Annotated in this window: 52 protein-coding genes and 2 pseudogenes (1 of these 54 running past the window's edge); 33 read left to right on the forward strand and 21 right to left on the reverse strand. The window is 73.5% G+C overall.

Going from position 1 to position 55,721, the window contains the following annotated elements:
• Positions 1-54: 54 nt before the first annotated feature.
• The 5 genes from ACFWEG_RS03350 to ACFWEG_RS03370 form a co-directional block, all read right to left on the reverse strand.
• Positions 55-1,203: a DUF475 domain-containing protein gene (locus ACFWEG_RS03350; RefSeq protein WP_387208645.1), complete on the reverse strand. Its 1,149-nt coding sequence runs from the start codon at positions 1,201-1,203 to the stop codon at positions 55-57.
• Positions 1,204-1,277: 74 nt separating this feature from the next.
• Entirely contained in the window at positions 1,278-1,856 is a 579-nt protein-coding gene (locus ACFWEG_RS03355; protein ID WP_387208647.1) for a TerD family protein, read from the reverse strand.
• A gap of 113 nt (positions 1,857-1,969) precedes the next feature.
• A complete protein-coding gene (locus ACFWEG_RS03360; protein ID WP_387208649.1) occupies positions 1,970-2,545 on the reverse strand; it encodes a TerD family protein in 576 nt (191 codons plus the stop codon).
• A gap of 125 nt (positions 2,546-2,670) precedes the next feature.
• Positions 2,671-3,129, reverse strand: coding sequence for a peroxiredoxin (locus ACFWEG_RS03365; RefSeq protein WP_387208651.1), 459 nt, complete (start codon positions 3,127-3,129; stop codon positions 2,671-2,673).
• Positions 3,130-3,259: 130 nt separating this feature from the next.
• A complete protein-coding gene (locus ACFWEG_RS03370; protein WP_387208653.1) occupies positions 3,260-3,697 on the reverse strand; it encodes a DUF3052 domain-containing protein in 438 nt (145 codons plus the stop codon).
• A gap of 529 nt (positions 3,698-4,226) precedes the next feature.
• Between ACFWEG_RS03370 and aceE the strand changes: the two genes are divergently transcribed.
• A complete protein-coding gene (gene aceE, locus ACFWEG_RS03375) occupies positions 4,227-6,968 on the forward strand; it encodes a pyruvate dehydrogenase (acetyl-transferring), homodimeric type (RefSeq protein WP_387208655.1) in 2,742 nt (913 codons plus the stop codon).
• Positions 6,969-7,078: 110 nt separating this feature from the next.
• Here aceE and ACFWEG_RS03380 read toward each other — a convergent pair whose 3' ends face one another.
• The 3 genes from ACFWEG_RS03380 to ACFWEG_RS03390 form a co-directional block, all read right to left on the reverse strand.
• Positions 7,079-7,336: a small hydrophobic protein gene (locus tag ACFWEG_RS03380; protein ID WP_387208657.1), complete on the reverse strand. Its 258-nt coding sequence runs from the start codon at positions 7,334-7,336 to the stop codon at positions 7,079-7,081.
• An 82-nt stretch (positions 7,337-7,418) separates the two neighbouring features.
• Positions 7,419-7,808, reverse strand: coding sequence for a peptidase inhibitor family I36 protein (locus ACFWEG_RS03385; protein ID WP_387208659.1), 390 nt, complete (start codon positions 7,806-7,808; stop codon positions 7,419-7,421).
• Between the two features lie 135 nt (positions 7,809-7,943).
• On the reverse strand, positions 7,944-9,542 hold the full coding sequence (locus ACFWEG_RS03390; protein WP_387208661.1) for an MFS transporter: 1,599 nt from the start codon (positions 9,540-9,542) through the stop codon (positions 7,944-7,946).
• Positions 9,543-9,706: 164 nt separating this feature from the next.
• On the opposite strand from ACFWEG_RS03390, the gene ACFWEG_RS03395 reads away from it, so the two are divergent.
• The 6 genes from ACFWEG_RS03395 to ACFWEG_RS03420 all read left to right on the forward strand — a co-directional run bounded on the left by ACFWEG_RS03395 (position 9,707) and on the right by ACFWEG_RS03420 (position 16,565).
• Complete coding sequence (locus tag ACFWEG_RS03395; protein WP_387208663.1) at positions 9,707-10,921, forward strand: alpha/beta hydrolase; 1,215 nt, start codon at positions 9,707-9,709, stop codon at positions 10,919-10,921.
• Positions 10,922-11,009: 88 nt separating this feature from the next.
• Entirely contained in the window at positions 11,010-11,882 is an 873-nt protein-coding gene (locus ACFWEG_RS03400; RefSeq protein ID WP_387208779.1) for a DUF4429 domain-containing protein, read from the forward strand.
• Positions 11,883-11,984: 102 nt separating this feature from the next.
• A complete protein-coding gene (locus ACFWEG_RS03405) occupies positions 11,985-13,256 on the forward strand; it encodes a sensor histidine kinase (protein WP_387208665.1) in 1,272 nt (423 codons plus the stop codon).
• Entirely contained in the window at positions 13,253-13,918 is a 666-nt protein-coding gene (locus tag ACFWEG_RS03410) for a response regulator (RefSeq protein ID WP_387208667.1), read from the forward strand. The genes ACFWEG_RS03405 and ACFWEG_RS03410 overlap by 4 nt, the downstream gene beginning before the upstream one ends.
• 434 nt (positions 13,919-14,352) lie before the next feature.
• Positions 14,353-15,372 (forward strand): alpha/beta hydrolase, encoded by a 1,020-nt coding sequence (locus tag ACFWEG_RS03415; RefSeq protein WP_387208669.1) that lies wholly within the window; start codon positions 14,353-14,355, stop codon positions 15,370-15,372.
• A complete protein-coding gene (locus tag ACFWEG_RS03420; protein WP_387208671.1) occupies positions 15,369-16,565 on the forward strand; it encodes an acyltransferase in 1,197 nt (398 codons plus the stop codon). The genes ACFWEG_RS03415 and ACFWEG_RS03420 overlap by 4 nt, the downstream gene beginning before the upstream one ends.
• Positions 16,566-16,638: 73 nt before the next feature.
• Here ACFWEG_RS03420 and ACFWEG_RS03425 read toward each other — a convergent pair whose 3' ends face one another.
• Positions 16,639-17,664 (reverse strand): aldo/keto reductase, encoded by a 1,026-nt coding sequence (locus ACFWEG_RS03425; protein ID WP_387208673.1) that lies wholly within the window; start codon positions 17,662-17,664, stop codon positions 16,639-16,641.
• Positions 17,661-18,155 carry a MerR family transcriptional regulator gene (locus ACFWEG_RS03430; protein WP_387208675.1) on the reverse strand — a complete coding sequence of 165 codons (495 nt, stop codon included), beginning with the start codon at positions 18,153-18,155 and terminating at the stop codon, positions 17,661-17,663. Before ACFWEG_RS03430 ends, ACFWEG_RS03425 begins: the two co-directional genes overlap by 4 nt.
• A 113-nt stretch (positions 18,156-18,268) precedes the next feature.
• On the opposite strand from ACFWEG_RS03430, the gene ACFWEG_RS03435 reads away from it, so the two are divergent.
• Positions 18,269-19,093 (forward strand): serine hydrolase domain-containing protein, encoded by an 825-nt coding sequence (locus ACFWEG_RS03435; protein ID WP_387208677.1) that lies wholly within the window; start codon positions 18,269-18,271, stop codon positions 19,091-19,093.
• A 75-nt stretch (positions 19,094-19,168) separates the two neighbouring features.
• On the opposite strand, the gene ACFWEG_RS03440 is transcribed toward ACFWEG_RS03435, so the two are convergent.
• Positions 19,169-20,551: an MFS transporter gene (locus tag ACFWEG_RS03440; RefSeq protein WP_387208781.1), complete on the reverse strand. Its 1,383-nt coding sequence runs from the start codon at positions 20,549-20,551 to the stop codon at positions 19,169-19,171.
• A gap of 236 nt (positions 20,552-20,787) precedes the next feature.
• Between ACFWEG_RS03440 and ACFWEG_RS03445 the strand changes: the two genes are divergently transcribed.
• Entirely contained in the window at positions 20,788-21,681 is an 894-nt protein-coding gene (locus ACFWEG_RS03445; protein ID WP_387208679.1) for a LysR family transcriptional regulator, read from the forward strand.
• 83 nt (positions 21,682-21,764) lie between these two features.
• On the opposite strand, the pseudogene ACFWEG_RS03450 reads toward ACFWEG_RS03445, so the two are convergent.
• Positions 21,765-22,109: pseudogene (locus ACFWEG_RS03450) on the reverse strand (ATP-binding protein); the annotation flags it as partial.
• Between the two features lie 83 nt (positions 22,110-22,192).
• Between ACFWEG_RS03450 and ACFWEG_RS03455 the strand changes: the two are divergent.
• A complete protein-coding gene (locus ACFWEG_RS03455; RefSeq protein ID WP_387208681.1) occupies positions 22,193-23,017 on the forward strand; it encodes a Scr1 family TA system antitoxin-like transcriptional regulator in 825 nt (274 codons plus the stop codon).
• On the forward strand, positions 23,001-23,264 hold the full coding sequence (locus tag ACFWEG_RS03460; RefSeq protein WP_387208683.1) for a DUF397 domain-containing protein: 264 nt from the start codon (positions 23,001-23,003) through the stop codon (positions 23,262-23,264). Before ACFWEG_RS03455 ends, ACFWEG_RS03460 begins: the two co-directional genes overlap by 17 nt.
• 3 nt (positions 23,265-23,267) lie before the next feature.
• Here the strand turns inward: ACFWEG_RS03460 and ACFWEG_RS03465 are convergent.
• A pseudogene (locus ACFWEG_RS03465) lies at positions 23,268-23,387 on the reverse strand (VapC toxin family PIN domain ribonuclease); the annotation flags it as partial.
• Positions 23,388-23,455: 68 nt separating this feature from the next.
• Positions 23,456-24,112, reverse strand: a complete 657-nt coding sequence (locus ACFWEG_RS03470; RefSeq protein ID WP_387208685.1) for a pirin family protein — start codon at positions 24,110-24,112, stop codon at positions 23,456-23,458.
• 151 nt (positions 24,113-24,263) lie between these two features.
• Here ACFWEG_RS03470 and ACFWEG_RS03475 point away from each other — a divergent pair, with 151 nt between their 5' ends.
• From ACFWEG_RS03475 to fabF, 5 genes are all read left to right on the forward strand, one after another.
• Positions 24,264-25,448: a PucR family transcriptional regulator gene (locus ACFWEG_RS03475; protein ID WP_387208687.1), complete on the forward strand. Its 1,185-nt coding sequence runs from the start codon at positions 24,264-24,266 to the stop codon at positions 25,446-25,448.
• An 89-nt stretch (positions 25,449-25,537) separates the two neighbouring features.
• Positions 25,538-26,458 carry an ACP S-malonyltransferase gene (locus ACFWEG_RS03480; protein ID WP_387208689.1) on the forward strand — a complete coding sequence of 307 codons (921 nt, stop codon included), beginning with the start codon at positions 25,538-25,540 and terminating at the stop codon, positions 26,456-26,458.
• 5 nt (positions 26,459-26,463) lie between these two features.
• Positions 26,464-27,492 (forward strand): ketoacyl-ACP synthase III, encoded by a 1,029-nt coding sequence (locus ACFWEG_RS03485; RefSeq protein ID WP_387208691.1) that lies wholly within the window; start codon positions 26,464-26,466, stop codon positions 27,490-27,492.
• Between the two features lie 73 nt (positions 27,493-27,565).
• On the forward strand, positions 27,566-27,814 hold the full coding sequence (locus tag ACFWEG_RS03490; protein ID WP_387208693.1) for an acyl carrier protein: 249 nt from the start codon (positions 27,566-27,568) through the stop codon (positions 27,812-27,814).
• A 129-nt stretch (positions 27,815-27,943) separates the two neighbouring features.
• Positions 27,944-29,215, forward strand: coding sequence for a beta-ketoacyl-ACP synthase II (gene fabF / locus ACFWEG_RS03495; RefSeq protein WP_387208695.1), 1,272 nt, complete (start codon positions 27,944-27,946; stop codon positions 29,213-29,215).
• An 81-nt stretch (positions 29,216-29,296) separates the two neighbouring features.
• Here the strand turns inward: fabF and ACFWEG_RS03500 are convergent, their stop codons facing one another.
• Positions 29,297-29,791 (reverse strand): DUF3145 domain-containing protein, encoded by a 495-nt coding sequence (locus ACFWEG_RS03500; RefSeq protein WP_387208697.1) that lies wholly within the window; start codon positions 29,789-29,791, stop codon positions 29,297-29,299.
• A gap of 343 nt (positions 29,792-30,134) precedes the next feature.
• Between ACFWEG_RS03500 and ACFWEG_RS03505 the strand changes: the two genes are divergently transcribed.
• Positions 30,135-31,100 carry a GDSL-type esterase/lipase family protein gene (locus ACFWEG_RS03505; protein ID WP_387208699.1) on the forward strand — a complete coding sequence of 322 codons (966 nt, stop codon included), beginning with the start codon at positions 30,135-30,137 and terminating at the stop codon, positions 31,098-31,100.
• A gap of 10 nt (positions 31,101-31,110) precedes the next feature.
• A complete protein-coding gene (locus ACFWEG_RS03510; RefSeq protein ID WP_387208701.1) occupies positions 31,111-32,112 on the forward strand; it encodes an aldose epimerase family protein in 1,002 nt (333 codons plus the stop codon).
• A 320-nt stretch (positions 32,113-32,432) separates the two neighbouring features.
• On the opposite strand, the gene ACFWEG_RS03515 is transcribed toward ACFWEG_RS03510, so the two are convergent.
• On the reverse strand, positions 32,433-34,925 hold the full coding sequence (locus ACFWEG_RS03515) for a glycoside hydrolase family 3 C-terminal domain-containing protein (RefSeq protein WP_387208703.1): 2,493 nt from the start codon (positions 34,923-34,925) through the stop codon (positions 32,433-32,435).
• A 127-nt stretch (positions 34,926-35,052) separates the two neighbouring features.
• Between ACFWEG_RS03515 and ACFWEG_RS03520 the strand changes: the two genes are divergently transcribed.
• Complete coding sequence (locus ACFWEG_RS03520; protein ID WP_387208705.1) at positions 35,053-35,625, forward strand: TetR/AcrR family transcriptional regulator; 573 nt, start codon at positions 35,053-35,055, stop codon at positions 35,623-35,625.
• Here the strand turns inward: ACFWEG_RS03520 and ACFWEG_RS03525 are convergent.
• From ACFWEG_RS03525 to ACFWEG_RS03535, 3 genes are all read right to left on the reverse strand, one after another.
• Complete coding sequence (locus ACFWEG_RS03525) at positions 35,622-36,419, reverse strand: EI24 domain-containing protein (protein WP_387208707.1); 798 nt, start codon at positions 36,417-36,419, stop codon at positions 35,622-35,624. The genes ACFWEG_RS03520 and ACFWEG_RS03525 overlap by 4 nt on opposite strands.
• Positions 36,420-36,567: 148 nt before the next feature.
• Positions 36,568-36,996, reverse strand: coding sequence for an organic hydroperoxide resistance protein (locus ACFWEG_RS03530; RefSeq protein ID WP_387208709.1), 429 nt, complete (start codon positions 36,994-36,996; stop codon positions 36,568-36,570).
• A gap of 74 nt (positions 36,997-37,070) precedes the next feature.
• On the reverse strand, positions 37,071-38,084 hold the full coding sequence (locus ACFWEG_RS03535; protein WP_387208711.1) for an NADP-dependent oxidoreductase: 1,014 nt from the start codon (positions 38,082-38,084) through the stop codon (positions 37,071-37,073).
• A gap of 123 nt (positions 38,085-38,207) precedes the next feature.
• Here ACFWEG_RS03535 and ACFWEG_RS03540 point away from each other — a divergent pair, with 123 nt between their 5' ends.
• Complete coding sequence (locus ACFWEG_RS03540) at positions 38,208-38,642, forward strand: MarR family winged helix-turn-helix transcriptional regulator (RefSeq protein ID WP_387208713.1); 435 nt, start codon at positions 38,208-38,210, stop codon at positions 38,640-38,642.
• A 286-nt stretch (positions 38,643-38,928) separates the two neighbouring features.
• Here ACFWEG_RS03540 and ACFWEG_RS03545 read toward each other — a convergent pair whose 3' ends face one another.
• Positions 38,929-40,149 (reverse strand): helix-turn-helix domain-containing protein, encoded by a 1,221-nt coding sequence (locus tag ACFWEG_RS03545; protein ID WP_387208715.1) that lies wholly within the window; start codon positions 40,147-40,149, stop codon positions 38,929-38,931.
• A complete protein-coding gene (locus tag ACFWEG_RS03550) occupies positions 40,149-40,331 on the reverse strand; it encodes a hypothetical protein (protein ID WP_387208717.1) in 183 nt (60 codons plus the stop codon). Before ACFWEG_RS03550 ends, ACFWEG_RS03545 begins: the two co-directional genes overlap by 1 nt.
• Positions 40,332-40,608: 277 nt before the next feature.
• Between ACFWEG_RS03550 and ACFWEG_RS03555 the strand changes: the two genes are divergently transcribed.
• From ACFWEG_RS03555 to ACFWEG_RS03615, 13 genes are all read left to right on the forward strand, one after another.
• On the forward strand, positions 40,609-41,607 hold the full coding sequence (locus tag ACFWEG_RS03555) for a DUF3068 domain-containing protein (protein ID WP_387208719.1): 999 nt from the start codon (positions 40,609-40,611) through the stop codon (positions 41,605-41,607).
• 246 nt (positions 41,608-41,853) lie between these two features.
• A complete protein-coding gene (locus ACFWEG_RS03560) occupies positions 41,854-43,002 on the forward strand; it encodes a glycosyltransferase family 4 protein (RefSeq protein WP_387208721.1) in 1,149 nt (382 codons plus the stop codon).
• Complete coding sequence (locus ACFWEG_RS03565) at positions 43,002-43,766, forward strand: class I SAM-dependent methyltransferase (RefSeq protein ID WP_387208723.1); 765 nt, start codon at positions 43,002-43,004, stop codon at positions 43,764-43,766. Before ACFWEG_RS03560 ends, ACFWEG_RS03565 begins: the two co-directional genes overlap by 1 nt.
• On the forward strand, positions 43,763-48,211 hold the full coding sequence (locus ACFWEG_RS03570) for an alpha-(1->3)-arabinofuranosyltransferase family protein (RefSeq protein ID WP_387208725.1): 4,449 nt from the start codon (positions 43,763-43,765) through the stop codon (positions 48,209-48,211). The genes ACFWEG_RS03565 and ACFWEG_RS03570 overlap by 4 nt, the downstream gene beginning before the upstream one ends.
• Entirely contained in the window at positions 48,208-49,485 is a 1,278-nt protein-coding gene (locus tag ACFWEG_RS03575) for a condensation protein (RefSeq protein ID WP_387208727.1), read from the forward strand. The genes ACFWEG_RS03570 and ACFWEG_RS03575 overlap by 4 nt, the downstream gene beginning before the upstream one ends.
• Positions 49,486-50,193, forward strand: coding sequence for a class I SAM-dependent methyltransferase (locus ACFWEG_RS03580; RefSeq protein WP_387208729.1), 708 nt, complete (start codon positions 49,486-49,488; stop codon positions 50,191-50,193).
• A 2-nt stretch (positions 50,194-50,195) separates the two neighbouring features.
• Entirely contained in the window at positions 50,196-51,104 is a 909-nt protein-coding gene (locus ACFWEG_RS03585; RefSeq protein WP_387208731.1) for a hypothetical protein, read from the forward strand.
• Positions 51,101-51,373 (forward strand): Trm112 family protein, encoded by a 273-nt coding sequence (locus tag ACFWEG_RS03590; protein ID WP_387208733.1) that lies wholly within the window; start codon positions 51,101-51,103, stop codon positions 51,371-51,373. The genes ACFWEG_RS03585 and ACFWEG_RS03590 overlap by 4 nt, the downstream gene beginning before the upstream one ends.
• Positions 51,370-52,161 carry an FkbM family methyltransferase gene (locus ACFWEG_RS03595; protein WP_387208735.1) on the forward strand — a complete coding sequence of 264 codons (792 nt, stop codon included), beginning with the start codon at positions 51,370-51,372 and terminating at the stop codon, positions 52,159-52,161. The genes ACFWEG_RS03590 and ACFWEG_RS03595 overlap by 4 nt, the downstream gene beginning before the upstream one ends.
• A 25-nt stretch (positions 52,162-52,186) precedes the next feature.
• A complete protein-coding gene (locus tag ACFWEG_RS03600) occupies positions 52,187-52,753 on the forward strand; it encodes a hypothetical protein (RefSeq protein WP_387208737.1) in 567 nt (188 codons plus the stop codon).
• Between the two features lie 119 nt (positions 52,754-52,872).
• Positions 52,873-53,913, forward strand: coding sequence for a rod shape-determining protein (locus ACFWEG_RS03605; protein ID WP_387208739.1), 1,041 nt, complete (start codon positions 52,873-52,875; stop codon positions 53,911-53,913).
• 103 nt (positions 53,914-54,016) lie between these two features.
• Positions 54,017-55,126 (forward strand): M23 family metallopeptidase, encoded by a 1,110-nt coding sequence (locus ACFWEG_RS03610; RefSeq protein ID WP_387208741.1) that lies wholly within the window; start codon positions 54,017-54,019, stop codon positions 55,124-55,126.
• 127 nt (positions 55,127-55,253) lie between these two features.
• Positions 55,254-55,721, forward strand: partial view of a VOC family protein gene (locus ACFWEG_RS03615; protein ID WP_387208743.1) — the 5' portion only. The gene runs 375 nt beyond the window's last position; the window shows 468 of its 843 coding nt (coding positions 1-468); it begins with the start codon at positions 55,254-55,256; its stop codon lies beyond the right edge, outside the window.

Consider the following 55,721-nt stretch of genomic DNA (forward strand, 5'->3'; position numbering starts at 1 on the left):
GGTCGGGAGTCCCGACCGCCCCGCTCCCTCAAGCGTTCCTCACCGAGGACGGGGTCACACCTGCGAGGGTGCCTCGTCCTTGTCGCCCACGTGCGGGCGGTGGCCGGTCTCGGCCTCGATCCGCTTGTTGCGGCGGACGGAGGACCAGAACGAGGCCGCGATGAGCACGACGCCGATCAGACCGGTGACGATCTCGTTGAGGTGGATCTGGATGGAGATCAGCAGCAGCGTCGCGAGCGCGCCGATCGCGTAGTGCGCGCCGTGCTCCAGGTAGACGTAGTCGTCCAGGGTGCCCTGGCGGACCAGGTAGACCGTGAGCGAACGGACGTACATCGCGCCGATGCCGAGGCCGAGCGCCATCAGGAAGATGTCGTTGGTGATGGCGAAGGCGCCGATCACGCCGTCGAACGAGAACGACGCGTCGAGCACCTCCAGGTAGAGGAAGAGGAAGAACGCCGCCTTGCCGGCCAGGCCGACCGCGGAGACCTCCTTGCCCTGGGCCTTCGCTTCGGCCTCCGCCTTCTCCTCGGCCTCCTCCTCTTCCTCGATCTTGTTCTCGAAGTGGCTGGAGAGGCCGTTCACCACGAGGTACGTGATCAGGCCGAGGACTCCGGAGAGGAGGACGGTCGCCGACTTGTCGGCGTGCTCGCCGCCGTGGAGCACGGCGTTGGTGGCGAGGGTGGTGGAGACCAGCACGATGACGATCAGGCCGACGGTGATCGAGAGCAGGTCGACCTTGCCGAGCTTCGCGAGCGGGCGCTCGATGAAGCCGAGCCATTTGTGCTCGCGGTCCTCGAGGATGAAGTCCAGGAAGATCATCAGCAGGAACGCGCCACCGAAGGCGGCGATGGAGGGGTGCGCGTCGGTGACGATCTGCTCGTACCGCTCGGGCTGGTTGGCGGCCAGCCGCACGGCCTCGATCGGGCCCAGCTTGGCGCTGAGCGCGACGATCACCACGGGGAAGATGAGCCGCATGCCGAAGACGGCGATGAGGATGCCGATGGTGAGGAAGATCTTCTGCCAGAAGGCGTTCATCTTCTTCAGGATTCCGGCGTTGACCACCGCGTTGTCGAACGACAGCGAGATCTCCAGGATGGAGAGGATCAGGACGACCCCGAAGGCCGTCCACCCCCACATCCACCCCGCGAAAGCGAGGCCGATCGCCGTGACGGCGAACGACCAGCCGAAAGTTCTCAGGAGCACTGGCCACCCAATCGTTGGTTACGGGTCTCCCCCGCGTGCCGGATACGGCAAGCTCCCGCAGCGTGCGGGCGCCTTTACGAGACGTTGACCCCGAAGTCTAGGGCGATGCCCCGCAGACCGGACGCGTACCCCTGCCCGACGGCCCGGAACTTCCATTCCCCGCCGTAGCGGTACACCTCGCCGAAGATCATCGCGGTCTCGGTGGAGGCGTCCTCGGAGAGGTCGTACCGGGCGAGTTCCTGGCCGTCGGCCTGGTTGACGACCCGGATGAAGGCGTTGGCGACCTGGCCGAAGGACTGCCGGCGGTTCTCCGCGTCGTGGATGGAGACGGGGAAGACGATCCGGGTGACGTTCGCCGGGACCTGGGTGAGGTTGATGATGACGGACTCGTCGTCGCCCTCGCCCTCGCCCGTGAGGTTGTCGCCGGTGTGCTCGACCGAGCCGTCGGGGCTCTTGAGGTTGTTGTAGAAGACGAACCACTCGTCTCCCAGGACCTTGCCCGACTCGCCGAGCAGCAGTGCGCTGGCGTCGAGGTCGAAGTCGGCCCCCGTGGTGGTCCTGACGTCCCAGCCGAGGCCGACCAGCACCTGGGTCAGGTTCGGTGCGGCCTTGGAGAGGGAGACGTTGCCTCCCTTGGCGAGCGTGACACCCATGTTCTTCGTCCTCCCCGCGGTTCGTGTGGGCACAGCGTGTCGGTGCGCGTCCGGCGCCGCACCGGGATCGCTCCCGGGCGCGGCGCCGGACGGTGGTCCTTGAGCGCGTCGGCTCAGACGTTGACGCCGAAGTCCTGGGCGATGCCGCGCAGGCCCGAGGCGTAGCCCTGGCCGATGGCGCGGAACTTCCACTCCGCGCCGTTGCGGTAGAGCTCGCCGAAGACCATCGCGGTCTCGGTGGAGGCGTCCTCGGAGAGGTCGTACCGGGCGAGCTCGTTGCCGTCGGCCTGGTTGACGACGCGGATGAACGCGTTGCGCACCTGGCCGAAGGACTGCTGGCGGCTCTCGGCCTCGTAGATGGAGACCGGGAAGACGATCTTGTCGACGTCGGCGGGGACGGCGGCCAGGTTGACCTTGATGGCCTCGTCGTCGCCCTCGCCCTCGCCGGTGAGGTTGTCGCCGGTGTGCTCGACCGAGCCGTCGGGGCTCTTGAGGTTGTTGAAGAAGACGAAGTTGCCGTCGGAGGTGACCTTGCCCTGCGCGTTGGCCAGCAGGGCGCTGGCGTCGAGGTCGAAGTCCTGGCCGGTGGTGGTGCGCACGTCCCAGCCGAGACCCACGGTGACCGCGGTCAGGTTGGGCGCGGCCTTGGACAGCGAGACGTTCCCGCCCTTGCTGAGACTGACTCCCACGAGCCCTCCTATGTTCGATGCATGGTGTCGTACCGGATCAACGTTGCGATCCTAGTGACGGGTTCCCTTCCCCGGCAGGGTCTTCGCAGTGCCGATCACCCGGTGTCGGACCCGCCGCGGGCCGGTCAGAGCGCCTGGAGCGCCTTGACGTAGTCGCCCAGGTCGCGCGCGTCCGGCAGGCCGTTGACGATCGTCCAGCGCACGACGCCCTCCTTGTCGATGACGAAGGTGCCGCGCAGGGCGCAGCCCTTGCCCTCGTCGAAGACCTCGTAGGCGCGGCTGGCCTCGCCGTGCGGCCAGAAGTCGCTGAGCAGCGGGTAGTCCAGGCCCTCCTGCTCGGCGAAGACGCGGAGCGAGAACGGGGAGTCGTTGGAGACGGCGAGGAGCTGGACGTCGTCGTTGACGAACGTCGGCAGCTCGTCGCGGAGCGCGCACAGCTCGCCGGTGCAGACGCCGGTGAACGCGAAGGGGTAGAAGAGCAGCACGACGTTCTTGCTGCCGCGGAAGTCCGAGAGCCGCACGGTCTGCCCGTGGTGGTCCTTGAGCTCGAAATCCGGGGCCTTGGTGCCGACCTCGATCGCCATGGGGGACGCTTCCCTTCGGTGGGGCTGTTCGCGGCCCGGTGGGCCGTTCGGGTGAACCCCACCCTACGCACGAAGGCCCCGGTCCGGCGGGGGGAGCCGGACGGGGGCCTTCGTGTCGCGCTGCCGAAGGTCAGCGCTTGGTCTTGGCGGCCTTGGGGGTGACGAGCCGGGTGCCCGTCCAGTCCTTGCCCGCGTTGATGCTCTTGGTCGAGGACAGACCGGCGGTCTGCGCCGCCTCGTTGATGTCGCTGGGCTCGACGTACCCGTCACGGCCCGTCTTGGGCGTGAGGAGCAGGACCAGGGCCCCGTCGTCGACCAGCGTGGTGGCGTCCACCAGCGCGTCCGTCAGGTCCCCGTCCTCGTCGCGGAACCACAGCACGACGGCATCGGCCTCGTCGTCGTAGTCCTCGTCGACGAGATCGCCACCGATGATCTCCTCAATGGCCTCGCGGAGCTCCTGCTCGGCGTCCTCGTCGTAGCCGATCTCCTGGACCACCTGTCCGGGCTGGAATCCCAGCCTGGCGGCAGGGTTGGTCCGCTCCTCCGCGTGGTCCGCGGTCGCGCTCACGGTTTGCCTCCTGATCATGTTCGGGGTGGTGCCTCCCGCCGTCCGAAGTCACGCGGTCCGGGGGGCACCGGGGGGAATCGCTGCCGCGCGCGTGCGCGCAGCGTTGGGCGTAGTCCACACGGGCGGGACGGATCGCGCAAGTACCCGGCCGTCGAGACCGCCGAAACGGTGACGATCCCGGCCCCCTCTCCGGTCTTTTCGGTACGAATCGGAAGGGCCTGGTGACCTGTGCCACACCTTTCGTACAAGTTTGACACGCCGTGCTCCGTCCCGTGACCCCGGGCGCACACCTGAGCGACGGACGGCGGTTCCGACGGCGTCGAACGAGCTCGCGAGGGCGGGCGCGGTGCGGCGTATCGTTGCGACGCGGTCTGCTGCCGCGGCGCCGACACCTCACCGACCGGCCGGCCGGCACCGGGGCCACCCCGCGGTTACCCAGCGGTAGAGGTGACGATTCCTCCGCCGAGGTCCACGATGGACTGCGGCGCAACCCACCTGTCAGAGCAGCACCGAACAGCGAAGGAACAGCGTGGTTTCCGGATCCGATCGCAACCCGATCATCATTGGCGGCCTTCCCAGCCAGGTCCCGGATTTCGATCCCGAGGAGACCCAGGAGTGGCTGGACTCCCTGGACGCGGCGGTGGACGAGCGGGGCCGCGAACGCGCCCGCTACCTCATGCTGCGGCTCATCGAGCGGGCCCGCGAGAAGCGGGTCGCCGTCCCCGAGATGCGCAGCACGGACTACGTCAACACCATCGCCACCAAGGACGAGCCGTTCTTCCCCGGTGACGAGGAGATCGAGCGCAAGGTCCTCAACGCGACCCGCTGGAACGCGGCCGTGATGGTCTCCCGCGCCCAGCGCCCGGGCATCGGCGTCGGCGGGCACATCGCCACCTTCGCCTCCTCGGCGTCGCTGTACGACGTGGGCTTCAACCACTTCTTCCGCGGCAAGGACGAGGGCGACGGCGGCGACCAGATCTTCTTCCAGGGGCACGCCTCCCCCGGCGTCTACGCCCGCGCGTTCCTCCTGGACCGGCTCTCCGAGGCGCAGCTCGACGCGTTCCGCCAGGAGAAGTCGAAGGCGCCGAACGGGCTCAGCTCCTACCCGCACCCGCGGCTGATGCCGGACTTCTGGGAGTTCCCGACCGTCTCGATGGGCCTCGGCCCGATCGGCGCGATCTACCAGGCGCGGATGAACCGCTACATGGAGGCGCGCGGCATCGCCGACACCTCCAGGTCCCACGTGTGGGCCTACCTCGGCGACGGCGAGATGGACGAGCCGGAGTCGCTCGGCCAGCTGTCCATCGCCGCCCGCGAGGGCCTGGACAACCTGACCTTCGTCGTCAACTGCAACCTCCAGCGCCTCGACGGCCCGGTGCGCGGCAACGGCAAGGTGATCCAGGAGCTGGAGTCGCAGTTCCGCGGCGCCGGCTGGAACGTCATCAAGCTGGTCTGGGACCGCAGCTGGGACCCGCTGCTCGCCCAGGACCGCACGGGCGTCCTGGTCAACAAGCTGAACACGACCCCCGACGGCCAGTTCCAGACGTACGCCACCGAGACCGGCGCGTACATCCGCGAGCACTTCTTCGGCGGCGACCAGCGGCTGCGCGACATGGTCAAGGACATGTCCGACGAGCAGATCCTGCACCTCGGACGCGGCGGCCACGACCACAGGAAGGTCTACGCGGCGTACGCGGCGGCCAAGGCGCACAAGGGCCAGCCGACGGTCATCCTCGCCCAGACGGTCAAGGGCTGGACGCTCGGCCCGAACTTCGAGGGCCGCAACGCCACCCACCAGATGAAGAAGCTGACGGTCGACGACCTCAAGCGCTTCCGGGACCGGCTGCACATCCCGATCACCGACAAGGAGCTGGAGTCCGGCGCCCCGCCGTACTACCACCCGGGCCGGGACTCGGAGGAGATCCAGTACATGCACGACCGGCGCAGCGCGCTGGGCGGGTACGTCCCCACCCGCGTCGTGCGCGCCAAGCCCCTCGCCCTGCCGGCCGACAAGGCGTACGCGGCGGCCAAGAAGGGCTCGGGGCAGCAGTCGATCGCCACCACCATGGCGTTCGTGCGGGTGCTGAAGGACCTGATGCGGGACAAGGAGATCGGCAAGCGGTTCGTGCTGATCGCGCCGGACGAGTACCGCACGTTCGGCATGGACGCGTTCTTCCCGAGCGCCAAGATCTACAACCCGCTCGGCCAGCAGTACGAGGCCGTCGACCGCGAACTCCTGCTCGCCTACAAGGAGTCGCCGACCGGGCAGATGCTGCACGACGGCATCTCCGAGGCCGGTTGCACCGCCTCGCTGATCGCCGCGGGCTCCGCGTACGCGACGCACGGCGAGCCGCTGATCCCCGTCTACGTCTTCTACTCGATGTTCGGGTTCCAGCGCACCGGCGACCAGTTCTGGCAGATGGCCGACCAGCTGTCGCGCGGCTTCGTCCTCGGCGCGACCGCCGGCCGCACCACGCTCACCGGCGAGGGCCTGCAACACGCGGACGGGCACTCGCAGTTGCTCGCCTCGACCAACCCGGGCTGCGTGTCCTACGACCCGGCGTTCGGGTACGAGATCGCGCACATCGTGCAGGACGGCCTGCGCCGGATGTACGGCGGGACGCCCGAGGAGAACGAGGACGTCTTCTACTACCTCACCGTCTACAACGAGCCGATCCAGCACCCGGCGGAGCCGGCGGACGTCGACGTCGACGGCATCCTCAAGGGCCTCTACCGCTACAGCCAGGGCTCCGAGGGCGAGATCCCGGCGCAGATCCTCGCCTCGGGGGTCGCCGTGCCGTGGGCGGTCGAGGCGCAGAAGCTGCTCGCCGCCGAGTGGAACGTGAAGGCCGACATCTGGTCCGCGACCTCCTGGAACGAGCTGCGGCGCGAGGCGGTCGCGGTCGACGAGCACAACCTGCTCCACCCGGAGGAGGAGCAGCGCACGCCGTACGTGACCCGCAAACTCCAGGGCGCCGAGGGGCCGTTCGTGGCCGTCTCGGACTGGATGCGGTCGGTGCCGGACCAGATCTCGCGCTGGGTGCCGGGCTCCTACACCTCGCTCGGCGCGGACGGGTTCGGGTTCGCCGACACCCGCGGGGCGGCCCGGCGATACTTCCACATCGACGCGCAGTCGATCGTCCTCGCCGTGCTCACCGAGCTGGCGCGGGACGGGAAGGTGGACCGGTCGGTGCTGAAGCAGGCGGTGGACCGCTACCAACTGCTCGACGTGGCGGCGGCGGACCCGGGGCCGGAGGGCGGGGACGCGTAACTCCCCGCGCGAGAAAGGCAGTTGACATGCCCGAGGGCGGTAGGGATCACATCCCTACCGCCCTCGACGGCGTTGCGGGCCCGGTGACACGGGCGCCGAGCGCTGTTGCGTCACATGAGGCTGAGAGCGGTGCCCGTGATCAGCGCGATGACCGCGAGAACGGTGACGATCACACCGAGGATGAAGCCGATCAGCGCGGGGATGTTGCCGGTGTTCACGCGCTTGCCCATGTCGAGCCACCCGGTGATGATGGCGACCGGGCCGAAGACGATACCGAGGATCACGAAGCCGAGGATGCCCGAAACCAGCGAGATCCAGCCCAGGACACCGGTCTTCGTGCCGCCGTGCGTACGAGTGTTGCTGGCCATCATCTCTCCCTGAGTCAGTGACCCGCATCACCGTGATCCGGGCTTGACGACCGGCTGCCCCGCAATCCCGCACCCATCCCCCCTAGTTTTCCCAGACCTTGAACGCCCGGATGCGATAGGGGGATTGCGGCATCCACACCCCTCCGCCCGGATACGTCTCGAACTCCCCGGTCTCGGCGCACTCCGCGGACTGATAGGTCGTCACCGGGCGGCCGGTGCGGTTGGCGAGGGACTGGGCACTGGTGCCGGGCGGCAGCGGGAGACAGCTCTCGATGTCGATGCCGGAGAGCTCGTGGGTCTGCGGGCGGCCGCGGAAGTCGGCCTTCGGCCAGAGGCACAGCTCGCCGGGGCCGCAGCGGCCGAGGGTCGTGGCACCCGCTCCGACCTCCGCCGACGCGGCGGGTGCGGGGGCCGCGGCGGCCAGGAGGCCCGCCGCGAGCAGTGAGGTGGTGAGCAAGGTGATGCGCAGCATGTCGTACTCCCCGTGCCGTACAAGATCGTTGAACGAAGCGTGGCCGGGTGGCGCGGGGGGACGGAAGAGGGCCCGGTGCGGGACCACCCTGATAGGTGGTCGCGCCCCGGGCCCTGTTGACCGATGAGGGCCGGGTCAGATGTGGGCCGCGCCCGCCGCCGCGTCGGCGTTCGCGCCGCGCTTGGTGAGGGTGGCGACGCCGGCCGCGATCACCGCGACGACGCCGGCGACGGTGAAGGCGAGGTGCATGCCGGAGAGGAAGGTGTCGTGGATGACCCCGCCGATCTGCTCGATGACCGGCGCGGGGGTGCCCGCCTCGGCCAGTTCCTTCGTCGGGACGGCGGCGAACTCGGCCGCCTCCTCCAGCTTCGGGTCGACCGGGACCGGGATGCCGGCCTCCTTCCAGTTGTCCGCGAAGTCCGCGCTGACCTTCGTGGACATGACCGCGCCGAGGACGGCGGTGCCCAGCGCCCCGCCGACCTGCATCGCGGCCTGCTGGAGTCCGCCGGCCACGCCGGACAGCTCCATCGGCGCGTTGCCGACGATGACCTCGGTGGCGCCGACCATGACCGGGGCGAGGCCGAAGCCGAGCAGGCCGAACCAGAGCGACATCATGAGGGTGCTGGTGTCGGCGGTGAGGGTGGTCATGCCGAACATGGCGACGGCGGTGGCGACCATGCCGCCGACCAGCGGCACCCGCGGCCCGAACTTGGTGATCAGCACGCCGGCGAGCGGCGAGGAGACGATCATCATGCCGGTGAGCGGCAGCAGGTGCAGGCCGCTGTCGACGGGGCTCATGCCGTGGACGCCCTGGAGGAAGAACGTCACGAAGAACAGCCCGCCCATGAAGGCGATGGCCATCAGGACCATGAGGACGACGCCGGCGGACAACGGGACCGAGCGGAACATGCCCAGCGGGATCAGCGGCTCGGCGACCCGGGTCTCCCAGACCGCGAAGAGCGCGAAGAGGACGACCGCGCCGACCAGCCAGGCCCAGGTGGAGACGCTGCCCCAGCCCCACTCGCCGGCCTTGATGATCCCCCACACGATCGCGAACATCGCCGCCGAGAGCAGCGCGATGCCTGGCAGGTCGAAGGTGCGCGGGGCGTTCTCGGCGCGGTGGTCGCGCAGGACGAGCAGGCCGAAGACAAGCGCGACGGCGCCGACGGGCACGTTGATGAAGAACACCGACTGCCAGCTGACGTGCTCGACGAGCAGACCGCCGACGATGGGGCCGCCCGCGGTGGACGCGCCGATGACCATGCCCCAGATGCCGATCGCCATGTTCAGCTTCTCGGCGGGGAAGGTGGCGCGCAGCAGGCCGAGCGCGGCCGGCATGAGCAGCGCGCCGAACAGGCCTTGGAGCACGCGGAAGGCGATGACGAAGCCGATCTCCTTCGACAGGCCGATGAGTCCGGAGGCGAGCGCGAAGCCCGCGATGCCGATCAGGAAGGTCTGCCGGTGTCCGAAGCGGTCGCCGAGCTTGCCGGCGGTGATGAGGGCGACGGCCAGCGCGAGCAGGTAGCCGTTGGTGATCCACTGGACGTCGGCGAGCGAGGCGCCGAGGTCGCGCTGGATGGCCGGGTTGGCGATGGCGACGATGGTGCCGTCGAGGGCGACCATCATCACACCGATGGCGACGGCGAAGAGCGTCGCCCACGGATGGCCCCGCAGGCCCTGGGGCGGGTCCGGTATCGGGTCCTGGGGCGCCTTGTCGACGGCGGTCTGTGTCATGGGCCGTAGATTAGTGACCGCGTCGAGCCGGCCGTGAGCACGGGGGCCCCAGGAGTCCCGGCCGCCGGACCGTCGGTCATCCCTGACCAGAACGCGGCGTTCCAAACGTGAGAGACCTCACTCAGGTCACGAAACGGTCTCCGCTTCTCCTAGGGTGGGGCGCAGTGACTTCCTCAGACCTTTCCCCGCAGTTCACCGTGTGGCGCGCGATCCTCGTGCTCGCGGTGGTGTTCGTCATGATGTCCACCACCGGCTGGACGGCCGTCCGCCTGCACAAGGACGGCCTCGGCGCCGTCCCGGCGGCCGTCGCCGCGTGGAACGACGCGACGCTTCCCGGCGGCCGGCAGATCCCCGACGCGGACGCCTCGTCGGGTCGGCTCGCGCACTTCTTCTCCCGGCTCGACCAGGCGCAGCGGGTGCGGCTCGCCGAGCGCCACCCGCTGGTCGTGGGGAACCTCAACGGCGCACCCGTCGCGCTGCGCTACCGGGCCAACCGGGCCGCCCTGGAGAACGCGCGGGCGGCCGAGCGGCGGCGGTCGCGGGACGCGGACGTCCCGGTCCGGGGCCGGCAGGACGCGGCCCGGCTCGTGCACCGCTTCGACTCGATGCTGCGGCCCGGCCGGCAGATCCTCGCCTTCGACCCGACCGGGACCGGCCGGGCCGCCGAGGTCTTCGGCGACCTGGACCGGGCGAAGCGGGTCTCGGTGGTCGTGCCCGGCGTGGACACCAACCTGATGACGTACGAGCGGTCCGCCCGGCGCTACAGCGCCCCGCAGGGCATGGCGAGCGCCCTGTACGACGCGCAGCGCGCCGCCGCACCGCGCGTCGGCAGCGCCGTCATCGCCTGGGCGGACTACAGCGCGCCGGTCGGCGTCGGCATGGACGCGATGCTCGGCAAGCGGGCCGAGACGGGCGCGGGCCGGCTGCACGCGCTGCTCGACGGGCTGCCGAAGGGCGCGGACACCACGCTCTTCTGCCACAGCTACGGGTCCGTGGTCTGCGGCGTCGCGGCCCCCGACCTGCCCGACCGGGTCACCGACGTCGTCGTGGCCGGCAGCCCGGGGATGCGGGTGTCGAACGCGGCGGAGCTGCGCACGGGGGCCCGGGTCTGGGCGGCGCGCGACGCCGACGACTGGATCGCCGACGTCCCGCACCTGGAGCTGGGCGGTCTCGGCCACGGCGCGGACCCGGTCGCGGCCGGTTTCGGCGCCCGGGTCGTCTCCGCCGACCGGGCCGTCGGCCACACCGGGTACTTCACGCCGGGCACGGAGAGCCTCGCCAACTTCGCGGAGATCGGCACGGGGGCGTACGCCGGTGTCACGTGCGCAGGCGGGGCGGACGCCTGCCACGACGGGATTTCCGGCGGATCGGGGACCTGACGCGCGTAGATGTCTGCCGAAGGGCGGGCAGGGCACGGGAAACACGTCAGCACACCGAGGGGGGACGGAGGGCCGCATGCCGCATACGATGAGCCGCATGGGTGACGTACTGGCCGGATTTCATGCCGCCTGGGAGTTCGGGACCGACTCCGTGCTCATCCGCTTCGAACGGGGTATCCGCACGCCGAGGCTGTTCCAGGCGCTCGGCGAACGACGGGTCCCCTACGAGGCGTTGGCCGCGGTGACGCTCGCTCCCGGCAAGCGCGGGACGGTGGTCCTGCACGCCACGCCGCGTGCCGGTGCCGACCCGCTGATGGACGCGGCCGCCGGGCAGCTCAAGGAGGCCTGCGACCCCTACCGGCTCGTGCTGCCCGCCGAGCGCGAGACGCTCGCGGAGTACTACCGCGACGAGCTGCGCGCCGCCCTCCCGGCTGACGCCGCCGATCCGGCCGACCGGTTCCTGGTCGAGGCGCCGGACGCCCCGCAGCGGTTCAAGGCCTACGACGGCAAGGCGGTCTTCGACGGCAGGAGCGCCTCGTTCCGCTGGTTCTGGACCGGTGCCTCCACCGCGAAGTGGAAGGCCGGCGACCAGACCTTCCACGTCTCGGACCTCAGCGGCGTCGAGTGGCGCTCGCCCGACGCCTTCGACGGCCATCTGCGGCTGGTGCGCCGCGACGGCGACCAGCCCGCGCAGGCCGACCAGGACCCCGCCGCGGTCGTCTTCGGCCTCGGCTACGGGCCGGTCCACGAGTCGCTGCCGTTCGCCGCGTCCGTGCTGGCGGCGATACGTTCCTGCGGCCCGGCGCCGGCCGTCGTCCCCGCCGGGGCGGTGGCCGTCGACCGGCGCGACCCGGCCGACATCGCGGACCGCATCCGGCACCTGGGCGAGCTGCACCAGGCAGGGCTGGTCACCGACGACGAGTACTCGGTGAAGAAGGCGGAGCTGCTCGCGGAGCTGTGAGGGAAGCTCCGGCAGGCCCGGGACCGGTACCCGGGTAGGGGGTCCGGACGGCCCCCCGGTACGACGCCCCGACCCGGGTGCGCTGCCTACGCTGGGCGGGCCATGAACCGTACCGACGTCGTCACCTCGCTGCGCGGGCTCGGCACCGCGCTCACCACTCCCGCCCCGGCGGGCCGCCCGCCGCTGTCCGGGGCGCCCGAGCGCTGGCAGCGGGCGCTGCCCTACGTCGTCGCGCTCGGCGTCGCGGCGACGCTGCTGCCGGTCACCGTCACCGTGCTCGTCCAGGACTACCGGCTGAGCGGGGCGGTGGCCGGCGCGCTCGCGACCGCCCAGGCCGCGCCGCTGCTGCTCGCCCCGCTGCGGCCGCTGCAGGTCTGGTGGGTGGTGTTCGCCGCCGACGTGGCCGGCGGGATCGCGCTCCTGACCGGCGCGGACGACCTGGCGGGGCGGAGCTGGCCGTGGACGCCGATGGTCGTCGTCGGCTACCTCTTCGTGCTGTTCTGGCTGGGGCTGCGCGAGCCGGGGCGCACCCTGCTGGCGGTGCTGCTGGCGACCGGGGCGGCCGGGGTGGGCTTCGAGCTGCTGTCGCAGACCTCCAGCGACGGCGTGAACCTGCTGCTCGTCGTGCTGAGCGCGGTGGTGCTCGTCGTCGCCGGGCTGATCCAGTCGGGCGGGGCGGCCCGGCGCAGGCTGCTGGAGCAGGAGACCATCAGCGAGGCCGAGCGGACCCGGCGCACCCTGCTTGAGGAGCGGACCCGCATCGCGCGGGAGCTGCACGACGTCGTCGCCCACCACATGTCGGTCATCACCGTGCAGGCGGACTCCGCGCCGTACCGGCTGCCGGGGCTCGGTGAGGAGGTGCGCGGGGAGTTCGCGTCGATCGCGGCCGGGGCGCGGGAGTCGCTCGGGGAGATGCGGCGGCTGCTCGCGGTGCTGCGCAGCGAGGAGCAGGAGGGCGAGCTCGCGCCGCAGCCCGGTCTCGACCGGGTGCCGCACCTGGTCGAGGCGACCGTGCGGGCCGGGGTGCCGGTCTCGCTGGCGCTGGCGGCCGACCTCGGCCGGCTGCCGCAGGCGGTGGACCTGTCGGGGTACCGGATCGTGCAGGAGGCGCTGGCCAACGTGGTGCGGCACGCGCCGGGGGCCGCGACCCGGGTGTCCGTCACGCGCGACGGGGACCGGGTGACGGTGCTGGTCGTCAACGGGCCGGCGGCCGGGGCGGCTTCGCCGCTGGAGACCGACGGGACCGGGCACGGCCTGGTCGGCATGCGGGAGCGCGTACGGTTGACCGGCGGCTCGCTGGACGTGGGGCCGCTGCCCGACGGCGGGTTCCGCGTCGCGGCCCGGCTGCCCGCGCCCCCGGAGGAACGCCCGTGACCATCCGCGTGATCATCGTCGACGACCAGGCCATGGTGCGGGCGGGGTTCGCCGCGCTGCTGTCGGCGCAGGCGGACATCGACGTGGTCGGCGAGGCGGCCGACGGGCGGCAGGGGGTCGCGGTCGCGCGTGCGGTGCTCCCGGACGTGGTGCTCATGGACGTGCGGATGCCGGAGCTGGACGGGTTGGCGGCGGCGCGGGAGGTCCTCGCCGTCGAGCGGCCGCCGAAGGTGCTCATGCTGACCACGTTCGACGTCGACGACTACGTGTACGAGGCGTTGCGGGCGGGGGCGTCGGGGTTCCTGCTGAAGGACGCGCCGCCGTCGGACCTGATCGCGGCGGTGCGGGTGGTGGCGGGCGGGGAGGCGCTGCTCGCGCCGTCGGTCACCCGGCGGCTCATCGCCGAGTTCGCCCGGCAGCGGCCGGCCGTCCGGCGCGGTGAGCCGGCGCTCCGTCTCGCCGGGCTCACCCCGCGCGAGACCGAGGTCCTCGAACTCGTCGCGCGCGGGCTCTCCAACCAGGAGATCGCCGCGGCACTCTTCCTCGCGGAGCAGACCGTCAAGACCCACCTCGGCAAGGTCCTCGCCAAGCTCGCCCTCCGCGACCGCGCCCAAGCCGTCGTCTTCGCCTACGAGTCCGGCCTCGTCACCCCCGGCACGTAACGAACCCCGGGGCTCCGCCCCGAACCCCTTCCCGCGCTATCGATGTGCAGCTCCGCTGCGTGGCCCTCGGCGGCCGCCGTTCCGCCTGCCGGCGGGTGCACGGGCTCCGCCCGCGCGGCCTCAAACGCCGGCCGGGCTGAGGTTTGTGCGGCTCGGCGTGAATGTGGGCTGCCACCCCCGCTGTGGGCAATCGTGCCGCAGGGCGGCACGGGTGGGCACAGCCCACTGTGCCCCCAGCGCAGCGTTGTTCGTACCTGCCGCAGGAGGCCTCCCGCGGCGAAGCCGCGCACCCCGGCCGGGGTGGGGGAAACCCCCCGGACGCCCCCTACCCCAGTAGGGGGTGCGGTTCCGCACCCCGGTGTGACGCGCGCGAACCCACCGTGTTCCTAACTTTCCCTCCGCCAGGCACACCGCCCCCGGAGGAAAGAGGACCCGTGCGCCGCTTCAAGCGAACGATGATCGCCGCCGTGCTCGCCGCGACCGTCGCGACGACGACGGGAGGATGGGCGTACGCGGACGCGCAGGCCGCGGTGACGGGCCCCCCGCCGGGGACGGCGCAATGGCGGGCGGACGGCTCGTTCGGCGGGCCGCTGCCGGACCCGGCGCGGGCGACACCGCGGGAGGTCGCCGCGTTCTTCCGGGGCCTCGCGGCCGGGGAGGCGGACCGGCTCACGCGGACGCACCCCACCGTGGTGGGGAACCTGGACGGCGCCCCCCTGCCCCTCAGGTACGCGGCGAACGCCCGCACCCTCGGCCTCCCCCCGGACACCGACCGCCGCGTCCTGGCCTACGACCCCAGAGGCCGGGGCCAACTGGTCGAGGTCTTCGGCGACTTGCGGAACGACCCGCACACCGCGGTGATCGTGCCGGGCTCGGACGTCGACGCCGGCCACTTCGCGCGCACGCAGCGCGCGGCGAGGAATCTGCGCGCGGCGACGCACGGGACGACCGCCGTCGTCGCCTGGGCCGGGTACACGACCCCCGTCGGCGTCGGGGTGGACGCCGCGACGGGCCGCCTGGCGGAGGCGGGCGCGGAGCGGCTGACCCGCCTGGTCGAGGGCCTGGACGCGACCGGCGCAGGCGCCCCCGCACTGTTCTGCCACAGCTACGGCTCGGTGGTGTGCGGGCTGGCCGCGGACGACGAGGGGATGGACGCGACGGACGTGGTCGCGTTCGGCTCCCCGGGGATGCGCGCCGACTCCGTCGCCGGCCTCGGGACCCGCGCCCGGGTCTGGGCGGCGCGGGCGCCGGACGACTGGATCGGCCGGGTCCCGCACGTCGAGTTCGCCGGCCTGGGACACGGCACGGACCCCGCGGACCCCGCCTTCGGCGCGCGCCGGCTGCCCGCCGCGGACGTCCGGGGCCACGGCGGCTACATGGACCCCGGCACGACGACGCTCGCCGCCTTCGCGGCCGTCGCCCGGCACGACGAGGTCCCGGGGGCCGTCCGATGAACGTCACCGCCCTGGCCCGCCGCATCGACGCCCGCACCCCCGCCCACCGCGACCGCGCGCTCGACGGCCTGCGCGCCCTGGCCCTCCTCGCCGTCCCGCTCGGGCACTGGATGCTCGGCGGCTTCACGGCCGGCGACGGGGCGCTGCGCAACGCCAGCCCGCTGTCCGCGTTCGGGTTCCTCGCCCCGGTGAGCTGGGTGCTGCAGATGCTCGGGATCTTCTTCCTGGTCGGCGGGCACGCCTCGGTGCTCTCCCACCGCCGCCGCACCGGCTCCACGGCCGCGTGGATGCGGGCGCGGCTCGCCCGGCTCGGCCGCCCGGTGCTGGGTGTCACCGCCGTGTGGGCGCTGGTGGTCGCCGTCCTCACGGCGGCCGGCGTGCCGGTGACGACGCTGCGGACCGCGGCCACGCTGGTGGTGCAGCCGCTGTGGTTCGTCGGCGTGTACGCGGTCGTCACGGCGCTCACCCCGGTGTGCGTGCGCGCCGCCCGCCGGTGGGGGGTGTGGTCGGCGGCCCCGCTGCTCGCGTCGGTCGCCGCCGTCGACCTCCTGCGCTACGGGCCGTACGCGGGGGCCGCGCCGGGGTGGGTGAGCCTGCTCAACCTGCTGCCGGGCTGGCTGTTCGCCTACCAGCTGGGCGTCGCCTGGGGCGAGAGGCGGGTCCCGCGGCGCGCCGCGTACGTCCTGCTGCTCGGCGGCGCGGCGCTGTTCGCGGTGCTGCTGCTGGTGTTCCACTACCCGGCGTCGATGGTCGGCGTCCCGGGCGAGGTCCGCACCAACTCGCACCCGCCGTCGCTGCTCGTCCTGGCGCTCGCCGCCGCGCAGTCCGGCGCGGCGGTCCTGCTGCGGGAGCGGATCGGCGCGCTGCTGCGCCGCCCGCTGCTGTGGGCGCCGGTGGTCGTCGTCAACCTGTGCGCGATGACGGTGCTGTGCTGGCACCAGACGGCGATGCTCGCCGCCGCGATCCCGGCCTCGCTCGTGGGCGAGGTCCCGGGCCTGACCACCGCCCCCGACACGCTCGGCTGGGTGCTCGCCAGGATCGCCTGGCTGCCGGTCCTCGCCGCGCTGCTCGTGCTGATCAGCCGCTCGGCGCGCCGCTTCGAGCAGCCCTGGACCCGGGCCGGCCGGACCCGCCGCGCGGTGGCGGCGCTGCTGGCTGCGGCGTTCGCGGTCTTCGCGCTGGGCCCGGCGTGAGGCACACCGGAGCCCGGCGTCCCGGGGGGGGAGGGGGGGACACGCCCCCGCGGCGCCGGGCTCGTCCCGTGCCTCATCGCTCGCGCGCCGCCGAGGTGGAGCTCATGTCCGGGTAGCGGGAGCCCGCGACCTGCGCGGCGATCGGCTCCAGCGCGGCCAGCTCCTCGGCGCTCAGGGTGATCCGGGTGGCGGCCGCGTTCTCCAGCAGGCGGGTGCGCTTGCGGGTGCCCGGGATGGGCACGACCGCGAGGCCGTGGACCTGGGCGCGCTGCTGCACCCAGGCGAGCGCGATCTGCGCGGTGGTCACGCCGTGCGCGGCGGCGATCTTGTGCAGGGGCTCCAGGAGCGCCGCGTTCGCCGCCGCGTTGTCGCCGGTGAAGCGGGGCTGGTTCCGCCGGAAGTCGTTCGCGGCGAGGTCCTTCGTCGCGTCGGCGAAGCTGCCGGTCAGGAAGCCGCGTCCGAGCGGGGAGTACGGCACGAAGCCGACGCCCAGCTCCGCCGCCGCGCCGACAGCGCTCTGCTCGACGTCCCGGCTGAAGACGGACCACTCCGACTGCAGCGCGGTGATCGGGTGCACGGCGTGCGCCTCGCGCAGCTCGTCCCCGGTGACCTCGCTCAGCCCCAGGTGGCGGACCTTGCCGGCCTGCACCAGCTCCGCCATCGCGCCGACGGACTCGGCGAACGGGACGGCCGGGTCGCGGCGGTGCATGTAGTAGAGGTCGATGGTCTCGACGCCGAGCCGGCGCAGGCTGCCCTCGACGGCCTGGCGGATGTAGGCGGGGTCGTTGCGGATCGCGCGGGCGTCCGGGTCGCCGCTGCGGTCGATGGCGAACTTGGTGGCGAGGGTGATCTCGTCGCGGTGAGCGGCGACGAAGGGGGCGAGGAACTCCTCGTTGGCCCCGCGGCCGTACATGTCCGCCGTGTCGATCAGGGTGACGCCGGCCTCGACTGCGGCCTCCAGGGTGTCCCGGGCGGCCGACTCGTCGGTATCGCCGTAGAACTCGCTGATGCCCATCGCGCCGAAGCCCTGGACGCCGACGAGCGGCCCGTCGGTGCCCAGGCGTACGGTGTCGATCCTCGTGGTGCCGTCGGTGGTCATCGTGCTGCCTCCGCATACATGTCGATCTTGTAGTCGAGCACGGCGAGCGTGTCCTGCAGCTCCGCCATCCTCGTGAGCACATCCCGCCGGGTGCGCTCCAGCAACTCCTGGCGCTCGGGGAAGGTGTGCTCCCCGGCCCGCACCAGCTCCGCGTACCGGACCATGTCGGCGACCGGCATGCCGGTCAGCCGCAGCTTGCCGACGAAGCCGAGCCAGTCCAGGTCGCGGTTGCTGAAGCGGCGCTGGCCGGTGTGCGACCGGTCGACGTCGGACATCAGCCCGATCCGCTCGTACCAGCGCAGGGTGTGCGCCGAGAGCCCGGTCCAGGCGACGACCTCGCTGATGGTGTACCGGTCCTGGCCGTCGGGCCGGGGGTGGCTCGGGGCGGCCGTCGCGCACCGGTCGGCCAGCGGCTCGGCGGCGTCGTGGTCGATGGCGCGGATGCCGGGGGTGTGGCTGCGGCGTACGGGTGCGGTCTCCGTCACGGTCATGTCGTCCACGCTAGAACCCTGGAGTGCACTCCAGGCAAGCGCAATCCGGGGTCCGTTCCGCGGGACGCTCCGGCGGGTCCGGGCGTACGACCCCCGCCGGTAGGCTCGTACACATGAACAGTCTGGCGATGATCGAGTCCTGGCCGGTGTCGACCGCGGCGGCCGCCGTCGTACGGGCCGACGGGACCGTGCTCGGCTCGCACGGGCCCGCGGAGCACCGCTTCGCGCTCGCCTCGGTCACCAAGCCGCTCACCGCGTACGCCGCGCTGGTCGCGTACGAGGAGGGGGCGGTCGACCTCGACGAGCCCGCGGGCCCCGAGGGCTCCACGATCCGCCACCTGCTCGCGCACACCTCCGGTCTCGCCTTCGACGAGCACCGGGTCACGGGGCGGCCGGGCGAGCGCCGGCTGTACTCCAACGCCGGTTTCGAGGTCCTCGGCGACCACCTGACGAAGGCCACCGAGATCCCCTTCGCCGAGTACCTGCACCAGGCCGTCCTGGAGCCGCTCGGCATGACCGCGACCACCCTCGACGGCTCCCCCGCGGCGGCCGGCGTCTCCACCCTCGCCGACCTCGTCCGGTTCGCCGCGGAGCTGCAGGCCCCGCGCCTGCTCGACCCGCGCACGGTCGCCGAGGCCACGCTGACCGTCCAGTACCCCGGCACCAAGGGCGTCCTGCCGGGGTACGGCCACCAGTCCCCCAACGACTGGGGGCTCGGATTCGAGATCCGCGACGGCAAGTCGCCGCACTGGACGGGGACTTCGTCCTCCCCGCGCACGTTCGGCCACTTCGGCCAGGCGGGCACCTTCCTGTGGGTGGACCCCGACGCGGGCCTGGCCTGCGTGGCCCTCGCCGACCGCCAGTTCGGCCCCTGGGCGACGGAGGTCTGGCCCCCCTTCACCGACGCGGTACTGGCAGAGGCGTCCGCACAGAGCTGACGTACGCGCCGAGAGGCCGCCGACTCCCTTGTCGGCGGCCCCTGTTGTGGCGCACGGGTGGGCGCGCGGTACGGGTCAGCGTGAGACCTCGTGCAGGTGGTCGCGCTGCGGGGCGGGCGGGCCGACGGGGGTGGTCGCCGGGACCGGCGTCGCCTCGCCCTTGCCTCCGGTCGCCCCGCGCCGCAGGCCGACGCCCGCCACCGCCGCCGCGACGAGCGCCGCGCCCAACGGGACGAGCAGCGCGGCCCGGTAGCCGTCGATCATCTCCTGCGGGGAACCCCCGGAGGTGAAGGCCGTGTTGACCGCCGTCACCGCGGACAGGCCGAGCGCGGCGCCGAACTGGAAGGACGTGTAGAGCAGCCCGCCCGCCAGCCCCTGCTCGGCCTCGGCGACGCCGTCGGTCGCGGTGATGGTCAGCGGGCCGTAGGCCAGCGCGAAGGCGATCCCGAGCAGGAGCATGGTCGGGAACATCAGCGCGTACGGCAGGTCGGTGCCCAGCGGCAGGAAGAGCGCGTACGAGAGCGCCGCCGCGACCAGGCCGCCGAGGACGACCTTCGCGTTGCCGTACCGCCGCACGAGGCGGGGGGTGAGGGTCGGCGACAGCACCGCGTCGACGCCGGCGACCAGCAGTGCGAGGCTCGTCTCGATCGTCGACCAGCCGCGCAGCTCCTGGAGGTAGAGCACGGCGACGAACTGGAAGCCGAAGAACCCCGCCGCGAAGAGCAGCCCGATCACGTTCGCCCGGACCAGCCCGGGGTCGCGCAGGATGCCGAGCCGGACGAGCGGGGCCGCCGCACGGCGCTCGATCGCCGTGAACGCGGCGAAGAGCGCCAGGCTCGCGGCGAACGCCGCCGCCGTCCACCCGAGACCGCCGTGCGCGGCGCGCTCGACCGCGAGGACGAGGAGCACGATGCCGCCGGTGACGGCGACCGCGCCGCCGAAGTCCAGCCCGTGCGGGGAGCGTTCGGGGCGCTCGCCCCGCGGCAGCAGCACCAGGGCGGCGACCAGGATGACCAGCGACATGATCACCGGCGCGAAGAACACCCACCGCCAGTCGACCGCCGCGAGCAGCCCGCCGACCACCAGGCCGACGGAGAAGCCGCCGGCCGCGGTCCCCGAGTACACGAGGAGCGCCTTGTTGCGCTGCTCCCCCTCCGCGAAGCCCGTCGTGATGACCGACAGCCCGGCCGGGGTCATGAACGCGGCCGCGACCCCGGTCACGAACCGGGCGGTAACAAGCATCCACCCCTCGGTCGCGAGGCCGCCGAGGCCGGAGAAGAGCAGGAACACGGTGAGCCAGAGGACGAACATGCGCCGCCGGCCGAAGAGGTCGGCCGCGCGGCCGCCGAGCAGCATGAAGCCGCCGTAGCCGAGGACGTAGGCGCTCATGACCGACTGCAACTGGCCCGTGTCCAGGCCCATGTCGGCTCTGATGGCCGGCAGGGCGACGTTGAGCATGGCGACGTCGATCCCCTCCAGGAAGATCGCGCCGCACAGGACGAACAGCACGCCCCATTCGCGGGGGCTCGTCCGGGGCGTGTTCTGCGCTGCGGGCACGGCTGTGGACACGGGGTCTCCTCGGTTGGGGAAGGAACGCGCGACTGCGGTTGCTTCCACCTTCGAGCGGACGACCACCCCGAACAACGACGGGACGCGCAACGGTCGTTCACCCGGGCTGAACGACGAGGGGGACGATGGAACGCCAGGAGATGGACACCTTCCTCACGCTCGCGGAGGAGCTGCACTTCGGCCGCACGGCCGAGCTGCTGCACGTGTCCCGCGCACACGCCACCCAGACCCTGCAGAAGCTCGAACGCCGGGTCGGGGCGGCGCTGTTCGAGCGCACGAGCCGGCGGGTCGCGCTCACCCCCATCGGCAAGCGGCTGCGCGACGACCTCGCCCCGCTGCGGGCCGGCATCGACGCCGCGCTCGACCGCGCGGTCGACGCGGGGCGCGGCTTCGACGGGCGGCTCAGCGTCGGCTTCACCACGCCGTGGTCCGGGGACCTGCTCATCCGGGTCAGCGAGACCTTCCGCCGCCGGCACCCCGGCATCCAGGTCGACTTCTGCGAGGCCCCCTCCGCGTCCCCCTACGGCTCCCTCCGCGACGGCACCTACGACCTCCAACTCACCGAACTCCCCGTCAGCGAAACGGACTTCACCACCGGCCCGGCGCTCATCACCCAGCCGCGCGCCCTCGTCCTGCCCGCCCGGCACCCCCTCGCCCGCCGCGCCTCCCTCTCCCTGGAGGACCTCGCCGACGTGACCCTCCTCGCCCCCGAAGGCGACCTGCCCGACCACCACCTCGACCTCCACGTCCCCACCGCGACCCCGAGCGGCCGCCCCGTCCGCCGCGAGCGCGCCTTCGCCGCGTGGCAGGAGGCCCTCGCCCTCGTCGCCGCGGGCCGCGGCGCGGTCGTCGGGGCGGCGCTCGGCGCGGAGTACCACGTCCGCCCCGGGATCGCCTACGTCCCGCTGTCCGACGCCCCGCCCATCGAGTACGGCCTCGCCTGGCGGCGCACGGGCGCGACGGCCCGGGTCGCGGAGTTCGTCCGGATCGCGGGCGAGGTCGCGTCGGTGACCGCCTGAGGGACGCCCGGCCGCCGGCACTCGAACCACACCGCCTTGCCGCCGGGGCGGGGTGTGACGCCCCAGGCGTCGGTCACGGCGGCGAGCAGCAGGAGGCCGCGTCCGTCCTCCGCGAGGGGGCCTCTGCAGGCGGGCCGGGGGACGCGCGGGTCGCCGTCCGCCACCTCGACGCGGACGGCGTCGCCTCCCGGCAGCCGCTCGACGAGGGTCGTGCAGCGGCGGTCGGGGACGTGGCGGACGACGTTCGCGACCAGCTCCGTCAGGGCGAGTTCGGCGGGGTCGACGAGGTCGGGCAGGTCCCAGGCCAGCAGGTACGTCCGCAGGATGCGGCGGAGGTGGCGCGCGGAGTGCTTGCTCACCGCGAAGTGGGTGCGGTAGGTGGTGGACGGTGCAACGTCCGCCGCCGCGGGGGCGGTTGTGTGATTCATGCCACCAGGGTGCGATCCCGTGACTACGCTGGGCCACGACCCGAAGTCAACGCCGTCAGGCGTTGTCCCAGGAGGTGGCCGCCGTGACCAACATCCGCCCGCTCCGGCCCGACGCGTCCCCGCTCGACTACTTCGGCTCCGAGTTGCGCCGGCGGCGCGAGGAGCAGGACCTCAGCCAGAGCGACCTCGGCAACGCGATCTTCTGCACCGGGTCGCTCGTCGGCCAGATAGAGACCGCGAAGAAGGTCCCCACGCGGGACTTCGCCGAACGCGTGGACGCGGCGCTGGGCACGGACGGGGCGTTCAGCCGCCTGGTGGGCCTGGTTCTGCGGAGCCAACTGCCGACGTGGTTCCAGGCGTACGCGGAGCTGGAGGCGCAGGCGACGTACATCTCCGCGTTTCAGACGCAGGTGATTTACGGTCTGCTGCAGACCGAGGAGTACGCGCGTACCGTGCTCGCGATTGACCATGCGGATGACCTCGACGCGCAGACCGCCGCCCGCCTCGACCGGCAGCGCATCCTCACGGGTGAGGAGCCCCCAGCGCTATGGGTGGTGCTCAGCGAGGCAGCTCTTCTGCAAGAGGTGGGGGGCCGCAGCGTCATGCGGAACCAACTGGCGCACTTGTTGAGTCTGCAAGGGCGGCCGTGGCTCGGCCTTCAAGTGCTGCCGTTCTCGGTAGGCGCGCATACGGGCGTGAAGGGCTCGTTCAACCTCCTCCGCTTCGAGCGGGACCCGGATCTCTTCTACGCGGAGAGCTACGACCAGGGTCACATGACGGCCAATCCGCAAGTGATCAGGGAGCGTTCAGTCGGTTACGCTCACCTGCAAGCAACGGCCCTCTCCCCCGAGGAGTCCGTCGCCCTGATCACTCGCGTGATGGAGGAACGCTATGGGGACCACCCCTGACCTGACCGACGCCCTCTGGCGCAAGTCCTCGTACAGCGGCAGCAGTGGCGACTGCGTCGAGTGCACCACCACCGGCCTGGCAACCTGGCTCAAATCCTCCCACAGCGGCAACACCGGCGGCGAATGCCTCGAAGTCTCCCCCTGCGCCCCCTCGGCCGTCCCCGTGCGGGACAGCAAGAACCCCGCCGGCCCCGTCCTCACCTTCTCCACCTCCGCCTGGACCACCTTCGTCGGCAGCCTCCGCTGACCCGTCCCGCAGGACGCGGAAGGCCTTCGCGCGGCCCAGCGGGCGGACGGCCCGGAAGTCGCGGCGGTCGAGGGTGAGCACCGCGTCGGTGCCGTGGTCGGCGGCGAGGGCGACGTTCACCGCGCGAGGAGAAGGACTCGTCCCCCATCCGGTGGGCCATCGCCGCGAGATGGATCCCCTGCCTGATGATCTCAGGCGGCGAACTCCCACACGAGGAGCTCGCTGTCGGCGAGGGACAGCGCCTCGACGCCTCGGCCGTCGGTGAGGCGGGCCGCGTCGCCGGGGCCCAGGTCGTGGCCGTCGAGGCGGATCGAGCCGTGGACGACGTGGACGTACGCGTACGGCGCGTCGTGGAGCGGGACGCGCTCGCCCGCGCGCGGCCGGGCGACGTGCAGCAGCGCGCCGGCCGCGGGGAGCGCGTACGGCGTGGAGTCGGCGATGCCGCGGACGATGGTGTAGGCGGGGTCGCCGCCGGCCTCCACGGGGGCCAGCCAGAACTGCAGGAAGACCAGGGGCTCGTCACCGTCGTTGCGTTCGACGTGGCGGACGCCGCCCGCCGCGGAGAGGTGCTGGAGGTCGCCGGGGCGGACGACCGTCGCGTGGCCGGCGGAGTCGCGGTGGGTGAGCTCGCCGGTGACGACCCACGTGACCAGCTCGGTGTGGCTGTGGGCGTGCTCCTCGAACCCCGCGCCGGGTTCGAGCCGCTCCTCGTTGACCGCGAGCACCGGCCCGAAGCGCAGGTTGTCGGGGTCGTAGTGCGGACCGAAGGAGAAGGCGTGCCGCGAGGAGATCCCGGCGGCGGGTTCGCCGCCCGGGTAGCGGTCGGCGGCGGAACGTACGGAGATCACGCACCCCACGCTACGGCCTGCGGACCGCCCCGGGCTGCCCGTTCCGCGAGGCGGACGCTCCTGCACCGACGGCGTGTCCCGGGGCGCGTCGGACGGGTCGCGTCGGGCCCGCCGCACCGAGCCGCGTCGCCGATGGTGCAGGCTTGGGTCCGTGGCAGACCCCGCAGTGAACGACACGCACCCGCACATCGCGACCCTCCGGCGCCTGGAGAAGGCCGCCGGGACCCTCGCGGCGAGCGCGATCGCCAGGATGGACGACACGCTGCCGTGGTACCGCGCGATGCCGCCGGAGAACCGGTCGTGGATCGGCCTGGTCGCCCAGGCCGGCATCGCCGCGTTCACGCAGTGGTTCCGGCACCCGGAGTCGCCGCAGGCGATCTCCACGGACGTCTTCGGCACCGCGCCCCGCGAGCTGACCCGCGCGATCACCCTGCGGCAGACCGTGGAGATGGTCCGCACGACGATCGAGGTGATGGAGTCCGCGATCGACGAGGTCGCGGCCCCCGGCGACGAGGGCGTGCTGCGCGAGGCGCTCCTCGTCTACGCCCGCGAGATCGCCTTCGCGACCGCGCAGGTGTACGCGCAGGCCGCCGAGGCCCGCGGCGCGTGGGACGCCCGCCTGGAGTCGCTGGTGGTGAACGCTGTGCTCTCCGGCGAGGCCGACGAGGGCGCGGTGAGCCGGGCCGCGGCGCTCGGCTGGAACTCCCCCGACCACGTCTGCGTGGTGCTCGGCACCGCCCCCAGCGGGGACAGCGAGCTGACCGTCGAGGCGATCCGGCGGGCCGCGCGGCACGCGAAGCTGCAGGTCCTCACCGGTGTGCTCGGCAACCGTCTGGTGGTGATCGCCGGCGGCAGCGACGACCCGATGGCCGTCGCCAAGTCGCTGATCGGCCCGTACGCGGCCGGCGCCGTCGTCGCGGGCCCGGTCGTGCCCGACCTGCTCGCCGCCTCGCGGTCCGCGCAGGCCGCGCTCGCCGGGCTGAAGGCGTGCTCGGCGTGGCAGGACGCCCCCCGGCCGGTCCTCGCGGACGATCTCCTTCCGGAGCGGGCGATCGCCGGAGACCCCGCCGCGCGGGAGCAGCTGGTGGAGGAGATCTACAGACCGCTGGAGGAGGCCGGCTCCGCGCTCCTGGAGACCCTCGCGGTCTATCTGGAGCAGGCCTCGTCCCTGGAGGGCGCCGCCCGGATGCTCTTCGTGCACCCCAACACCGTGCGCTACCGGCTCCGACGTGTGACGGACGTCACCGGATGGTCGCCGTCGGACGTCCGCTCCGCGTTCACGCTGCGGATCGCGCTCATCCTCGGCCGTCTGGTCGCCGTCGAAGCGCAGTCCTAGACTTTTGTCGAACACCAACAACCAGCCCGACGGTTCTTCGTCCTTGTCCCCACCGGCGTAGGGCGCCGTCCACAAGAGAGAGTGTGAGGGTGCTCGTACTCGTCGCTCCCGGCCAAGGCGCCCAGACGCCTGGCTTCCTGACCCCCTGGCTCGACCTCCCCGGCGCGGGTGACCGCCTCGCGGCGTGGTCCGACGCCATCGGGCTCGACCTGCTGCACTACGGCACGCAGGCGGACGCGGACGCCATCCGCGACACGGCGGTGGCGCAGCCGCTGCTCGTGGCCGCCGGCCTCCTGTCCGCCGAGGCCCTGGGCGCGTCCCCGGACGCCGTCGCCGGCCACAGCGTCGGCGAGATCACCGCCGCCGCCTTCGCGGGCGTCCTCGACGCCGGCGACGCGCTGCGCCTGGTGCGCCGCCGCGGCCTGGCGATGGCCGAGGCCGCCGCCGTCACGAGGACGGGCATGGCGGCGCTGCTCGGCGGCGACCCCGCCGCGGTCGTCCCGCACCTGGAGAAGCTGGGGCTCACCCCCGCGAACGTCAACGGCGCCGGCCAGATCGTCGCCGCCGGCACCGCCGAGCAGATCGACGCGCTGGTCGCGGACAAGCCCGAGGGCGTGCGGCGGGTCGTCCCGCTGCAGGTCGCGGGCGCGTTCCACACCCACCACATGGCCCCGGCCGTCGAGAAGCTCGCCGAGGCCGCGAAGGAGCTCGCGCCCGCCGACCCGACGGTCGCGTACGTCTCCAACAAGGACGGGGCCGTCGTCGCGACCGGCGCCGAGGTCGTCGAGCGGCTGGTCGGCCAGGTGGCCAACCCGGTCCGCTGGGACCTGTGCATGGAGACGTTCCAGGCGCGCGGCGCGACCGCGCTGGTGGAGGTGTGCCCCGGCGGCACCCTGACCGGCCTGGCCAAGCGCGCCCTGCCGGGTGTGAAGACCCTCGCCCTGAAGACGCCCGACGACCTCGACGCGGCCCGCGCGCTGATCGCCGAGCACACCGCGGAAGGAGCCTGAGCCCCATGGCGAAGATCAGGGCACGCAAGGGCTCCCCGTACGCGCGCATCCTCGGCGTCGGCGGCTACCGCCCGGTCCGGGTGGTGCCCAACGAGGTGATCCTGGAGACGATCGACTCCTCCGACGAGTGGATCCGCTCGCGGTCCGGCATCGCGACCCGCCACTGGGCCTCCGACGAGGAGACCGTCGCCGCGATGTCGATCGAGGCGTCCGGCAAGGCGATCGCCGACGCGGGGATCAGCGCCGAGCAGATCGGCGCGGTCGTCGTCTCGACGGTCTCGCACTTCGCGCAGACGCCCGCCATCGCCACCGAGATCGCGGACAGGCTCGGCACCGACAAGGCGGCCGCGTTCGACATCTCCGCCGGCTGCGCGGGCTTCGGCTACGGGCTGACCCTCGCCAAGGGCATGGTCGTCGAGGGCTCGGCGGAGTACGTCCTCGTCATCGGCGTCGAGCGGCTGTCCGACCTCACCGACCTCACCGACCGGGCCACGGCCTTCCTGTTCGGCGACGGCGCCGGCGCGGTCGTGGTCGGGCCGGCCGACGAGCCGCACATCGGCCCCACGGTGTGGGGTTCGGAGGGCGACAAGGCCGGCACGATCACGCAGACCGTCTCCTGGGACCGCTACCGGGGCGACCTGTCCGGGCTGGCCAGGGACGCCGACGGCAACGTGAAGTTCCCGGCGATCACGCAGGAGGGCCAGGCGGTCTTCCGCTGGGCCGTCTTCGAGATGGCCAAGGTGGCCAAGGAGGCGCTGGACGCCGCCGGGATCACCGCAGACGAACTCGACGTCTTCATCCCGCACCAGGCCAACATGCGGATCATCGACTCGATGGTGAAGACGCTGAAACTGCCGGAGTCCGTCACGGTCGCCCGTGACATCGAGACCACCGGCAACACCTCGGCCGCCTCGATCCCGCTCGCGATGGAGCGGCTCCTGGCGACCGGGCAGGCGAAGAGCGGCGACACGGCGCTCGTCATCGGCTTCGGGGCGGGGCTCGTCTACGCCGCGACGGTCGTTACCCTCCCCTAGGCGGCGTCCGGGAGGATCCGGACGCCCGCCGAAAGCCACACCCTCCGCACCACGAACACGAAGGAGCGCCACCATGGCCGCCACCCAGGAAGAAATCGTCGCCGGTCTCGCCGAGATCGTGAACGAGATCGCCGGCATCCCGGTCGAGGACGTCCAGCTGGACAAGTCCTTCACCGACGACCTGGACGTCGACTCGCTGTCCATGGTCGAGGTCGTCGTCGCCGCCGAGGAGCGCTTCGACGTCAAGATCCCCGACGAGGACGTCAAGAACCTCAAGACGGTCGGCGACGCGGCGGACTACATCGCCAAGCACCAGGCCTGAGCCCGCGGGCTCCCGGCCCGTTGCCCACGGGGCACCGGGTCCCGGCCGCCGCACCGGCCCGGGGCCCGGCCGCCCGGCCGCCACGCGCAGTGGAGGCCGTAGATCTACTCACACACGTGGAGAACCCCTGTGAGCTCGACCCCTCGCACCGTGGTCGTGACCGGTATCGGCGCCACCACCCCGCTGGGCGGCGACGCGGCGTCCTTCTGGGACGCGCTGGTCGCCGGCCGGTCCGGCGTCCGCCCGCTGGAGGGCGAGCGCTTCGCCGACATCCCGGTGCGGATCGCCGCGCAGATCGCGGTGGAGCCCGGTGAGGTGCTGCCGCGTCCGGTGGCCCGCAAGCTGGACCGCTCGGCGCAGTTCGCGCTGGTCGCGGCCCAGGAGGCGTGGAAGGACGCGGGGTTCACCGCGAAGGCCGGGGACGATGACGCCGTCGACCCCGAGCGGCTCGGGTCGGTCATCGCGTCCGGCATCGGCGGGGTGACCACGCTGCTCGACCAGTACGACGTGCTGAAGGAGAAGGGCGTCCGCCGCGTCTCCCCGCACACCGTCCCCATGCTGATGCCCAACTCGCCCTCCGCGAACGTCGGGTTGGAGGTCAACGCGCGGGCCGGTGTGCACACCCCGGTCTCCGCCTGCGCCTCCGGCGCCGAGGCGATCGGCTACGCGGTGGAGATGATCCGCACCGGCCGCGCCGACGTGGTGATCGCCGGCGGGACCGAGGCGGCGATCCACCCGCTTCCCGTCGTCGCGTTCGCCAACATGATGGCGATGAGCAAGAACAACGACGAGCCCGAACTGGCCTCGCGCCCCTACGACAAGGCCCGGGACGGGTTCGTGCTCGGCGAGGGCGCGGGCGTCGTCGTCCTGGAGTCCGAGGAGCACGCGAAGGCGCGCGGTGCGCGGGTGTACTGCGAGGTCGTCGGGCAGGGCCTGTCCGCCGACAGCCACCACATCGCGCAGCCCGAGCCGACCGGCCGCGGGGTCGCGGCGGCCGTGCAGAACCTGCTCGACGCGACGGGCCTGAAGCCGTCGGAGATCGTGCACCTCAACGCGCACGCCACGTCCACCCCGCAGGGCGACGTCGCCGAGATCAAGGCGCTGCGGCGGGTGCTCGGCGACGACCTCGACCACGTCGCCGTCTCCGCGACCAAGTCGATGACCGGCCACCTCCTCGGCGGCGCGGGCGGCATCGAGACCGTCGCCACGGTCCTCGCCCTGCACCACCGGCTCGCCCCGCCGACCATCAACGTCGGCGAGCTCGACGACGAGATCGCCGAGGACGGCGCCGACATCGTCCGCGACGCCCCCCGCAAGCTCCCCGAAGGCCCGATCACCGCGATCAACAACTCCTTCGGCTTCGGCGGCCACAACGTGGTGCTGGCACTGCGCAGCGTCTGACCACGGCTCACCTGCGGTCGAGGCCCGTCCCCTTGGAGGGGGCGGGCCTTCGCGCGTGCAAGGGGGTGGGCGGGGCGCGGCCTACACGACCTGGTGGAGCCAGCGGACGGGGGCGCCCTCGCCGGCGTAGCGGAAGGGTTCGAGTTCGTCGTCCCAGGGTTTGCCGAGGAGCGCGGCGAGTTCGTTCTCCAGGGTGCTCTCGCCGAGCGCCGCGCGCGCCATCGCGGCGCGGATGCGGTCCTCGGGGACGAGGATGTCGCCGTGGATTCCGGTGACGGCGTGGAAGATGCCGAGCCGGGGGGTGGAGCTGTAGCGCTCCCCCTCCGTCGCCGCGGACGGCTCCGCGGTCACCTCGAAGCGCAGCTGCTGCCACCCCCGCAGTGCCGAGGCCAGCTTCGCCGCGGTGCCGGGGCCCGCCTGCCAGGAGAACTCCGCGCGCCAGGTGCCGGGCGCGGCCGGCTGTCTCACCCAGTCGAGGTCGACGCGGCCGCCGAGCACCCCGGCCACCGCCCACTCGACGTGCGGGCACAGCGCGCGGGGTGCGGAGTGCACGTACAGGACTCCACGTGTCGTCACCGGGACCTCCAGGTGGGTCGGGGCCGCCGTCCCCGGCGACCGCACGCCCGTGCCGAACCACGGCCGGACAGTAACCGACAATAGCCGAACGTTACCGCCCAAACATGACCGAACAGGACAGAACTGACGTGGTGCAATCTAACGAAGCCATGGGCCCGCTCGATCGCGGGGGTGGCCCGCGCGGGCCGATGGGGGCCAAGCTACCCTGCGGCGGAGTCGGGAGTGCGACGTACCGGCGGTCCCGGGAAACAGGGACTCGCCGCACGAATATGCGCGGTTCGCCGACGGCGACGAACGCGCCCGGTCGAAGATGACCAACGATGCTGACCGAAGGGGACCAGGGATGCCGAAGAGTGCGCACGACGAGGTGCGGCGGGGCCGCGACGACAGCCGTGACGACGGCGGCCGGAACCGCCGCGGGAGCGCCCGCCGGCCCCGCGCCGTCCTCGCCGTCGCACTGACCGCCGTCCTGGCCGGCGGCGCGCTCGCGGGCTGCGACGCGACCGGCGGCAACAAGCCCGCCCCGACCCCCTCCCCCACCTCCTCGAAGCCCGCCGGCCCGACCTGGAACACCGCGCCCGCCTCCGTCGCGGCCGTCGGCGACTCCATCACCGCCGGCTTCGACGTGTGCACCCTCCTCGCCGACTGCCCCGAGGCGTCCTGGGCGACCGGGACCCGCAAGAAGGTCAAGAGCCTCTCGCAGCGGCTGCTCGGCGCCGACGCGAAGGACAACAGCTGGAACTACGCGGTCTCCGGGGCCCGGATGGAGGGGCTGACGCCGCAGGTCCAGCGGGCCGTCCGGCACGAACCGGAGCTGCTCACCGTCCTGATGGGCGCGAACGACGCCTGCCGCGAGGACGTCGCCTACATGACGCCGGTCGCCGACTTCAGGCGCGACTTCGAGTCCGCGCTGCGGACCGTGCGGAAGGACTCCCCGAAGACGCAGGTGTACGTCTCCAGCGTCCCCGACCTCAAGCGGCTGTGGTCGCAGGGCCGCACCAACCCCGAGAGCAAGAAGCTCTGGTCGCTCGGCGTGTGCGCGGCGATGCTCGCGAACCCGGACGCGACGGACGCGAAGTCGAACGCGCGGCGGGACGCGGTGCGCCAGCGGGTCGTGGAGTACAACGAGGTCCTGCGCGACGCCTGCGCGACCGACGCGCTGTGCCGGTTCGACCCCACCCTCTTCGACTACAAGTTCACGCTGAAGCAGCTCAGCGAGTTCGACTACTTCCACCCCAACATCGACGGTCAGGCCAAGCTGGCGGAGGTCGCCTACGAGAATGTGACCTCCGCGGAGGGCCCGGCGTAACCTCCAGACCATGAGCAGCGAACTCTTCGGCACCCTTGACGACGGAACGGCCGTGCACCGCTGGACGCTGGAGCGGGGCGGCACCCGGGTGAGGGTCCTCACCTACGGAGCCGTCCTCCAGTCGGTGCGGGTCCCCGACCGCGACGGAGAGGGTGCCGAGGTGGTGCTCGGCCACCCGGATCTCGACGGCTACCTCCGCCACCCCGACCCCTACCTCGGCGCGGTCGTGGGCCGCTATGCGAACCGGATCGCGGGGGGTGCGTTCACGCTCGACGGGTGGACGTACACCCTTCCGCAGAACAACGGCGCGAACACCCTGCACGGCGGGTACACCGGCTTCGACAAGCGGGTGTGGGACGCGCAGGCCGTCGCGGACGGGGTCCGGCTGACCCTGGTCAGCGAGGACGACGACGAGGGCTTCCCGGGCCGTCTCGAGGTCACCACGACGTACACGCTCGACGCGGACGGCGGGCTGCGGGTCGTCTACGAGGCGACGACGGACGCGCCGACGCATCTCAACCTCACCCAGCACACCTACTGGAACCTCGGCGGGGCGGGCGACGGGACCGTCGGGGACCACGAGTTGCGGATCGCCGCGGAGCACTACACCGCGGTGGACGAGGAGTTGATCCCGACGCCCGGCGGTCCGACGCCGGTCGCCGGCACCCGCTTCGACTTCCGCGAGGCGCGGAAGGTGGGCGCGGGCTTCGACCACAACTACGTGCTCGACGGCTTCGCGCCCGACGGGAGCGCCGAGCGGGTCGTCGCCGAGCTGTACGAGGCGGGCTCGGGACGGGTGCTGACGGTCGCGACGACCGAGCCAGGCGTCCAGCTCTACACCGGCGACCACCTCGACGGTGAGCCCTTCGGACCGGGTGAGGGCGTCGCGCTGGAGACCCAGCACTTCCCCGACTCCCCCAACCGCCCGGACTACCCCTCCACGGTCCTCCGCCCGGAGGAACGATTCCGCTCGGTCACGCACTACACGTTCTCGACCCGCGCGGCGTTCTGAGCGGGGACTGCGCGGGGCGGAGGGCGACGGACGCGGGCGGGCCGCGCCGGGCCGCGCGGTGGTGATCCGGCACGGTGCTGATCCGGCGCGGCAAGGGCCGCCGGCCGCCGGACTCGGGCCGGGGTCGCAGCGGGCGGCCGCGTCGACGCGGCGGCCCGGGTCGTCATCGCGGCCAGGGCGGCCCGTGCCTCGACCGCACCGGGGGCCGGCCGCGGCGGGTCAGGTCAGCCGGGCCGGCTCCCGGGCTCCTCGGCGGGGGCGCGCCGCCCCGGCTCGCCCGCGCCGAAGTCCCTTCACGGTAAGGCAGGTTGGGCCGCCGTTCAGCGGGTGAGCCCCGCGCGCGCCCGGACGTCGTCGATCGCGTGCGCGGCGAGGAGCTCGTAGCCGCCTGGGACGGTGTGCCAGCCGCCGTCGTGCCAGACCTGGAACGCCCGCTCGGGCAGGTCGAGTTCGACCTCCACCGTCTCCCCCGGTTCGGCCGCCGCATTCGCGAACGCGGCCAGCCGGCGGGCGGGCCGCTCGACCGGGGACGCGTCGTCGCCGACCGGCGCGAGGTAGAGCTGCACGGTCTCGCGGCCGGGCCGGTCACCGGTGTTGGTGATCCTGACGGTCGCCCGGGCGCCGTCGACGGTGAGGGAGTCGTAGGACCAGGTGGTGTAGCCGAGGCCGTGGCCGAAGGGGTAGGCGGGGGTGCGTCCGGCGCGGTCCCAGGCGCGGTAGCCGATGAACACACCCTCCGTGTACGGAAGTTGACCGTCGACGGGCCGGGTGTCCGAGACGGGCGCGTCCGCGAGCGCGACGGGCCAGGTGGTGGGCAGCCGCCCCGCGGGCTCCTCCGCCCCGAGCAGGACGTCCGCGAGGGCCGCGCCGCCCTCCTGGCCCGGGAACCAGGTCAGGAGCACCGCGGCGACGTCCTCGCGCCACGGCATCTCGACGGGCGAGCCCGCGTTGACCACCACGACGGTGTTCGGGTTGGCCGCGGCGACCGCGCGCACGAGGTCGTCCTGGCGGCCCGGCAGCCGCAGGTGCTCGCGGTCGTAGCCCTCGGACTCGACGGCCGAGGTGGTCGCGACGACGACCACCGCCGCGTCGGACGCCCGCGCCGCGGCCACCGCCTCGGCGATCAACTCGTCCTCGTCGCGCTCCGGTTCGCCGTGCACGAGGGAGAAGATCAGCGCCTCGATCGGCGCGCCGGGCATCCGGAACACCGGGTGGTTCAGGGTGACGGCGACCGGCACACCGGCCTCGAGGTCCACGGCGCCGCGCTCGACGGGCGTGCCGAAGACCGACTCGAACGGGTCGGAGCCCATGACGAGCTCCTCCGTGCCGGAGAACAGCTCGCGGCCGCCGACGGTGAGCGCGTAGTCGCCGACGCCCCGGGTGCCGAAGTGGTGGAGCCCGCTCACCCGCGGGGTGAAGGTGCCGGTGATGTCGACGGAGTGCAGCTCCTCGTAGGCGACGCCGTCGGGGAAGTCCGCGCCGATCCAGAAGACCTCGCCCTGGTGGAGCGGGATCGAGCCGAGGACCTTGCCGTCGGCGTCGCGGCAGACCGCTTCGAGGTCGAAGCCCTTGTCCGCGGTGGTGAGCGCCTCGGCGGGGTCCGCGCCGAGGGTGTAGGTGAGCGCGCCGTCCGGGAGCGCGGCGGTGAGGCCCTCCAGCGCGGAGACGACGTGCGCGGGGAACACCCGCGCCGAGCCGCCGCCCTGCTCGCGCGGGTCGCGTGCGGCCGCGCCGGAGAGGGCGACGGTGGCGGTGGGCGCAAGGGGCAGCACGGGCCGCCCGCCGCGGAGTTCGTTGCGCAGCAGCACGAAGGACCGGCGGGCCACCTCGCGGGCCAGCGCGGCGCCGTCGACGGGCTCGGGCAGCTCCGCCTCGGGGACCTCGGCCGGCACCCCTTCGAGCGCGCCGACCCGGGCGGCGAGCCGCAGGACGTTGCGGACGGCCCCGTCGACCTTCGCCTCGTCCACCTCCCCGGCCCGCACGGCCGCCGCGAGCGCCTCGCCGTAGACCGTGCGCGGGCCGGGCATGGCGACGTCCGTGCCGCCGAGGATGTCCCCGACGGTGGAGCGGGCGGCGGTCCAGTCGGAGACGACGAAGCCGTCGAAGCCCCACTCGCCGCGCAGGACGTCGTTCTGCAGGTGGCCGTGCTCGGTCATCGTGGTGCCGTTGACCGCGTTGTAGGCCGACATGACGCCCCAGGGGCGGGCGTTCGCGACGATGGCCTCGAACGGGGCGAGGTACAGCTCGCGCAGGGCGCGGTCGGCGACGACGTTGTCCACGGTGAACCGGTCGGTCTCGGCGTCGTTGGCGACGAAGTGCTTGACCGTCGTGCCGACCCCGCCGTCCTGGACGCCCGCCACGTACCCGGTGCCGATCTCGCCGGTCAGGTACGGGTCCTCGCTGTACGCCTCGAAGTGGCGGCCGCCGAGCGGGGAGCGGTGCAGGTTGACGGTCGGGGCGAGCAGCACGTGGACGCCCTTGCGGCGGGCCTCCTGGGCCAGGAGGCGGCCGGTCCGGCGGGCGAGCGCGGGGTCCCAGGTCGCGCCGAGCGCGGTGGGCGAGGGCAGGGCGATCGAGGGGTCGTCGGCGGTCCAGCGGCCGCCGCGCACGCCGATCGGGCCGTCGGACATCACCAGCGAGGCCAGCCCGACGCCCGGCAGCGGCGGCAGTGTCCAGCTGTCCTGGCCGGCCAGGAGCCGGGCCTTGGTGTCCAGGTCGAGCGCGGCGAGCGCCTTCTCGACGGCGGCCTCCACGGCGGTCGCGCGGGCGTCGCGTGCGTCGGGTGCGTCGGGTGCGTCGGGTGTCGGGGCCACGGGGTGCCTCCTCGTCGAGGTATGTGGATGCGGGGCGTCTTCCGGTCCTATGATGGACGGACTTACCTGTCATTCGGTAGGTAGCGTGATGTATTCGTGACATAGGCGTGCGTGACGAGGAGCGGCGATGACGACGGGCGCCCGGGCGGGCAGCGAGGGGCGGCGGGGGGAGATCGTGCGGGCGGCGCTGGAGGTGATCGCCGAGCGCGGTTACCGGGGGGCCTCGCTCGGTGCGGTCGCCGAGCGGGTGGGGCTCACCCAGCAGGGGCTGCTGCACTACTTCCCGGGCAAGGAGGCCCTGCTCGTCGCCGTCCTGGAGGAGCGCGACCGGTGGGACACGGCGCCCGGCCGGCCCTGGCGGCTCGACCTGCTCACCGCGCTGGTGGAGTACAACGCGACGCGGCCCGGGGTCGTCCAGACGTTCTCCGCGCTGCTCGGCGAGAGCGTCACCGAGGACCACCCGGCCCGGGCGTACTTCACCGGGCGTTACGGGCGGGTGCGGGAGGGCATGGCGACGGCGCTGCGGGCCGCGTACGGCGAGCGGCTGCCGTCGGGGCTCACCCCGGAGCGGGCCGCGCCGCTGCTCGTCGCCGTCATGGACGGGCTGCAGTACCAGTGGCTGCTCGACCCCGGCGCGGTGGACATGGCGGCGGCGTTCGAGGACTTCCGGCTGCTCCTTGAGGGGTCGGCGGGGGGTTAGGCGCCGTACGGGCTGCGGTCGTCGTACGGGGTGCGGTCGTCGTCGTGCGGGGCGTGGTCGTCGCGCTCGCCGAGGAGTTCCTGCGTCAGCAGGGTGGCGCCCGCGACCGCGCCGGGCATGAGGACGACGGCCACGAACGGGACGAGGAACGCGGCGGCGAGGGGTGCGCCGAAGCCGATCGTCATCAGCCGTCGGGAGCGGAGCAGGTTCAGCCGCTTGGTGAGGCCGATCCGGCGGCGCTGGCCCGCCACCGCGACGAGTTCCTGCGCGAGGAAGAAGCCGGTCGTCATCACGGCGACGACCGGGACTACCGTCTGCCCGACCACCGGCACGAATCCCGCCGCGAACAGGAGCACGCCGAACAGGGCCACCCGGACCAGGATCCGCATGCTGTCCCGCGCGCTGACCAGGAGTTCGCGCCACATCGGGATGCCGGACTCGTGCACGGTCCCGATCGTGCTCCGGTCCACCTCCTCGCTCAGCCGCTCGTAGAACGGCTCCCCGACCAGCAGCGTCACCGCCGTGAACGCGACCACCGCGATCAGCAGCACCAGCGCCCACAGCACGACCGTCAGCGCGCCGCGGAACACGTCCTTCCCTGACCACTCGTCCGCGAACGGCGTCAGCCACGCCACCAAGTCGTCCCCGCCGTAAGCGAGTCCGACGAGCACGGCCGCGTACAGCACGAGCGTCACCAGCCCGGGCAACAACCCGAACCCGAACCACCTCCCGTGCCCCAACACCCACCGCTGCCCCCGCAGCAGAAACCCGAAGCCCTTGCCCAGATCGCGCATGCGTTCAGAGTACGTGCGCGATCGTGCGGCGCCCCCCGGCCCCCACAACGGCGGGGGCACGCGAGAGATGGCGGCGCGCCCGATTCTGACGGGATGCCAGAAGGGCCGCACCCCGCAGAGCAGGGTGCGGCCCGGGAAGGGTGCGGTGTCAGGCGACGGCCAGGTCGACCTTGATGTTGCCGCGGGTCGCGTTGGAGTAGGGGCAGACCTCGTGGGCCTTCTCCAGGAGGGACTGGGCGGTGGCCGCGTCGACGTTCGGGATGTGCGCGGAGATCTCGACCTCCAGGCCGAAGCCGCCGGCCTCCGTCTTGCCGAAGCCGACCTTCGCGGTGACGGTCGAACCGGAGATGTCGGCGCCCTCCTTGCGGGCGACGACACCGAGCGCGCCCTGGAAGCACGCGCTGTAGCCCGCGGCGAAGAGCTGCTCCGGGTTGGTGCCGGCGCCGCTGCCGCCGAGCTCCTTGGGCGGGTTGACGACCACGTCGAGCTTGCCGTCGTCGCTCGCCACCCGGCCGTCCCGGCCGTTCTCGGCGGTCGCGGCGGCGGTGTAGAGCGCGTCGATCTTCTGGATGGTCATGAAGAAGCTCCCCTTCTTGTTCCGTTGATCGGAAGCACACTACCGCGATGCGAAATCGCGGAAGGAGACGGGTGTCACAGCGCGACGATCATCTTCCCGGTGTTCTGGCCCCGCAGCATGCCCACGAACGCGTCGACGGCGGTGTCGATGCCCTCCGCGCGCGTCTCGCGGTACTTGAGGTCGCCGGAGCGGACCCAGCCGGCCACGTCGGAGACGAACTGCTCCTGGAGGTGGGCGTGGTCGCCGACGAGCATGCCCTGCAGCCGCAGCCGCTTGCCGATGACGAGGGCGAGGTTGCGCGGCGCGGGCGAGGCCTCGGTGTCGTTGTAGACCGAGATCATCCCGCAGATGGTGGCGCGCCCGTGCACGTTGAACGCCGTCAGCGCGGCCTCCAGGTGCTCGCCGCCGACGTTGTCGAAGTAGACGTCGATGCCGCCCGGGGCGGCCGCGCGCAGCTGCTCGACGACGGGGCCGTTCTTGTAGTTGAACGCCGCGTCGAAGCCGAGCTCGTCGACGAGGTAGCGCACCTTGTCGTCCGAGCCCGCCGAGCCGATGACCCGGGACGCGCCCTTGAGGCGGGCGATCTGGCCGACCTGGCTGCCGACCGCGCCGGCCGCGCCGGAGACGAAGACCGCGTCGCCCTTCTTGAAGGACGCGACCTCCAGGAGGCCGGCGTACGCGGTGAGGCCGGGCATGCCGAGCACGCCGAGGTAGGCGGAGAGCGGGGCCGCGTCCGGGTCGACCTTCGTGGCGTGCTCGGCCTTCACGGACGCGTACTCACGCCAGCCGAGCCCGTGCAGGACGTGGTCACCGACCTGGAAGCGGTCGTCGGCGCTGGCGATCACCTCGCCGACGGCCCCGCCGTCCATCGGCCTGTCCAGCTGGAACGGCGGGACGTAGGACTTGACGTCGTTCATCCGGCCGCGCATGTACGGGTCGACGGACATGAACGCGTTGCGGACCAGGATCCGGCCCGCGGCCGGGGCCTCGACGGCCGCCTCGCGCAGGGCGAAGTCCTCGGCGGTGGGCCAGCCCTGGGGGCGGGCGACGAGGTGCCATTCACGGCCGGTGGTGGGGAGTGCGGACATTGCGGCTCGTCCTCCTGCTCGGGGTGGGGCGCCACGGGTCGGGCGCCCGAAAAGCTTCAGGTGCTGAAACAACCATGCGTCCGAATATTTCACCTTGTCAAACAACTCGGTACGCTGGGGCGTATGACACCCTCCGCACGCCCCCCTGATCCGCTCACCTTCGAGGTGGTCGAACTCATCGGCGCGGTCGTGAACCGCTACCGCGAGGAGTACGAGGAGGCGGCCGGCAAGCACGGACTCACCGGGGCGCAGGCCCGTGTGCTCCGTCTTCTCTCCATCGAGGCCGCGCCCATGCGGCGGATCGCCCGGAAACTCCACTGCGAGCCGTCGAACATCACCGGCATCGTGGACCGCCTGGAGGCGCGCGGCCTGGTCGAGCGCAGGCCGGACGCGGGCGACCGCCGCGTGAAGCTCGCGGCGGTCACCGACGAGGGCCGCGAGGTCGCCTCCCAGCTGCGGGAGTCGCTCGACTTCGCCCGCGAGCCGCTGAGCGACCTCTCGGTCGAGGAGCGGACGGTCCTCCGCGACCTGCTGCGGCGCATGCTGGGCGTCGACTGACCGCCGCACACCCGACCGCGCGCGCACGGACCGCTGCCGCGCCGGACCGCGCCGCGCACACCCGGACCGCCAGGTCCACGCCAGACCGGGCCCGCGCCCGCCCGGACCGCGCCGGACCGCGCCGCACGCGCGTCGGGCCGGGCGCGCGCGTCACGACGGGCGCACCTCAGGCCGCGCACAGAGCACGGCGGGCGGGCGCCGGACCGGCCCGCGCCGTGTCACGGCCGGCGCGGTGTCACGGCCCGCGCGGAGTCACCGCGTATGCGGTGTCACAGCCCGTGCCGCGTCACGGCGTGCGGCGTTCTTCGAGGTCGCCGCGGAGGCGCTGGGCGCGGAGGACCAGTTCCAGTTCGAAGCGGCGGTCGGGGTCGTCGATCTCGTCGCCCCACAGCTCGCGGATCTGGCGCAGGCGGTAGCGGACGGTCTGCGGGTGGACGCCGAGCCGGTTCGCGACCTCCGGCGCGCCGCCGCGGGTCTCCAGCCAGGCGAGCAGGGTCTCGGCCAGCCGGCGGGCGTGGGTGGGCCCGCATTCCGCGAGCGGCGCGAGGCGGCGCGTGGCGAGGTCGTCGAGGAGCTCCTCGGGCGGCAGCAGGACGAGCGCCTCGGTGTGCTCGGTGCAGTGCAGCACCTCGCCGGCGGGCAGCAGCTTGCGCTCCATGAGGCCGACCGCCACCTCCGCCCAGCGCAGCGACTTCGCCGCCTGGGCGAGCGGCACGGCGGGGCCGATCGCCCCGGACCAGCCGGTCATGGCCCGCCGGAGCAGCTCGGCGCGGCCGCCCGCGTCGGGGTCGGGGACGATCATGCGGGGCTGCTCGAACTCCATGTCGAGCAGCACCTCCGCGCCGACGGCCGGCGCCACGGCCTCGCGGGCCGGGCGGAGCAGGACGCCGACGGCCACCACGGACGGCAGCGTCCAGCCGACCCGCGCGGCCCGCTCGGCGACGGCGTCGTCGAAGTCGGGCCGCGGGTGCTCGGTGAAGAGCAGCTCCATGAGCTTGCGCTGCAGCCGCAGCCGCTCGCCGACCTGACGCGCGGCGGCCTCCGCGTAGCCGCGTACCGATTGCTCCACGAGACCGTCCAGGTAGGCGTAGCCGGCTTCGGCCAGTTCGTACATCGCGGGCGGCGGGATGTCGGCCTGCTGCCCCAGTTCGGCCAGGCGCCGCCAGGTGAGGCGGGTGCCGAGCCGGTACATCGCCTGGAGGGTGTCCAGGCTGCGGCCGTGCAGCCCCTCGCCCCGCCCGAAGTCCTGGAAGACCGAGGGCGGGACCTCGACCGTGCGGCCGGGGGTGGCGAGCTGCCGGACGAAGACCTCGATCGCCCGCCGGATGCCGACCAGGGCCAGCGGTTCGCCGGCCTGGTCGAGCACGATCGGCAGGTGCGGGTACTCGCGCCGGAGCTCCGTCAGGATCTCGTCGGCGAGCGCCGGGGTCTCGGCGGCGGCCAGTTCGGCGAAACGCCGGATCACCGGCCCGGGTACGTCACGCCAGGCCGAGCGAGGGACCGACATCAGCCATCAGAGGGCTGGCCGGACGGAGCCGCCGCCTCGGGAGCCGGCGTCTCGTAGGTGACCAGCGGCGTGTTCGGCTGGTCGGGCTTGGCCGTGAGCAGCTCGACGATGCCGAAAGCGGCACCTACGGCGAGCGCCGCTGCGAAGAGCGACGTGAGCACGGCGGCGAAAAGTCTCTGCATGGGTCGTTCAGCCTCCTGGACGGACCTTATCCGGTCCGCGTTCTCGGATCGCTGCAACCCTTATCCCGGTTACCCGCCGACCCCAACCGGCGAGTAACCCAGTCTTTGTCATGCATTGACACCTCGTCAAGGGTGCGCTTACGGTCCCGGCCCTAGGGGTGTGCAGCCGATCAGCACGGGCCGCACCCCTTTCGACCGGTTCGAGACGGTCAATCCCCGCGCTTTCCGCAGTTCCCGTTCCTGTTCACGCGAGGCACCACACCCTCTGGAGTGCCGCATGCGCCCCACCGGCCACCCGTCCCCCGACCGCCCCTCGAGACCGTCACCGTTGTCGCTGGTCCTGTTGGGCATAGGCGTCTTCCTGCTGACGCTCGCGCCGCTGCTCGCCTGGTACGTCCAGCCGAACGCCAAGCGCACCCCGATCGACATCGACGCGACCACCGTCTTCACCGGTACCGGCAGCTACTTCGACCAGGGCGAGGTCGAGACGGTCGACGGCCAGGCCCTGACGATCACCCGCAAGGTCCGGGGCGACGTCGAGGACAGCACCGACGACCGGTCCATCTGGGAGGTGTCGACGACCGTCGACACCAAGGACTCGCTCCCCGCGGAGGACCCGCGGGACGCGCTCCAGTGGAGCACCGAGCGGTGGGTCACCGACCGGAAGACCAACCGGCCGCTGCACTGCTGCGAGGAGTCCCCCGTCTTCGACGGCGAGGCCTACCTGAAGTTCCCCTTCGACGTGGAGAAGCGCTCCTACCGCTGGTGGGACAACACGCTCGGCGGCACCGTCCCGCTCCAGTTCAAGGGCACCAAGAAGATCCAGGGCTACGAGGGCTACCGGTTCACCGGCTCCGTCGACCCGGTCCGCACCGGCACCCGGCAGGTCCCGGGCACCCTGGTCGGCGTGAAGGCCGGCGGGCAGGTGCTGGCCGAGGAGTGGTACTCCAACCACGGCATCGAGCTCGTCGTCGACCGCGCCACCGGCCGCATCATCTACGCGGCGATCGGCCCGAAGAAGACCCTGCGCGCCCCGGGCGGCACCAAGGACGAGGTCGTCCTGCTCGACAGCCAGAAGATCGGCTTCGACACGAAGACCCAGAAGACGCAGGTCAAGCTCGCCAAGGAGGGCAGCGACCAGCTGAAGACGGTCGGCCAGACGGCGCCGGCGCTGGCGGGGCTCACCGGCCTCCTGCTGGCCGCCGCGGGCGTGGTCCTGCTCGTCCGGGGCCGCAAAACGCCCGAAACGGCGTCCGGTGAGCACTCCGGTGAGTGAGCCGCTCTCCGGAACGGCCTCCACTGGACGGAAAGTGATGACCTCGCGGCGACAGTTCGATCAGAAATTGTCACTTCGGTGAGTAGCCGCATCGGACCGGGCCGCGAAAACTGTCCACCCACCCCGCAGCCTGATCCCGGTTGTCACGTGGTCCCCCGACTTCCCCAGGGGGCGCAGCTCTCCCCGGAGCGCCCGCAGTACCGCACCACCACCCTCATCAGAAGCCTCAGACGAGTTGGAGCACGCATGCCCCAGCACGTACGCCCTCCGGTCCTCGGCAGCCGCCCCTCGGAGGCCGCGCCGCAGACCCCTCAGCCGTTTCCCCGCAGGATCGTCTTCCTGTCCCGCCGGGACCTCGGCAACCCCGCCGCGGGCGGGTCGGAGCTGCTCATCGACCAGCTCGCCGACGGCCTGACCCGCCTCGGGCACCAGGTCACCCTGCTGTGCGGCGGGCCGGCCGCGTACCGCAACTACCGGGTCGTCTCCGCGGGCGGCGACCTCGGGCACTACCTGCGCGCGCCCCGCGCACTGGCCCGGCAGGTCGGCGACTGCGACCTGCTGGTCGAGGTCTGCAACGGGATGCCGTACCTGGCCCCGCTGTGGCACCGCGGGCCGACCCTGTGCCTGGTCAACCACGTGCACACGGACCTGTGGGGGATGCGCTACCCCGGCCCGGCCGCCAAGCTCGGCCGCAAGCTGGAGCACTGGGCGCTGTCCGGCGCCGACGGCGGCCGCAAGAACCTGATGGTCGCCGTCTCGTCCTCGACCGCCACCGCGCTGCGGGACATCGGCGTCGACCGGGAGCGCATCCGCGTCGTGCACAACGGGGTCGACGACCCCGCCCCGCAGACCCCCCGGTCCGAGGAGCCGCTGTTCCTGGCGGTGGGCCGGCTGGTGGAGTACAAGCGGATCGACCTGCTCCTGCGGCTGTGGGAGCGGGTGCGCCCCGTGACCGGCGGCAGGCTGGTCATCGTCGGCGACGGCCCCGAGCGTGCGCGGCTCGAGGCCATGGCCGGTCCCGGCGTGGAGTTCGCCGGGCGGGTCAGCGAGGCGGAGAAGCACCGGCTGTTGTGCGCGGCCTGGCTGCTGCTCCACCCCTCCGCGGTGGAGGGCTGGGGCCTCGTCGTCACCGAGGCCGCCGCCCGCTCGACGCCGTCGCTCGGCTTCGACATACCCGGGCTGCGCGACTCCATCGAGGACGGCGTCACCGGCGTCCTCGCCCACGGCGAGAGCTCGTTCGCCGCCGCCTGGTGCACCCTCGCTCTGAGCCGTGAGCGACGGGAGGCCCTCGGGCGCGCGGCGGGCCAGCGGGCCCAGCGGTTCCGCTGGAGCAGCACCGTCGCCGCGTTCCGGGCGGTCGCCGCCGAGGCGTGCCGCCCTGGCGGGTCGCCCTGATGAGACCGCGCACCAAGGCCGCACGCCCCGAGGCGTCCGGATGGAAGGACCCCTCGCTGCGGAGGTCGGTCGCACTGTTCCGCGCCTTCATGGGCGAGCAGAGCGACCCCGAGGCGTGCTACCGCCTCCTCGCCCGGGACGCGGTGTCCCAGGTCGAGGCGTACGGCGGCCCGGTCTCGGGCCGCACCGTCGTGGACATCGGCGGGGGCGGCGGCTACTTCCTGGAGGAGTTCCGGCGCCGCGGCGCGGACGCGTTCCTCTTCGAGCCCGACCCGCGGGAACTGGGCGAGCACGCCCCGGAGGGCTCGGTGCGCGCGGACGGCTACCTGCTGCCGCTCGCCGACGGGGTCGCGGACGTGACCTTCTCCTCCAACGTGCTCGAGCACGTCGACGACCCGCAGACCTTCCTCAGCGAGATGGTCCGCGTGACCCGCCCCGGCGGGCTGATCTACGTGTCGTTCACGAACTGGTACTCCCCCTGGGGCGGCCACGAGTGGGCGCCCTGGCACTACCTGGGCGCCGAGCGCGCCCGCAACCGCTACCGCCGGAAGACCGGCCGCGAGGCCAAGCACCGGCTGGGCGACAACCTGTTCACCATCCACGTAGGCACGACGCTCCGCCAGGTCAGGGCCCGTCCGGACGTACGGGTCGTCGCGGCCCGTTCCCGCTACTGGCCGTTCCTGGCCGGTGTCGTCACCCGGGTGCCGCTGCTCCGCGAGTTCGCCACCTGGAACCTCCTTCTCATACTGCGGCGGTGTCCATGACCAGCACGGTTGCTCCACCTCGTCCGCCGGCCACCCGGCCGCCGGCCGAGCCAAGACGTCAGCCACCGGCGGACGGGCCGCGCTCGCGGCGCTGGCTGCTCGGGTTCTGGGCGGCGGTGTTCCTCGCCTTCGTGGCCGCGGCGCCGGGCCGGATGACCTTCGAGACCAAGCTCGGGGTGGCCTACGACCCGTGGCGGTTCCTCGGCGACCTCGGTCAGCTGTGGAACGACCAGGCGGGCTTCGGCGGGATCTTCAACCAGTACGTCGGCTACGCGTTCCCGATGCTGCCGTACTACGCGCTGACCGACCTGCTCCAGATACCCGTCTGGCTGGCCGAGCGGCTGTGGCTGTCGCTGATCGTCGCCGCCGCGTTCTGGGGCGCGCTGCGCCTGGCCGAGCGCCTGGGCGTCGGCACGCCGTCGACCCGCGCGCTCGGCGCGGTGGTCTACGCCCTGTGGCCCACGTACACGATCATCGTCGGCTCGACGTCGGCCGGTGCGCTGCCCGGCGCGCTGCTGCCGTGGGTGCTGCTGCCGCTGACGAACTTCGCGGTCGCGCCGCGCCTGGCCGCCGCGCGCTCCGCGCTGCTCATCCCGTTCATGGGCGGGGTCAACGCGGCCTCCACGCTGGCCGCGCTGCTGCCGGTGTTCCTCTACGTCGTCTCCCGCCGCCCCCGGCTGCTCGCCTGGTGGGCGCCTTTCGTGGTGCTCGCGACCGCCTGGTGGGTCGTCCCGCTGCTGCTGCTCGGCTCGTACGGCGAGAACTTCCTGCCGTACGTGGAGACGTCCGAGACCACCACGGCCACCATGTCCGCCACCGAGATGCTGCGCGGTGCGGGCAACTGGGTGGGCTACCTGAACTTCGGTGACCCGTGGCTGCCGGCCGGCTGGGCCGTCGCCACCTCCGCGCTGGTCATCGTCTGCTCGGCGTTCGCCGCCGCGATCGGCCTGGCCGGTCTCGCGAGCCGCGGGCTGCCCGAGCGCCGCTGGCTGGTGCTCACCGCGACCGTCGTCGTCCTGGTGACGCTCGCCGGGTACGCGGGCGCCTTCGGCGGCCCGTTCAGCGGTCCGGTGCAGGACGCGCTGCAGAGCTGGCTGGCGCCGTTCCGCAACATCTACAAGTTCCAGCCCGGCCTCGCGCTGGTCCTGGTGCTCGGCATCATGCACATCACCGCCTCGCTGCGGCCCGGCAAGCGGTTCGTGCCGCTGGTCGCGACCGTCCTGATCGTGCCGGGCCTCCTCTGGCCGTACCTCAGCGGCGCGATCCTCCAGCCGGGCTCGTTCTCCGACCTGCCCAAGTACTGGAGCGCGACGGCGGACTGGCTGGAGAAGAACTCGCCCGACTCGCGGGCGTACGTCACCCCGGCCACCGCGCACGGCATCTACACCTGGGGCTCCCCCATCGACCAGCCGCTCGACGTGCTGGCCGAGTCGCACTGGGCGCAGCGCGACTACGTACCCTTCGGCACGCCGGGCAACCGCCGCACCACCGACGCGGTGGAGCAGGCGCTCCTGTCGGGCGGCAAGGTCCCCGGCCTCGCCGAGTACCTCAGCCGCGCCGGGCTGCACTACGTGGTCGTGCGCAACGACCTCGACCCCGACCAGATCGGCTACGTGCCCTCGACGACCGTCAAGCGCACCCTCGAGGAGTCCGGCTACCAGCGGGTCACCGGCTTCGGCCCGGTCATGACCAACGGCCGGATCGCGAACGACACCCCGATCCAGGTCGAGGGCCTCTACCCGCGCCAGCGCGCGGTGGAGGTCTACGCGCCGGCCGACGCGGACGCGCTGCGCCCGGGTCAGGCCAGGCTCTACCCCGCGGCGAACACCGCGGTGGTCAGCGGCGGCCCCGAGTCGCTGCTGCCGCTCGCGGCCGACCCGTCCCTGAAGGACCGGCCGACCGTGCTCGCCGGCGACGCGACCCCCGGTGTGGGCGAGCCCGCGCTGCGGGTCTCCGGTGACGGTCTGCGCCGGGCGGACACCCGCTTCGGCCTGGTCGGCGCGAACACCTCGTACACCTACACCTCCACCGAGCGGAACCCGCAGGACAACCTGCAGGACCCGGGCAAGGAGCCGCGGCAGATCCTGCCCTCCACGGGCCAGGAGCACCAGACGGTCGCCGAGCTCAAGGGCGCGAAGGCGGTGACCGCGTCCAGCAGCGGCAACTGGCTCTTCCACCTGCCGCAGTTCGACCCGGTCAACGCCTTCGACGGCGACCCGGCCACCGACTGGGCGGAGGGCAGCTCCGGCAGCCCCGAGGGCGAGTGGGTGCGGATCGCGTTCGACCGGACGACGGACGTGCCCGAGACGCTGCGGATCACCCCGATGCCGGCCGACGCGCTGCGCTCCGCGCCCACCCGGGTGCGGATCGAGACCGAGCGCGGTGCGGTGAACAGCTGGCTGAAGCCGAACGGCGAGCCGCAGGACGTCGAGGCCCCCGCGGGTCCGACCGACTGGCTGAAGGTCACCGTGATCGGCGTGCAGGAGGGCGGGGCCGGCCTGGTCGGCACCGGGTTCTCCGACATCGACATCCCCGGTGTGACGGTCAAGCGCACCCTCGCCCTGCCGAAGGACGGCAAGGCGGCGCAGAGCTTCTCCCTCACCCAGGGCCAGGAGCGCGGTCTGGACCGCACCTTCGAGACCGAGGTGAGCGGCTCCTACGAGCTCACCGGCACCGCCCGCGCCGTCCAGGGCCCGGAGCTGGACAAGCTGCTCTACGGCCTGGTCCCGGAGAAGCCGACGGGCAAGCTCGTCGTCACGGCGGACTCCACCGCCCGCTACGGCACGTCGGTCTCGCCGCGCAACCTGACCGACGGCGACCTCACCACCGCGTGGATCGCCGGCGACAAGGCCGTGCTGCACCTGAAGTGGCCGACGAAGACCGCGGTCGGCGAGATCATCTTCGCGGCGGCGGGCGGCCTGTCCACCCGCGCCGAGGAGGTCCAGATCAGCTCGCCCGACGGGGCCGTCGTCGCGGGCGTCGACAAGAACGGCGCCGCCCGCTTCACGCCGATCACCACCGACCGGATGGACATCACCGTCTCGAAGGTCGCGGACCTGAAGCTGGCGAACCCGCTGGCCGACGAGAAGCTCCAGCTGCCGGTGGGCCTGACCGAGGTCTACGTCCCGGCGCTGGACGGCCTGCGGGCCAAGCAGCCGGCCGCCGACCGCCCGTTCACCACGGAGTGCGGTCAGGGCCCGATGGTCTCGGTCGACGGCAAGCCGTACCAGACCCGCGCCGAGGGCGTCGTGGGCGACCTGCGCGAGCGGCGGCCGGTGAAGGTCGCCCTCTGCGGGGCGGAGGAGTCGCTGACGCTCAGCCCGGGTGAGCACCGGGTCGAGGCGGCCGCGGCCGGTCCGCTGGCCTTCGACCACATCGCCCTGACCAGTGGCGAGACCCCTGAGCCCGCCGCCTCCGAGCGCGAGCTGAAGATCGACGACTGGGCGGGCGACGAGCGCAAGGTCACCGTCGGTTCCGGCGAGGCGTCGTACCTGACGACCTACCAGAACGCCAACGACGGCTGGAAGGCCACCCTGGACGGCAAGGAGCTGTCCTCGGTCCGGCTCGACGGCTGGCAGCAGGGCTGGCTGATCCCGTCCGGCGAGGGCGGCGACGTCAGCATCGAGTTCACCCCGGCGAAGACGTACGACATCGGGCTCGTCGCGGCCGGTGTGGCGCTGCTGGTGCTGATCGGGGCGGCGCTCTTCCGCCGCAAGGAGGAGAACGCCCGCGGTCCCGAGCCGACGGAGGCCCCGGCCCCCGGCCTGGTGCTCGGCGCGGTGGTCCTCACCCTCGTGATGGTCGTGGTCGCCGGTCCGCTGGCGCTCCTGGTGCCGGTCCTCGCGGTCGTCGCCTGGTTCCGCTCGCGGCTGCTCGCGGTGATCGCCTTCGTCGCCATGACGGTGGCGGGTGTGATCGCGGCGGTCGGCGCGGGCGAGGCCCCGGCCAGGGACGCGGGCGCGTTCAGCCCGGCGGCGCAGGTCTTCGCGCTGATCGCCCTGGTGGCCGCGCTGGTCACCGTCGGCGGGCAGGGCGTGCGCGCCCGGCGCGACGAGGCGGGGACGAGCGGGTACGGGCCCGAGCGGGAGCCGGTTCCGGCCGCCGCGGGCGCCGGCTCGGGTGCCGCAGCGGGTTCCGCCGCGGGGTCCTCGACCGGGTCCGCCTCCGGGGACACCCTGGTGGGCGGTCCGGTGCCGGCCCAGAAGACGGCCCCCGAGGAGGAGTCCTCGCCGCGCACCACGCCGCTCCGCAAGGAGGGGCCGGAGGCCTCCGCGCCCGCGGAGGCCCCGAAGCCGGCGGAGACCTCGAAGCCGGCGGAGTCCGCCGCGCCGGCGAGGTCCCCGGAGCCCGAGGACGCCAGGCCCGCGGAGTCCGCCCCGGACAAGCCGGCCTCCTCCCGCACCGTCGGGCTCCGCAAGGAGCCCGGGAAGGAGTCCGGCGGATGACCGCCCTCCACCGGCCCGCCCGGCACCCGGGTCCGTCCCGGGTGCCGTTCCCCACCGTCGACGAGGTGTCCCGCCACTGCGTGCAGGACGCCGAGCCGGAGACCGTGCACATCGAGGTCCACCTGCCGCACGCGCCCGACCCCGGGCGGCTGCGGTCGGCGCTGACCGAGGCGTTCGCCCGGCACCCCCGGGCGCTCGTACGGGAGGCGGCGGGATCCCGGTGGCGGCGGCGGTACGAGTGGGAGCTGACGGCCGCGGCGGACGTGGACCCCCTGAGGTTCACGCCGCCGGGCCCCGGCGCCCTGGAGGCGGCCCGCGAGCGGGCGCTGGCGACGGCGCCCTCCCTGGCGCAGTCGCCCCCGATCCGCCTGGAGGTCGTCGGCGACGTGCTGGTGTGGACGATCAACCACACCGCGCTCGACGGCCCCGCGTGCCTGCGGGTCATCGCGACCACCGCCGAGCTGTACGGCGGCCGGGACAACTCCCCGGCCGCCCCGGCCCCGCTCCGCGAGGCCCCCGCGGCGGCTCCGGCCCGCGCGCCGGGCTCGGCCTGGGCCCCGCCGGCCCGGGTCGCCCCCGGCACCCCGGGCACCGTGCCCGGCAACTCCATGCTGCTCGTCGACCTGCCGGTGCCCCGGCGCCCCAAGGGCGCCCCGTACACGGTGAACGACCAGCTGATGATCGCCACCGCGCTGACCCTGTCGGAGTGGAACGCCGAGCGCGGCGCCGCGCCGCGCCCGCTGCGCATCACCATGCCGGTGGACGACCGTCCGCGCGGCCCGGAGATGCCGATCGGGAACGGCACCCGGCTCGTCGAAGTGCCTTTCGTACCGCAGGAGTTGGCGCTCCCACTGCCGGAGCTGCTGGCCCGCACCGCGGACCGGACCCGCGCCCTCAAGGCGGTGGTCCGCCCGCAGCTCGGGCACGGGGTGAAGCTGCTGACCACGCCCGTGGTGCCGGTCGGGGTCCGCGCGGCCGTGACCCGGGGGGTGCGCCGGGCGGTCGGCCCCTGGACCTCGACCACACTGCTCAGCAACATGGGCCGGATCGCCTACCCGCTGGACTTCGGCGACGCGGGGGTGCCGTCGAGGATCTGGGTCTCGGCGCCCGCCCGGATGCCGCGGGGGCTGACCTTCACCACCGTCTCCACGGGCGGCCGCCTCTTCCTGGCCCTGCGCTGGTCGAAGGCCCTGCTCGGCGACGCCGACGGGGCCCACCTGCGCGACCTGTTCGAACGTCATCTGTCCGCCACCTCGGCGGCGGAGGAGCGATAAGTGAGCGAGCTGCGCGACTTCTACGAGAACCCCACCGTGCCGGTGGCCTCCGGCGACGCCCGGACGCTGCGCCAGGCGCGGATGCTGGCCGCCGCGCTCGACCCCGGGACGCCCGCCACCGTCCTCGACATCGGCTGCGGCGACGGCTCGGCGGCGGCCACCGCCGCCCGCACCCTCGCCCCGCACCGGGTCGTCGGCGTGGACTGGTCGCAGGACGCCCTGCGCCGCGCCCACCGCCACCTGGACGTGGTGCGCGGCGAACTCACCGACGGCGGGCTGCCGTTCGCCGACGGGGCCGCCGACGCGGTCCTGTTCAGCGAGGTCATCGAGCACCTCGTCGACCCCGACAGCGCGCTCGACGAGCTGCGCCGGGTCCTGCGGCCCGGCGGCCACCTGATGCTCTCCACCCCGAACCTGGCCGCCTGGTACAACCGCGGGCTGCTGCTCGCGGGCGTGCAGCCGGTGTTCTCCGAGGTCAGCCTGCGCGGCATCCACGGTCGCCCCGGCAGTGAGGTGGTGGGCCACCTGCGGCTCTACACCGCGCGCGCCCTGCGCAGCCTGCTGGCCGCGTCCGGCTACGAGGTCGTGCGCGTCGCCGGCGCGCCCTTCCACGGGGTGCCGGGACCGCTGCGGCCGCTGGACCGGCTCGCCTGCGCGGTGCCGTCGGCGTCGTCGATCCTGCTCGCCCACGCGATCCGGCGAGGGTAGCGGTGTGGTGGGGGGTCGCATCCGCTCTGCTCGCCAACCTGCTCTACAGCACCGGGTTCGTGCTGGAGAAGCGCGCGCTCGCCGGGCTGCCATCGCTGTCGACGCGCAGCCCGTTCCGCATGATCCGGCACCTGGTCACCAGCCCGCTGTGGCTGGCCGGTTCGCTGGCGCTGGCCGCCGGGTTCGGCGCGCAGCTCGCCGTCTACCGCACGCTGCCCATCGCCGCCGCCCAGGCCCTGTTCGTCTCCGGTCTGGTGATGCTCCTGCTGCTGTCCTCGGCCGTCCTCGGCGAGAAGACCAGCGGCCGCGAGCGGTACGCGGTGGGGGCGATCCTCATCGCGCTGCTGATGGTGGTCGGCTCGCTCGACGAGAGCGCCGACCATGTGGGCGAGGGGGCGCCGTTCTGGCTCGTCCTCGCCGTCTGCGTCCCGACGCTCGCCGCCGGCATCGGCATGTACGGGGCGGCCGAGCGGCGGGCCAGGCGCCCGCACCGGCTGCCCACCAACGGCGTCGAGTACGGCGTCGCGGTCGGACTGCTCTACGGGGTCAGCTCGCTGGCCATCAAAGGCGTCTCCGGCCACCTCGACCGGTCCGACCTCGGCGGGAGCGTCCTCAACCTGTTCGCCTCGCCGTACCCGTACCTGCTGCTCGTGACCGGCGGGTTCGGGCTCGTGATGTCGCAGGCCGCGCTGCAGCGCAGCCGGGCGTCGCTGATCGTCCCGGTGTGCACCACCGTCACCGCGCTGTTCACGTCCGTCCTCGGCACCGTCGCCTTCGGTGAGGCGCTGCCGGAGGACCCGCTGCGGCTCGCGCTGCGCCTGGCGGGCAGCGCGCTGGCCGTCGTGGTGCTGCTCGTCCTCCCCCGTCACGACGACCCCGTCCCCGCCCCCACCCAGGAGCTGACCCGATGAAGACCGACGACCCCCTGCTGCGCATCCTCGCCTGCCCGCTCGACAAGGGACCCCTCACCCTCCTCGACGGCGGCGAGGCGCTGTACAACCCGCGCCTGCGCCGCCGGTACGCGATCGTCGACGGCATCCCGCAGCTCCTGCCGTCCTCCGGCGAGGAGCTGACGGAGGAGCAGCACGCCGAGCTGACGGCGGTCCCGGCCGCGGAGGGCGCCGGAGGCGGGCCCGGGAGAGCGCCCGGGAGCGGGTCCGGCGTCGGGAGCACACCATGACCCTCGCGGCCCGTGTCGCCCCGCACGTGCCGCCCGGCGTCATCGCCCGGCTGGCCGGCGCGCTCTACCCGCGCTTCGAGCCCGAGCTGGCCCGGCTCGACGACTTCCTGCCGCCGGCGCCCGCCCTGCACACCGCGGTCGACGTCGGCGGCTGGTACGGGCCCTGGTCGCGGAAGCTGGCCGGCCGGGCGCGCCAGGTGGTCACCCTGGAGCCCGTCCCGCACCTGTCCCGGGTGCTGACCGCCACCGCGCCGACCAACGTGCGGGTGATCGCCGCGGCCGCGTCCGACCGGGACGGCACCGGCTCGCTCTGGCTCCCGCGCGCCGACGGCAGGCACGACGACCGCGGTGACCGCGGCACGTCGTCGCTGGTCCGCCGCGACCTGCACGGCGTGGAGCTGTCCGTCGCCGTGGTCACCCTCGACGGGCTCGGGCTGCACGACGTCGGCTTCATGAAGATCGACGTCGACGGCAACGAGCTGCCGGTCCTCCAGGGCGCGCACACCCTGCTCACCCGCGACAGGCCCGCGCTCTTCATCGAGCTGGAGACCCGTATCCAGCCGGTCGCTCCGGTCGTCGACCTCCTCATCGGCCTCGGCTACACCGGCTGGGTGCTGCCCGCGCGCGGCTGGGTGCGGCTCGACGACTTCGACCTCCCCGCGCACCAGGCAGCGACGCAGCACGTCGTCTCCCAGGGCCTCGTCCGGCGCGCGGTGACCCCGCAGCGGCCGCGGTACGTCAACTCCGTCCTCTTCCTCCCCGACGGGCACAGGCCCCGGGGCGCGTAGCGGCGGGTGCGCGACGATGGGGTGCATGGCCTCTCGCGAGCACGCCCCCGCAGCGCCGTTCGGACCGGCGGAGTTCCAGCTCGTGCTGCTGCGGCGGATGGCCGACTTCCAGCCGGGGCTGGTGGAGGACGCGCGCCGCTCGGCGGGGGCATCCGTCGCCGACATGCGGGAGGCGAACCGGCGGTGGCAGGCGAGGGTCCGCGCGCCCGGCGGCCGGTCCGCGCTCGCCCGCTACCGGTCCGTCCTCGGCGCGCCCGCCGCGGTGGTCCCCCGCCGTGTCGGCGACCTCTCCTGCGAGGCGCACCTCTGGCCCGTCCCCCTCTGGCCGACCCTCCGCTTCGAGGTCCTGGCGCACGGCGGGGCGGTCTGGAACGCATGGCTCGTCCGCGCGCCGGGTGCGGCGGGTCCCGCGCCGGAGCGCCTCGCCGACCTCCACCCCTGGTCCGCCACCGTCGACGAGGTCGCCCGCGCCTTCCCACCCGCCCGCCCTCTCGAGGGCTCCGCCCCCACCCGTTTCCGCCTCGCCCTCCCGGGCGCGGTCGCCGACTTCACCTGGGGCCTCCTCCAGGAGGTCACGCCCCTCCGGGGGTGAGGCCGGCCGGGGCGGGCGCGCCCCGGCCCGGGGCCGGACGGGTGGGGTGACGGGCCGTCAGTCGCCCGGACGGCGCACTCGCCTCGCGCCCGCCGGAGGTCGCCCGCAGCATGCGACACATGACCGTCAGCCTCGACAACCTCCGCCGCTGCCACCTCGCCGTCGACCTCGGCGCCGCCCGGACCCGCGTGTTCGTCAAGGGCCAGGGCCTCCTCGTCGACGAACCCAGCGTCGCCGCCGTCAACACCAAGACCGGCGCCCTCATCGCCGTCGGCGAGTTCGCCGAGCGGATGACGGGCCGCACCCCGGACCACATCCGCGTCGTCCGCCCCGTCTCCGGCGGCACCGTCGTCGACATCGACATGGCCCAGCGCATGCTGCGCCAGCTGCTCGGCGACAAGCTGCGCCGCACCCTGCGCCGCCGCCCCCGCCTGCGCGCCGCGGCCTGCACCCCGCACGAGAGCGACCCGCTGGCCCAGCGCGCGACGGTGGAGACCCTGCTCGGCCTCGGCGCCCGCCGGGTCGAGCTCGTCGACACCCTGATCGCCGCGGCGGTCGGCTGCGGGCTCCCCGTCGAGAAGCCGGAAGCCACCATGATCATGGTGTGCGGCGCGGCGACGACGCAGATCGCCGTGCTCTCCCTCGGCGCGATCGTCACCGCCGAACGCATCCCCGTCGGCGGCAACGCGATCGACCACGCGGTGGTGCAGCACCTGCGCCACACCCACGAGCTGATGCTGCCGAGCCAGTCCGTCCGCCCGCTCCAGCTCGCCCTGCGCGGCAACGGGATCACCGCGCTCGGCCCGGAGTCGACGGAGATCCACGGCCGGGACGTCGCCACCGGCCTGGCCCGGGTCGTGCAGGTCGAGACCGCCGCGGTCCGGCAGGCCATCCACACTCCGCTGACCACCGTCATCGACGGCATCGGCAAGGTGCTGCGGGACTGCCCGCCCGACCTCGTCGCCGACCTCGTCGACCGCGGGATCATGATGGTCGGCGGCAGCGCGCTGCTCCCCGGCCTCGACCAGATGCTCCGCGAGGCGACCGGCATGGCCGTCCACATCGCCGAACGCCCCGACGTCTGCGCCGTCCTCGGCCTCGGCGCGATGCTCGACGGCAAGATCGAACCGCTGCGCCTGGGCGCCCCGGCGGTCGTCTGACGGCGCGGCAGGCGGTCCGGGCAAGCCCCCGTACGGGTGAGGCGGGCGCGGTCCGGACGCGTGGTGCGCCGGGCGGGTCCGGCGGGTGCGTGAGCATCGCGTGATGCGACGGAAGCCCTTGACCCGTTGGTGCTGCGCCGCTCTCGCGTGCGCCGCGTCGATCGCGCTGCCCTCGGCGGCGCACGCGCACGACACTCCCCCGCCGGCCCCCGGAGCGCACGGTGCTCCGGGGGCCGCGGCCGTCGCGGTGGAGGTCGAGCGGCTGTACACGCGGGCCTCGGCCGCCGCGGCCCGGCACGAGCGGGCCCGTCGGGCCGCGGCCGAGCAGCGGGTGCGGGCCGTGCGGCTGCGCGGGCTCGCGACCGAGCAGCGGCGGCGGGTGGCGTCGCTGCGGGCGGCGCTGGGCGGGGAGGCGCGGGCGCAGTACCGGGCGGGCGGCGGGGCCGTCCTGCTGCCGGCCGTGCGCCTCGTCCTGGAGGACGACCCGGAGGCGGCGCTGAGCGGCGCGGCGCTCGCGCAGCACGTCCGGCGCTCGGCGCGGGACCTGCACACCGCCGCCGCGGCCGCCCAGGTGTCGCTGGCGCGCCGCGAGGCCGCCGAGGCGGGCGCGCTGCGCGCCCGGGAGCGCGAGCTGCGGGCGCAGGCCGCCGCGCGGCGCGAGGTCCGCGACGCGCTGGCCGCCGCGAACGAGCGGCTGCGGGCGGCCCGCGCACGGGAGCGGGCCGAGGCGATGGAGCAGCTCCGCGGCGCCTGGATGCCGACGGGCGACTGCGCGTTCCGGCCGTGGGCGGGCCCCGCCGGCGCGCCGGGCGGCTGGACGGCCCCCGTGCGGGAGGGCGCGCTCAGCTCCCGGTTCGGCGCGGACGGCAAGCACTGGAAGCACCGGCACACCGGCCAGGACTTCGCGGTCGGCCCCGGCACCGAGGTGTACGCCATCGGCCCCGGCACGGTCGTCGCGGCCGGCTGCGGGGACGGCTTCGGCAACCAGGTCGTCCTGCGGCACGCGGACGGCTACTACAGCCAGTACGCCCACCTGTCCGTGATCAACGTCCGCGCGGGCGACCGGGTCGGTACGGGCCGCCGCATCGGCCTCAGCGGTGCGACCGGCAACGCCTCGGGCCCCCACCTGCACTTCGAGATCCGCCTCACCCCCCACCTGGGCTCGGCCGTCGACCCCGTGGCCTGGCTGCGGGAGCACGGCGTCGGGGTGTGACGTGCGGGGCCGCGGCCCGCGCCCGCCGGCCCCCCGTCCCCTGCCCGGCGCGTTCGGCGGGCGGGATGCCCCCTGCCGTCCTAGCGTGGAAGCGCCCCCACCCCACCGTCGCCGGAGGCGAACGACCATGGCTGCCGCACCCACCCCTCCCGTATCGTCCGCTCCCCCCGGCCCCTTCCCGCTCGGCGCGCCCTGCTGGGTGGACGCGGTGTTCCCCGACGCCGAGGGCGCCAAGCGCTTCTACGGCGACCTGCTCGGGTGGACGTTCACCGAGCCCTCGGAGGATTACGGCGGGTACGCGCAGGCGCTGGTCGACGGCCGGCCCGCGGCGGCTATCGTGCCGCCGATGCCGGGCCAGGAGGACCCGCCGATCGCCTGGAACCTGTACTTCGCCTCGCCGGACATCGAGGCGACCGCGGCCCGGATCCGGGAGCACGGCGGGACGGTCACGATGGACCCGATGCCGGTCGGCGAGTTCGGCTCGATGCTCGTCGCGCAGGACCCGGGCGGGGTGTGGTTCAGCGTCTGGCAGGCCGGGAAGCACCCCGGGTTCACGCTGCCGCCGGAGACGCCGGGGATGTTCTGCTGGGCGGAG

It is taken from the genome of Streptomyces sp. NPDC060194, assembly GCF_042728285.1.
Classification (GTDB): Bacteria; Actinomycetota; Actinomycetes; order Streptomycetales; family Streptomycetaceae; genus Streptomyces.

Excerpts from the sequence above, each read along its gene's own strand:
- ACFWEG_RS03355 (WP_387208647.1), bottom strand. The coding sequence starts at position 1,856 with ATGGGTGTCACGCTCGCCAAGGGAGGCAACGTCTCCCTCTCCAAGGCC.
- ACFWEG_RS03365 (WP_387208651.1), bottom strand. The coding sequence starts at position 3,129 with ATGGCGATCGAGGTCGGCACCAAGGCCCCGGATTTCGAGCTCAAGGAC.
- ACFWEG_RS03380 (WP_387208657.1), bottom strand. The coding sequence starts at position 7,336 with ATGGCCAGCAACACTCGTACGCACGGCGGCACGAAGACCGGTGTCCTG.
- ACFWEG_RS03385 (WP_387208659.1), bottom strand. The coding sequence starts at position 7,808 with ATGCTGCGCATCACCTTGCTCACCACCTCACTGCTCGCGGCGGGCCTC.
- ACFWEG_RS03390 (WP_387208661.1), bottom strand. The coding sequence starts at position 9,542 with ATGACACAGACCGCCGTCGACAAGGCGCCCCAGGACCCGATACCGGAC.
- ACFWEG_RS03400 (WP_387208779.1), top strand. The coding sequence starts at position 11,010 with ATGAGCCGCATGGGTGACGTACTGGCCGGATTTCATGCCGCCTGGGAG.
- ACFWEG_RS03405 (WP_387208665.1), top strand. The coding sequence starts at position 11,985 with ATGAACCGTACCGACGTCGTCACCTCGCTGCGCGGGCTCGGCACCGCG.
- ACFWEG_RS03420 (WP_387208671.1), top strand. The coding sequence starts at position 15,369 with ATGAACGTCACCGCCCTGGCCCGCCGCATCGACGCCCGCACCCCCGCC.
- ACFWEG_RS03425 (WP_387208673.1), bottom strand. The coding sequence starts at position 17,664 with ATGACCACCGACGGCACCACGAGGATCGACACCGTACGCCTGGGCACC.
- ACFWEG_RS03430 (WP_387208675.1), bottom strand. The coding sequence starts at position 18,155 with ATGACCGTGACGGAGACCGCACCCGTACGCCGCAGCCACACCCCCGGC.
- ACFWEG_RS03435 (WP_387208677.1), top strand. The coding sequence starts at position 18,269 with ATGAACAGTCTGGCGATGATCGAGTCCTGGCCGGTGTCGACCGCGGCG.
- ACFWEG_RS03440 (WP_387208781.1), bottom strand. The coding sequence starts at position 20,551 with ATGCTCAACGTCGCCCTGCCGGCCATCAGAGCCGACATGGGCCTGGAC.
- ACFWEG_RS03445 (WP_387208679.1), top strand. The coding sequence starts at position 20,788 with ATGGAACGCCAGGAGATGGACACCTTCCTCACGCTCGCGGAGGAGCTG.
- ACFWEG_RS03460 (WP_387208683.1), top strand. The coding sequence starts at position 23,001 with ATGGGGACCACCCCTGACCTGACCGACGCCCTCTGGCGCAAGTCCTCG.
- ACFWEG_RS03485 (WP_387208691.1), top strand. The coding sequence starts at position 26,464 with ATGGCGAAGATCAGGGCACGCAAGGGCTCCCCGTACGCGCGCATCCTC.
- ACFWEG_RS03490 (WP_387208693.1), top strand. The coding sequence starts at position 27,566 with ATGGCCGCCACCCAGGAAGAAATCGTCGCCGGTCTCGCCGAGATCGTG.
- ACFWEG_RS03505 (WP_387208699.1), top strand. The coding sequence starts at position 30,135 with ATGCCGAAGAGTGCGCACGACGAGGTGCGGCGGGGCCGCGACGACAGC.
- ACFWEG_RS03510 (WP_387208701.1), top strand. The coding sequence starts at position 31,111 with ATGAGCAGCGAACTCTTCGGCACCCTTGACGACGGAACGGCCGTGCAC.
- ACFWEG_RS03520 (WP_387208705.1), top strand. The coding sequence starts at position 35,053 with ATGACGACGGGCGCCCGGGCGGGCAGCGAGGGGCGGCGGGGGGAGATC.
- ACFWEG_RS03525 (WP_387208707.1), bottom strand. The coding sequence starts at position 36,419 with ATGCGCGATCTGGGCAAGGGCTTCGGGTTTCTGCTGCGGGGGCAGCGG.
- ACFWEG_RS03530 (WP_387208709.1), bottom strand. The coding sequence starts at position 36,996 with ATGACCATCCAGAAGATCGACGCGCTCTACACCGCCGCCGCGACCGCC.
- ACFWEG_RS03535 (WP_387208711.1), bottom strand. The coding sequence starts at position 38,084 with ATGTCCGCACTCCCCACCACCGGCCGTGAATGGCACCTCGTCGCCCGC.
- ACFWEG_RS03540 (WP_387208713.1), top strand. The coding sequence starts at position 38,208 with ATGACACCCTCCGCACGCCCCCCTGATCCGCTCACCTTCGAGGTGGTC.
- ACFWEG_RS03545 (WP_387208715.1), bottom strand. The coding sequence starts at position 40,149 with ATGTCGGTCCCTCGCTCGGCCTGGCGTGACGTACCCGGGCCGGTGATC.
- ACFWEG_RS03550 (WP_387208717.1), bottom strand. The coding sequence starts at position 40,331 with ATGCAGAGACTTTTCGCCGCCGTGCTCACGTCGCTCTTCGCAGCGGCG.
- ACFWEG_RS03555 (WP_387208719.1), top strand. The coding sequence starts at position 40,609 with ATGCGCCCCACCGGCCACCCGTCCCCCGACCGCCCCTCGAGACCGTCA.
- ACFWEG_RS03560 (WP_387208721.1), top strand. The coding sequence starts at position 41,854 with ATGCCCCAGCACGTACGCCCTCCGGTCCTCGGCAGCCGCCCCTCGGAG.
- ACFWEG_RS03565 (WP_387208723.1), top strand. The coding sequence starts at position 43,002 with ATGAGACCGCGCACCAAGGCCGCACGCCCCGAGGCGTCCGGATGGAAG.
- ACFWEG_RS03570 (WP_387208725.1), top strand. The coding sequence starts at position 43,763 with ATGACCAGCACGGTTGCTCCACCTCGTCCGCCGGCCACCCGGCCGCCG.
- ACFWEG_RS03575 (WP_387208727.1), top strand. The coding sequence starts at position 48,208 with ATGACCGCCCTCCACCGGCCCGCCCGGCACCCGGGTCCGTCCCGGGTG.
- ACFWEG_RS03590 (WP_387208733.1), top strand. The coding sequence starts at position 51,101 with ATGAAGACCGACGACCCCCTGCTGCGCATCCTCGCCTGCCCGCTCGAC.
- ACFWEG_RS03595 (WP_387208735.1), top strand. The coding sequence starts at position 51,370 with ATGACCCTCGCGGCCCGTGTCGCCCCGCACGTGCCGCCCGGCGTCATC.
- ACFWEG_RS03600 (WP_387208737.1), top strand. The coding sequence starts at position 52,187 with ATGGCCTCTCGCGAGCACGCCCCCGCAGCGCCGTTCGGACCGGCGGAG.
- ACFWEG_RS03605 (WP_387208739.1), top strand. The coding sequence starts at position 52,873 with ATGACCGTCAGCCTCGACAACCTCCGCCGCTGCCACCTCGCCGTCGAC.
- ACFWEG_RS03610 (WP_387208741.1), top strand. The coding sequence starts at position 54,017 with ATGCGACGGAAGCCCTTGACCCGTTGGTGCTGCGCCGCTCTCGCGTGC.